Origin of the sequence: Hyphomicrobium sp. 802 (genome assembly GCF_000526135.1) — a bacterium.
Taxonomy (GTDB): domain Bacteria; phylum Pseudomonadota; class Alphaproteobacteria; order Rhizobiales; family Hyphomicrobiaceae; genus Hyphomicrobium_B.
Window position 1 is genome coordinate 455,213 of the sequence record NZ_JAFM01000001.1, and the last position, 56,252, is coordinate 511,464.

Sequence of the window (56,252 nt, forward strand, 5' to 3'; positions counted from 1 at the left end):
CGCTGACGTTCGCAGCAGCTTTCCTCGCGACCATTCCGCCGTCGCGCTGGATGGACATCAAATGCGATGCCATTTCGCTCAACATGGTCGTGCTGGTCGCGTCGGGTGTCGTGGGGGTTCTGGTCGCTCTTGTGCCGGGCCGGGAGTGGAAGCTTTATGCGCGTATCGCCTCGATTGCGGCCTGTGCGGGCGTTGGCATTGCAGCCTATGGATGGCTTGAGCCGAAGTGCCTCGGGGGACCATTAGGACAACTGCCGCCGCTTGCAATCAAGATCTGGCTGGACAAGGTCGCCGAGAACAACAGCATTGTTGCGGATTTCTTCCATCGTCATTTCAGTCAGTCGTTCGGTCTGCTCGCGTTCTATGCCATTGCGCTTTGGGCGCAAGTTCATCGACTGAAAGAGACGCGCAGCGCAGCTGACCTCTTTTTGCTTGCCGCGGTTGTGTCGTTGATCGGTTTAGCCTGCTGGCAATACAAGTATGTTTCTTACGCATCGTTTATCTCGATCGTGCCGATGGCGCTTGTCTTCAGCCGCCTAGGACCGGTCGGAGACATCGGCGCGTCAACAATACGATTGGGCGCGATCGTGCTGTTCAATCAGACAGTGCTGCTGTGGGCATCGGGTGGTGTCGATGCGGCGGTCGGCGCTCCGCCTGCCATGACGGAACAGGTACGCGCCGACGCGGATGCTTGCTCTAAGCCCGAAGCGATCCGCGAATTAGCCGACCTGCCTGCGGGGCTTGTTGCTGCGCATATCGACGTCGAAGCTTTTATCGCCGCCGAAACGCATCATCGCGTGCTCTCGGCGCCCTATCATCGGATTGCGAATGCGATCATCGCCAATCATCTGATTTTTTCAGCGCACGATGCCAAGACTGCGGCTGCGCTGTTGAAGCAGGAGGATGTCGATTACATTGCGATCTGCGATGGGCTTGATAAGCCGCTCGCATCTAGTCCTGACTGGAAGGGAACGCTGAAGGTCGATCTTGTGAATGGCAAGGCGCCGAGTTTCCTGGTGCCGGTGGGGCTACCTGATCCGCACGCGATCTATCACGTCTGGAAGGTCGATCGCGCGGCGCTCAATCTTCAGCTTTCAAAGGCCGCTGCATCAACGCCGTGATCGCCTCATCGACCATGAGGCGGCCTTCGATGATGTCGTTGACGGCTTCGGCGATCGGCATGTCAATGCCATGCTCCTGCGCCAGGCGGACGAGCGCCTTGCAGGTATAGATGCCTTCCGTGACGGCGGCACGGGCGCCCAGAATCTCAGCTAGCGTGCGGCCCTCGCCGAGGGCGCGGCCAAGCGACATGTTTCGCGACTGCGGACTGCCACACGTCAGGATGAGATCGCCCAGGCCGGATAGCCCGAGAAGTGTTTCGGGACGCGCGCCCAAGGCTTCGCCGAACCGGCGCAGCTCCGCAAAGCCGCGTGTCACGAGGGCCGCATGCGCGCTGGCGCCGAGGCCGCGTCCGGCGACGATTCCGGCCGCGATGGCGAGAACATTTTTGACGGCGCCGCCGAGCTCGGCTCCGAGCACGTCGCTCGACCAGTAAAGGCGCATCTGGCGCGAAGACAACGTTGCGGCGAGCGCGCGGCCGACGGTTTCGTTGCGGCAGGCGAGCGTCAGCGCCGATGGCAGGCCGCGGGCGACGTCGGCGGCAAAGCTCGGTCCGGAAAGGACAACGCGAAGCACGCGCGGCGCGACCTCTTCCAGGACGTCGCCCATGAACCGGCCGGTCGATTGCTCGATGCCTTTGGCACAAAGAATGATGGGGGTATCGGGTGCAATCTGCGTCGCGAGTTTCGCCATAACGCCGCGCAGGTGCTGTGCCGGGACGACGGCGAGAATGGCATCGGCGTGCGCAACGCTCATGAGATCGCCGGTCGCGCGGATCGCCGGATTGAGATCGACGCCCGGCAGAAACGTGCGGTTGACATGACGGGCGTTGATGTCGTCGACGACCTCAGGCTCACGCGCCCAAAGCGTCACCGCGGTGCCGCCGTGCGATAGCGTCTGCGCGAGGGCCGTGCCCCAGGCGCCGCCGCCGACAACACTGATCGAACGTATCTGCAAAACCGCCCCCGGGACTGTCATTCGTTCAACTTAGCACGGCACTTCGATTGGAATGCAAATGGCACATTCAGACTAGGCTTCGACGGCCTAAGCCATAACGAGCTTAAGCTTTGACGCCGGCGCCGATGGCTTTGGGCGCTTCGGCGTCGAGCGGCCAGCGCGGTCTTGCCGGCGCGTCGAGCGGGTCGGCAAGATCACGGGCCAAGCGTTCGGCGCCTGCCCAAGCAATCATGGCACCGTTGTCGCCGCAAAGTTCGAACGGCGGTGCGTGGAACGAGAAGTCGTGCGCTCGGGCGACATCTACAAGGGTGGCACGCAGCGCCTTGTTGGCGGCGACGCCACCGGCGACGACGAATGGTCGCTGTCCGGCGTCAGGAAAATGCGACGCGCATGTACGCATCGCGAGCCGCACGCGATCGGCGACGCTCTCGCACACTGCCGCCTGAAACGAGGCGCAGAGATCGGCGACATCTTGCTCGGATAGCGGCGCGCTTTGCATGGCCGCATGTCTGACCGCCGTTTTCAAACCGGCGAATGAAAAGTGCGGGTCGCTCCGGCCTTTCATCGGGCGCGGAAGGTCGAAACGCGTGCCGTTACCGTTCGCTGCGGCTTTTTCGACGGCGGGGCCGCCGGGCATCGGCAGGCCGAGGAGCTTTGCCGTTTTGTCGAAGGCTTCGCCCAGGGCGTCGTCGATGGTCGTCGCAAGCCGGCGATACTGGCCGACGCCTTCGACGAGCAGCAGTTGCGTATGGCCACCGGAGACCAGCAGCATCAGATAGGGCGGCCGAACCTGATCGGTCAGGCCGACCGTCAGGGCGTGCGCTTCCAGATGATTGATCGCAACAAACGGGCGGCCAGTTGCGAGGGCCAGCGCCTTGCCCGTAGTGGCGCCGACGACGAGGCCGCCGATCAGTCCGGGGCCGGTGGCTGCTGCAATGCCGGTCAGGTCGCCGAGCGTTACGCCCGCTTTATCGAGGGCGGTCTTGACCAAAAGATCGAGGCTTTCGGCATGGGCGCGGGCGGCAATTTCCGGTACGACGCCGCCGTAGATCGCGTGCTTGTCGAACTGCGACAGAACGATGTTGGACAGGATACGCCCTTCTCCCGCGGCGTTGCGGGACACAATGGCGGCCGCCGTCTCGTCGCAGCTCGTCTCAAGGCCGAGAACAAGAGCGGCAGAAGGCGCAGTATCGGAAGGCTCAGACATCTGTTCAGGAACTTAACTTAGAACTTGCAGGCGCGTGGTTGGAATCCGCGCCTCTTTGGAGCATACCTGTCGCCCGAATTACCGGCATTCATCTATCGGCATTTGGGCCCGAGCGCCCCGCCTAGCATCCGGAGAAACCTTTTTGCAAGCGACCCGCATCCGCATCGGGACCCGAGGCTCGCCTTTGGCCCTCGCCCAGGCGCACGAAGTCAAGGACAGGATAATCGCCGCCCATGGGCTGGCCGACGAGGCCGTTACCATTCACGTCATCAAGACGACGGGCGACCGCGTGCTCGACCGGCCGCTATCGGAGATCGGCGGCAAGGGTCTCTTTACGAAAGAGATCGAAGAAGCGCTGTTGACGAACGAGATCGACGTTGCAGTCCATTCTATGAAGGACATGCAGACCGTACTGCCCGACGGGCTGGTGATCGGCGCGGTGCTGCCGCGAGAAGATCCGCGCGACGCATTCATTTCTTTGCGGCATGAATCGTTCGCGACGCTGCCACAGAATGCGGTCGTCGGGACATCGTCGCTTCGACGGAAGGCGCAGGTGCTGCATGCGCGCCCCGATCTGCGCGTCGTCGATTTCCGCGGCAACGTGCAGACACGGTTGCGCAAGCTGGAAGATGGTGTGGCGGAAGCAACCTTTCTGGCGGTCGCCGGTCTCAAGAGGCTGGGAATGACGGAGCGGATCACATCGCCAGTATCGATGGAGCATATGCTGCCGGCCGTGGCGCAGGGCGTGATCGGGCTTGAAATTCGCAATGGCGATGAACTCGTGACGCCGATCGTTGCAGCATTGAATGATGAGACAACGGCCTGGGCGGTCGCGGCCGAGCGGGCGTTCCTGGCGCGGCTCGAAGGGTCATGCCGGACGCCGATCGGGGGGCATGGCATCGTCGCGGGTGATGAAGTGCGCTTTCGCGGGCAACTGCTCTCGCCGGACGGCAAGAAATGCTATGACGTTTCTCGTACCGGAAATGTCAAAGATGCCCACGACCTCGGATTGTCCGCGGCCGATGAAATTCTAAACCAGGCGGATGCCGCGTTGCTAGTTCGGCCGAACGTCTGATGAACGTCGTCATTACGCGTCCAATTCAAGATGCCGAACTGCTGAAGACGCGCATCGAAGAGCTTGGGTGCGAGGTGATGCTGGCGCCGCTGATGGAAACCGTCGCGAACGATGTTCCGGCGGACGCGTTTGCCAATGCGACAGCAATCGTTGCGACCAGCCGTAACGCTTTGACGGCGCTTGCCGCTTCGCCTGTGCTTGCCACGCTGACGCCGCTGCCGCTGTACGTCGTCGGGCCGGCAACCGCAGCTGCGGCGAGGGACATCGGTTTTGCGCGGATCGTGGAAGGGCCGGGACGGGCCGAAGACCTTGCACCGATGCTCAGGGCGCGGGCCGCGGGCGAACGTTTGATCTATCTCAGAGGCGACGTCGTCGCGTTCGATCTTGAAAGCGCATTGGCCGAAAGTGGCGTTAACGTTGTGCCGGTGCTGGCGTATCGGTCAGTCGAAGCGGAAGCGTTGCCGCAGGATGTCATCAAAGCGCTCCAAACGGGCGGCATCGATGCGGTAACGCTGATGTCGCCGCGGACGGCGCGGATCTGGTCACGGTTGGTTGCCGCGCTGTCGCCGCCGGTACAACTTTCAGGCATAACGTATTTATGCCTGTCCGAGCGCGTAGGCGAAGCCTTGGGGCCGATTGCAAAAACCGATATGACTCTCGTTTCTTCGCAACCTAACATCCAAGAAATGATTGCGCTCGTAAAACGTCTCGCGGCAAGCTCGAAAGCGGAGTAACAAGGCGTAAAAACAGGCCGGCTGGTCGCCCCGGCAATTGAGCCCTCTCAATAGACAGATTTTTCCGGAACACCTGGATTCCGAACCGGGACCGGACGGCATATGCGAGTTTCGTAAGGAGGCTTAGGCTCCGATGGCAGATGAGAAATCGGGTGCAGGATCAAGCGGTGGAGCGGGGAAGAAGCCCTATGCGACGCTCGACCTGAAAGCGACCGAGGTGAAGGTGTCGCCGGGCAAATCGAGCGCTGCGGCTCAGAGCGCGGCGGGCAGCGAAGTTCCGCGTCCGGCTGCTGCTGGATCTTATGCTGAGGAGCCGAAGAAGAGCGACGCCAAGGCGACGTTCGGCGCCGGCAAATACGATAAGCCCAGCTACGATAAACCCGGCGCATCGGCTGCGTCGTCGGCGGCCTCTGCCGCCCGTACGGCTAAGTCCGAAGAACCGAGCGTCGTCGTGCAAAAACGCGGCGGCGTTTTCAGTCATCTGGCGGCGGGCATTGCCGGCGGCGCGCTGGCGTTCGCTGCCGTGCTGTGGGCCTTGCCTCAGCTTGAAATACAGAACGGCGCGGATGCAAAGATCGCCGATCTTTCGCAACGTCTCGCGACGATCGAGAAGAACGAAAGCGCAGCACCGCCGCCACCGGATCTCAGCGGAATTCAAGCGAAGATCGCAGGCCTCGAAAATGCGACACAGAAAATTCCGTCGCTGATCGAGGGGCAGACGCGCCTCGTCGCCGAGACGAAAGCGGCGCTGGCTTCGGCCGCCTCCGACGCTGGGCAGCCGCAACTTATAGAGCGCATCGGCAAGATCGAGGATCGGCTGAAGGCGATGGCGGATGCGGGCGTCAACGATCCCAATGCGACGCGTATCGAGCAAATCGCGGGGCTGACGGGCAAAGTGTCTGATCTCGAAACGAGCCTTGCGACGCAGCTGACCGCGCTGCGGACGAACGTGACGAAGGATGTCGAGAGCCGCATTCAATCGGCGACCGAAGCCGCCGAGACGGCACGCGCGGGCACGCAGCGTATCGACAAGGATGTCGCCGGTCTCAAGACCGACGGTGTGCGGATGGAAGAAGAGATCGCGGCGTTGAAGTCGACGACCGATCACGTCGCCGCCGATCTCAAAGTTACGCAGGATCAGCTCGGAAGTCTCAAGACGGCGCTCGATGGTTTGCGGACGGCTGCGGCGAAACCTGCCGACATTTCAGCCGCCGTGCAGCCGATCGACCAGAAGATCGCGGCGCTTGATAAAAGCATACAGGCTGTCGTCGAAGGCGATGCGGCGCGCAAGGAAAGCGCGCAGCGCGTTGTCCTCGCGCTTGAACTGCAGAACCTGCAGCGTGCGCTGGACAGCGGGCAGAGTTTCTCGGCTCAGCTTGCCGACGTGAAGAAGGTTGCGGGGCCGAAGTTCGATCTGTCGGCGTTGGAGAAGCTTCAGGACACGGGTGTGCCGACGTTGCCCGAACTCGCCAAGGAATTCCGCACGGCGGCAGACCGTGCAATCGACGCCGATTCCGAGCCGCAGGACGCGAGCGTCGTCGATCGGCTTTGGGCCGGTGCGAAATCGGTCGTGCGCGTTCGCCGGATCGATCTCAAATCCGATGACAAGAGCACGGAAGCCGTCGTCGGGCGCATGCAGGTTGCGCTGGCAGATGGTCGTCTCGGAGAGGTTATGGACCAGGGCAAGGAATTGTCACCGAAGGCGCAGGATGCGATGCGCCCCTTCCTCGACAAGGTTGCGGCGCGGGTCAGCGTCGAGACCGCGCTTCAGAACCTCAATTCACAGCTGAAGTCTTCCATTGCGGGCGTCTCCCAGCAATCGGCACAGCCGTCGCCATAATCGATAAAGGGTCTGCGTCATGGTGCGCCTCGTCGTTTATCTGCTCACGATCGCCCTCATCGCCTCCGGTCTCGCCTGGCTCGCCGACAGGCCTGGCACGTTGCAAATCGTCTGGCAGGGCTACGACATCGAAACCTCGGTGTTTCGTGCCGTCGTCATCCTGGCGGCGCTGGTCGCTTCGCTGATCTTTCTGTGGTCGGTATTCAAGGCACTGTGGAATAGCCCGGCGATAATTGGCAGCCGGCTGGTGCGGCACCGCGAGCGCAAAGGGCTCGATGCGCTTTCCGGCGGCATGATCGCCATCGGTGCGGGCGACAGTTCGCTTGCGGCGCGCTATGCGCTGCAGGCACGCAAGAGTCTGCCGCATGAACCGCTTACGCAACTGTTGCGCGCGCAATCGGCGGAGCTTTCCGGCGACCGCGCGTCGGCGCGGCGCATTTATGAGGCGATGTTGGCGTCTCCCGAGACCGAACAGCTGGGGCTTCGCGGGCTGTTCCTCGAAGCGCAGCGGGAAGGCGCGGGCGAAGCTGCGCGGCAGTTTGCAGCGCGGGCGCTCAAGGCCAATCCGAAACTCGGTTGGTCGTCGACGGCGCTCTTTGAGCAGCAGTGCAAGCAGAAGGACTGGACGGCGGGGCTGGCGACGCTCGAACATGCGCGCAAGAGCGGTCACATTCCAAAAGCCGCTGCCGATCGCAAGCGCGCCGTGCTGTTGACGGCAAAGGCGATCCCAGCCGAGGACGATACGCCCGACAAGGCGCTCGCCTGGGCGCTGGAAGCGCACGCCTTGGCGCCGGATCTCGTGCCGGCTGCCGTCGTTGCGGGTCGCATTCTGGCATCGCGCGGCAACACCTCGAAGGCGGCAAAGATCATCCAGAAGACCTGGACGAAGGCGCCGCATCCCGATCTCGCGACGGTTTACGCGCATGCGCGTGTCGGCGATAGCACGCGGGACCGTCTCGACCGCGTCCGCCAGCTCGCGGCTCTCAATCCGCATTCGATCGAAAGCCCGATCGCGGTGGCGACGACCGCGGCTGAGGCCCGACTGTACGAGGAAGCCCGCCGGGCACTGGAGCCGCTGCTCGCCGATCGCTTGACGCAACGCGTTGCGCTGTTAATGGCGCGGATCGAAGCAGGCGAGAACGGCGAGAAGGGCCGGGTGCGCGAATGGCTGGCGCGGGCGATGAACGCTGCGCGCGATCCGGTGTGGATGGCCGACGGCGTCATCTCCGATCACTGGGAACCGATCTCGCCGCTCGATGGCCGTCTCGATGCCTTCCAATGGCGCGTGCCGGTTGAAACAAGCGATAGTGCTGGCGGTGAAATTCTGGCGACCAAGATCGACGAGTTGATCGCGATTGCCCCGGCGACGACGGAAATCAAGGCTGAAGCGCCAGCGGCTCCGGATCGCAAGGCCGAAGCTGCAACGCCCGTCCCTGCCGAAAGCCGGCCAGTGACAGCGACGGCGGCTGCCGAGCCTGAGGTCGTGACCGCCGAGCCAGTCACCGTTCCGGTGACGCCGAATTCCGGCAGCGCTCCAAAGGCATCGGCAGCGAGTGCCGCCAATGGGGCCGCGCATCCAGCGGCGGTGGCACGCGACGATGAGGTTGCAACGACGGTCAAGACGTCGCCGCAGGAGCGCTCGCCGTCCGGGCGGGGGGATTCGGCCGTCTTCATCACGCCGCGCGCGCCGGACGATCCGGGCACAGAGCCGCCGGAGCCGGAGCTTGAGCAGCCTGTCGCACGCCGGACTTTCCGGTCGGTCAACTAAAGCGCTGATCGGGTTGAAGGTCTTGGCTCGCGCCGGGTTTGCGCGGGCCTCTGCGGCAGGAATGACTTTTGACGCCACGACCCTTGCAATTCCCGGCCGCCCAGAGTATCCCTCGCGCCTTCTCGGGGGGAACGCCCCTCCGCCGGAACAAAAGCCGCTTTAGCTCAGCCGGTAGAGCACGTCATTCGTAATGACGGGGTCGTGTGTTCGAGTCACACAAGCGGCACCATGTTTCTTCCCAACGCAACCGACTAGCCGATGCCGCGCGTGCGGTTGCACGCCGCTTTTTGTTGCTGGCTGCTTGGTCAACGGAGCTTCGCTGACCGGCGCGCGATTGTCGGCGTCGAACGCGTTTTGATGCAGGGTGCGGCCGAGTTTGCAAAGGCCGCAATTGCATGGGTGGAAGTAACCCGCTGTTAGATTTTGCAGCCTCAGGGTCCGCGCATGGGAAAAGAGCGCAGACAATCCGAGCGACAGGCCGTCAGCCATCCGGCGCGGATTGAGCTTGAGGACGGGAATATCTTTTCGGCGCGGATCGCGAATGTCTCACAAGGCGGTGCGCTGCTGATCTTTCCGGACGGCGATGCGCTGCCGAATATTTTTCATGTCGTTGACATGTCGTCCGATGCGCGGCGTGAGGTGCGCAAAGCCTGGACCGCGCCCAATCGGGTGGGGGTTGAATACATCGACGGACAATCGACGCGTTTCGGTCATCCCGTGCGGCCACAGGCGACGTTTGGAAAACGCGCTCGAAAAGACTGACTGGGCGTTGGGGGCTGTCAGACTGCAGGGGAGGGCAGTTTCATTGGCTCGTATTTTTGCCTGAACATTTCATCGCTCATGGGCCTGAACGCACCAGCCGAATCCTTGATCAACCAGTCGCCCGTACGAATTTCCCGCTGACCTTCCGGAGTCATGACGAACGCGCGGGTGTCTCGTTGCACGATGATGTTCTGGGCCAAGTTCAAGTGGTGAAAATCGGCGTTCGGCGACCAGCGTAATGCCTCGACAAACGCAATGCGGGTTTGAAATTTCTGCACGAAACCACGTCGTTATTTGGCCAGCGAACAGTTTGCACACTGCCATTCGCTTCGACGTCGGTCAGCATACGTTTTAGTATGATTGCGTATAGAAAATAAACTGAAGCCAACACCTTTGGAGCGGTGAGTGTTGGAATGAACGCGTGAGTGAAAAACAGGAAGGCCCCGCCATGTGACTGGCAGGGCCTACAGGATTCGCACCGCCCTCGCGCCCACCGGTTTCGGTCCCGCTCGTCCGACCTGATTGGCAGCGATGCACTTCCCGCTGAGATCAGCAGCGATAGCTAATGCTGCTGTCATGAACAATTCACAAAGCGTGTCACAGCGCGTAACAAAAACGCCTTCGCGTTGTTTTCGCTGCGCGGTCTAGTAGTCGTCTTCTTCTTCGACGCGATAGCCGTAAGGCAAGTGGCCGCAATATTCCTCGGCGGCCTTCTGGGCATCTTCCCACGTCTCGTAGGAACTGCCGATGGTTTCAGTGCCGCCGCCAAAGCAGCCCTCGGCATCGTTTCGGCAATGATCACACCAAACAACGACTTTAAATTTCGCCATGTTGGCTTCTCCCCATGAGAAAAGCCCTCAAGCGTTGCTCCCGTTTGCGCACATCCCAATGTGCTGAATCGCGGGGAAAGGCGGTGCGCAATGCCGCCTGTTTTTCTTGTGCGGTTTCCTCGCGTTACGCGCCAACCACAGACTCGGATTGAGGCTAGCATTGGGCGCGGAAAGTAAACGTGACTGCAGCGTAACACTTCGCACAAAAAAATGCTCGTGGCGGCTTCGGGGCGCCGATTCAGCGCGCATAAAGTCACATTGGCTATTCAAGAACTCGGTCTGCCACATTCTCTTTGCTACGGTCCGAGCACCAATCGTTATCTGGGGGAGCCAAACGCCGTGAATGTGCGACTGATCTCATTTCTGTTGGCCATGGGTCTGGCCGTCGCCGCCTCGGAGGCAAATGCCGAGTGCACGATGAACGAGATTGAAAAGCCGAACACCCGCATCGGCGTCTGCCGTCAGCAGCCGGGCATAGCCACCGGCTTCGGCTGCACGTCGTTGCTGATGAAAGAGCAGGTCGCTGACCAGTTCCAGCAGATCGCGCTGGCGCGGCGCTGCGGGTTCAATGCCGAGGCCGATAAGCTCGAAAAATTCTACAGCCAGACGACGCCTTACGTCATCAGCCTCTACGAGTGCGTCGACACCACGGTGGACCGCGTCGACGTTGAGACGAAAGCCAAAGCGGAGGTCGACAAAAATCTGGCGAGCCTGCCGGCGGGATGTCCGGCCGACCTCAAGGATAAAATGTCGAAGCGGCTGCCAAAGCTCATCGAGATCGACGAACAAGCGCTGGCTCAGATGCAGGCGCTTGCAACAAAAATCAATCTGACGCCGAAGCTGCCGAAATAACGGGCTAGAGCCGCGGCTCCGGCAAATCTTTGATAACCCTAACTTCGCCCGGTATGCTCGAATTTAAGATTTGTCTCTTAGTGTGACCCTGCCCGCGAGGGCAGGGAATGCATTTGGGAGACGTCCCATGTCGGGTTTGAAGGTCGTTGTCGGCGCTCTGGCCGCAGCATTGAGTTTCGTTGCTCTCTCGTCAGAGGCTGATGCAACATTTTATCGTGGCTGCGGCTACGACCCCTACGGCTATCATCCGCCGAGCTGGCGTGGATGTCCGAAGGCGGTCCGGCGTGCGGCCCGCCGCGCCTATCGCCAAGGCTGGGGTTTTTATCCGGCTTACGGGTTCTATCCGGCAGGCAGCTATTATGCGCTGCCGCCGCCGGCCTATCCTGTCTATGCGGTGCCCCCGCCCATTTATCCGGCTTACCCGGCATATCCGTCGTCATACTGCTATTACGACAACGGTTACGACATGCGCCCGCGTACAGTTTGCACTCCGGCGTGGTAAGCGGCGGCTGCCGATTACGCGTCACCTGAAACGATTAAGGGGCCGATCCATTTCGGCCCCTTGTGTCTTTTTACCGTCTTAGCGGATCCAACCCCACGCCCGCGGTCCACGACAGAAGTCGCGGTGGTGTAGGTAATAGCAGCGGCGTCCGTCGAAATAGTCGTCGCGGGCGAATGGGTCGCCGGCATACGTCCAGAAGCCGAAGCGGTAGCCGTGGGGCGGACCGGCGCGATGGTAGCCGAGCCGGAAGTATCCGTCATGGCGATGATGCCAGTGGTGTGCCTCGGCGGCGGGCGCCAGGGCCGTGAGTCCCAAGGCGATGCCTGCGACGCCTACAAACTTCAACATTTGCAGCCTCTCGATTTGTTGCCTGCCGTTCAGTCGCGCGTCTGCCGCGGGAACGCAATCGGGAACTGCCGCTTTGGCAAATTCCGTATCGGTGAACGCGAACGTTTTTAATCACATCGTGAAATTTCCCTGACAAACAGGAGGCGGTGTCCTTTTTTGAGTCACGAGCAGAGGCGTTTTTCCGAGGTCCTGAGATGCGCTGTATCCTTGCCGGGCCAGGAGCGTTCGCCACGGCGATGGCCGTTTCGCTTACGGCGTTCGCATGGATCGGCGCCGCGAAAGCCGCGGACGTCTGCGAGGCGCTCTGGCGGGCGCGCAATGCCATTTTCGCCAACAAGGGCTATTGCTTCGAAAGTCCCGAAGGACAAGCTGCGTTTGGAAAGGGTTGCTTTCCGCCCTACGGCAAGCTTACGCGCGCGGAAGAAGCCGATGTTCAACGGATCAAGGATGTCGAGGCGCATCAGCGGTGCGCCGCAACGCCGTCCGGGATCATGGGCGCAGCCATGGCACCCCCGCCCGGCGGTGTCCGAGTCGTTCCGAAATACGTCGTCCAACTGACTCTATCGCGAGCGGCCCAAAACAAACTCGCGCAATCCGGCGAAACGGTGCGGGTTGCAGCCTTCTACTATGGCAGTGCGATGAAACATTCCGCTGATGACGACGGCGAAATCGCGCTCGCGAACGAAGCTGTCGATTTGCCCAGCGGAACGACGGCGGTCAATCTCGGCGGGATTTCTATTGCCGAAGCAGACGTTCGCAAGACCTCCGAAGGCCAGCCGATGCTGTTGATCAACGTCTACACGAGCCGCAAGGTCTTTCCCGACAACCTGCTCGATTGCGGCATCTATCAAGGTGCTGCGGCCCAAGCAGGACAGATCGAGATCAGCTGCAAGCTGATCGGCGAATAGGAACCGGAGCTATTGCAGCCCCGGTGCCGTTGGATTGTGGGGCGGTGTCGTCGCCTCCGGGCCGCTGCCTTTTTCACCCGTGCTGCTGCCCGAGCCCGAATTAGCCGGTAAACTGATCTCCGGCGGGGGCTGTTTGTTGATCGGCACGTCGGGAGAGGTAGGCGATACGACGGCGTTATTTTCGCTGCCGGGGCCGACTTTGCCGGGCTCGATCGTTTTTGCGGCGTTCGGTGCGCTATTGCTGGCTGCATCTGCGAAGGCCGGCAGCGAACTTCCGAGCGCGGCCGCGGCGATCGCGGCGGCCATGAGAAGTTTCGTGCTCATGAATATATTTTCCTTCCGCTGTTCCATGAGCATCCAACGCATGGCGCAACGAAGGTGTTCCCGAGGATCGCCGGAGCTTTAAGCGTCAGCCTTTTTTGTTCGATGGCGCGGATGTGTTCGACGTCGAGGGGGCGTTCGCCGGATTGGGCTTTTCCTTGACGTTGACTTTATCGCCGTCGTCGATGCCGTCCGGCGGACTTTCGATCACACGGTCTTCAGGCGCGAGGCCGGACGCAATCTCGACGGTGGCGCCGCGGTCGCGGCCAATGGTGATGGACTTCAGGTTCACCTTGTCGTCGGTTCCGACTGTTGCGACGCGCAGACCCTCCTTGTCGAAGATGATGGCGCTTGATGGAACGACCAGGACGTTGTGCTTGCTGCCGACCTTCAGGCGGACGTTGGCGTAGGCGCCAGGCATCAATTCTCCCGCCGCGTTATCGACGATGAGCTGCATGCGGGTCGTGCCGGAAGCCGCATCGACGGCGCCGGACGAGGCTTCGACCTTGGCCTCGTATGTTTTGCCTGGACGCTCGGGCACGGTCAGGATGCCGACGGTCCCGGTCGGGATCATCGGGACATAAGCCTGGGGTACGTTGACGTAGAGACGCAGCTTGTGGACGTCGGCGACGACGAACATCTCTGAGCCCGTCGCGCTGCCGGTGTTGATGAGGTTGCCGACATCAGTGTTGCGCACCGTTACGATGCCATCGAAGGGCGCGACGATGCGCTTATATTCCGTCAGCGCCTTGAGCCGATCGACGTTTGCCTGCTCCGACTTCACGAGCGCGTTCTTGGCATCGAGGTCGGCTTTCTTTTCGTCCGCCGCCTGATGGGTAACGTAGTTGCTCGGCAGAAGCGCCTGGTAACGCGCGTTCGTGACTTTGGCGAGCGCGGCGTTGGCCTTGGCGTTGACCAGATCGGATTCGGCCTGCGAGAGCTGTTGATCGAGATCGGGAGCATCGATCGTCGCAAGGACGTCGCCAGTCTTCACGCGCGTGCCGATATCGGCATTGCGGCTGGCGACGTAGCCGTTGACGCGTGCGAAAAGGGCCGCCTGGTAATAGGCGTCGAGACGGCCTGGAAGATCGAGGACGCCGATGCTCTGCTCGACCGCGGGCGCGGCGGCGGCGACGGTAGGCACGGCACGTTCGGCGGCCTTAGTCTTCAACTGCGCGACGCTTTGCTCGCGGCTCTCAATTCCCATGAAGGCGAGAAACGCCGCGCCCCCGATGAAGATGACCGCCGCCAAGGGCATCTTCCAGCGTGAGCGCTGGCGCGGCTCCGCGGGCGTTTCAGGCAGCATGGAATTCTCCAGGGATGGCGCCGCCTTGCGGCGATGACGCGTTTGACGTCCGGCGTTTGTGCATCAGGCTAAATATGATCGGTACGATGAAGAGGGTCGCGGCCGTCGCAAAGATGAGGCCGCCAATGACGGCACGGCCGAGCGGCGCATTCTGTTCGCCGCCTTCGCCCAGTCCGAGCGCCATCGGCGCCATGCCGATGACCATCGCGAGTGCTGTCATCAAGACAGGGCGGATACGGACAAAGCCGGATTCGAGAGCGGCGAGGATCGGGTCGCCGTGGTCGGCCAACCGTTCGCGGGCGAAGCTCACGACGAGCACGGCGTTCGCGGTCGCGACGCCCATACACATGATCGCGCCGGTGAGGGCAGGCACCGAGAGTGTCGTTCCAGTGAGGAACAACATCCAGATGATGCCGACCAGAGCAGCGGGAAGCGCCATAATGATCACCAGCGGGTCGCCCCACGATTGGAAGTTGACCACGATCAACAGGTATATAAGCACGATGGCGCCCAGTAGGCCGAACAACATTCCGGCATAGGCGCTATTCATCGTCTTAACTTGGCCCAGCATGACCGCGCTTGCGCCCTTGGGCAGCTCGCTCTTGGTGGCGTCGAGAACTTTCTGGATGTCGCTCGCGACGGCTCCCAGGTCACGGCCCTCCGTTGTCGTTAAAATCTGAACCATGGGCTGGATGTCGTACTGCGATACGACCGCATTCATGACAGAGCGTTTGAAATTTGCCACGGCGCCCAGGATCTGGGGCGCGGCGTTGTCATTTGATGAGGTGATCGGCAGATTTTGCAGCGACGTCAGCGTATCAAGCTTGTACTGCGGGGTCTGAATGACGATCGGATACTGGACGCCATTTTTCGGGTTGAGCCAGTAGGCGGGATTTTCCTGTCCCGTTCCGGCAAGGCTCGCGCCGAGGCTCTCAGTCACGTCGCGCTCGGTCACACCGACATATTGCGCGCGGGAGCGATCGACGTCGATGTCGAAGCCCGGATTGCGGCGCGACTGCTGAATTCGGGCGTCGGCGACGCCCGGGATCATCTTAATTTGCCTTAAGATTTTCTGCGCATAGTCAAACGCGCCGTCGAGATCCTTGCCTCGGATCTGAAGATCGATCGGCGTGGGCGCACCGAAGTTCAGAATTTGGCTGACGATGTCGGCGGGCAGGAACGAAAACGTGGCGCCGGGAAACTCTTTCGGCAGCTCGCTGCGGAGCTGTTTCACGTATTCGGCCGTCGGCCCGTGGCCCTCCTTCAGCGCGATCTGGATGTCACCGTCCTGAGCGCCGATCATGCCGGTGTTGTTATAGGTCGTATTGATGCCGCTGATGGGCATGCCGATGTTGTCGACCATCACCTGGATCTGATCGGGGGGGATGATGTCGCGAATGGCGTCCTGGATTTTTGCGAATTCATGGGCGCTTTCCTCGACACGCGTTCCGATCGGGAGGCGCACATGCATCAGGATCTGGCCGGCATCGACCGCCGGGAAGAAATTCCTGCCCAAATACGGGGCCAGCAAGAATGACGACCCAATGAAGCCGAACGAAACGATCAGAACGATCACGCGATGTGCGAGCGCGCCCTCCAAAAGGCCGTGATAGGCCCCGCGGAATTTCTCGAAGCCATGTTCGAAGCCGCGCTGAATGAGGACGAAGGGATTGCGCGTCGGCCTTTCGTGCGCGTTGTGATCATGCGGTTTGAGGAGGTACTTGGCCATCGTCGGCACAAGTGTTCGCGATAGAATGAAAGACGAGACCATCGCGAACATGACCGCTTCGGCCATCGGGACGAACAGGAATCGCGCGATGCCTTCGAGGAAGAACATCGGAACGAAGACGATACAGATACAAAGCATCGACACGAAAGCGGGTGTAGCGATCTGATCGGCACCGTCGAGAATGGCCGTTTCGACGTCTTTTCCCTGTTCCAGATGATAGTTGATGTTTTCGATCGTCACGGTCGCTTCGTCGACCAGAATGCCGACGGCGAGTGCGAGGCCGCCGAGCGTCATGATGTTCAACGTTTCGCCAAGCGCGGACAGCATCGCGATGGACGAAAGGACAGCGAGCGGAATGGACGTTGCGATGATGATCGTGGAGCGGATACTGCCGAGAAACAGCAGGATCATGATGCTCGTCAAAACGGCGGCAAGAACACCTTCGTGAATAACGTTTGTGACGGCGCCGCGTACGAACACCGATTGATCGCCAAGGTAGGAAAAGGTCAGCGCGTCTGGCAGGCCCGGCTTGATCTCATTCACCTTGTCCTTGATGCCTTGGATAATATCGAGCGTGGAAATCGCGCCGTTCTTCAAAACGGTCAGCAACACTGAGCGATTGCCGTCGACGTGCACGATATTTTGTTGCGGTGGGTTGCCGTCGCGAATGTGGGCGACGTCACGGATGTAGACCATGGCGCCGTTGACGGTTTTGATCGGCAGGTCACCCAGATCTTTGAGTGCGGATGGCGCGTTATTGAGCTGCATCACGTATTCGGTCGCGCCGATTTTCTGCGTGCCGGCCGGATTGATCAGGTTTTGCGCCGCCAGAGCGGCTTGCACGTCTTGCGCCGATAGGCCCTTCGCATGCAGCAGTGCGTTATCGAGGTCGATTTGAATCTGGCGCGTCTTGCCGCCATAGGGAAACGGGATGGCGGCGCCCGGCACCGTCACCAGACGGATGCGGACCTGGTTCATGCCGAGATCGAAAAGGCGCTGCTCGGTCAGGCCGTCGCCGCCAAGCGCAAGCTGCACGATCGGCACTGTCGAAGCGCTGTAGTTCAGGATGAGCGGCGGGTTGGTGCCCGGCGGCATCTGGCGCAGCATCGTCTGCGAGATCGCCGTCACCTGCGCATTGGCGACGCTGATATCGACCGATGGGTGAAAGAAGATTTTGACGACGCCGATGCCGTTATAGGAATTCGCCTCGATGTGATCGATGTCGTTGACGGTCGTCGTGAGCGCGCGCTGGAAGGGCGTCACCATGCGTCCGGACAACTGATCCGGCGGCAGACCCGTATACTGCCACACCGTGGCAATGACCGGGATGCGAATATCCGGAAAGATGTCGATCGGCGTGCGGAGCGCGGCCAACCCGCCCGTCAGAAGAATGAGCAGTGCGAGCACCACGAACGTGTACGGCAACCGCAACGCGATTCGTACGAGTGCAGCCATAGTTCCGAATTCTCCACATCGCTGGCTCTGACCGGTAGAGCCCAGCTGTCGCCCCGGCCTTTAACTGTCGGACCGGACGGCTTCCGTCTGTAAGATCGTAAAATCTGCTCGCGACGAAACCGCACGTCACGCGGTTGGATCGCTTTCTTCGGGACGCCACTCCACTCCCCCACGGCGACGCCCGATCAAACGCCGAGTTTAAGATTTGGGGGATTGCCAGCCATCTGTCCAATAGTATGTTGGGATGCTATTATTTCTTAATAGCGATTAATCTTGGATGGTGCTGAACCATGGACCTTAGACAGCTCGAACATTTCGTGGCGGCCGCGGACGAACAGCATTTTACGCGCGCCGCACGCAAAGTGAACATTGTTCAGTCTGGTCTGTCTGCGTCGATCCGCGCGCTGGAACAGGAGATGGGAGCGCCGCTGTTCGTGCGGACCACCCGCAAGGTCGAGCTGACCGTCGCGGGGCGCGTGCTTTACGAGAAGGCGCAGGAGATCATTGCCGGGATCAAGGAGGCGCGGCGGGCCGTTGCTGCGATCAATGGCCTGGAGCGGGGGACGCTCAGCGTCGGGACGTGCGGCAGTCTTCATGCCTTCTTCGATCTGCCGCAGCTCCTCGGCGAATTTCATGCCCTGCATCCGAGCGTCGAAATCAAGCTTTGCCACGGCACGGCGACCAAGCTGATGGAGTCGGTCAAGGACGGCAGCGTCGATATCGGGTTTTTTCCGCTCTACGAGAAGAGTCGCGAGATCGTCACCATTCCGATTGCGTCGGATCATCTGGTTGTTGTTCACCCGATGGGGCACCCGATCGCGGGGGCTGAGAACGTGCCGCTCGAAAGTCTGGCGGAGGAAACATTCGTCGATTTTCAGCCGGACAAGGGGACGCGCAAGATCGTTGATCGGGCGTTTGCGAGTACCAACGTTTCACGCAGATCGGTGCTTGAAGTCGGTGACATCCAGGTGCTGCTCGATCTTGTCGCTTATGGTTTTGGGATCGCCTTGGTTCCCAAGACATTTGCTTGTGCGCGCATCGCGGCGGCGAAGTCGCCGAAGCTTGGCGTCGCGACTTTGAAAAAGCCCCATATCGCCTGGGATCTCGTCGCGGCATGCAGCGGACGGGCAGGGGCTGCGCAGACGCGCAACCCAGCCGTCGCCGCTTTTACGAAGCTCGTCGAAAAAATTCGCTCAGACGCCATCGCGGCCTAAGCATCAGGCGATGCTCGCCTGATACACATAGTAGGCCATGGCTGCCGTCATCACCGGGATAAGGGTGATGTGCAGGAATGCTAAGCCTTTCTTGAGCCAGCCGATTGGTTCGATGCGTCTGTTCACCCGCGCGATGGTGATGGCGATGATGACGCTTAACACGAGGTACGTGAATAGGAACAAACGGTCGGAGAGGGTTTCGATATTGGCGTCGAGCTTCGGCAACGCCAGATAAAGCGCGACGGCCGAGAGAAGTGCTGTCACCTGGATCGTCACGATCGCCTCGAAGTGATGCGTCGAAATGAAGATCGACAGATAGGCGATGAACAGAATGAAGCCCAACGGAACGACGACGCGGAGAACATAGTCGGTCGTTTGCCGTTTCATCAGCCAGACGAAGCTCGCCTTGTAGAATGGGACGACGCTTGGTTCCAGCGTTTGAGCATCGACGGTGCGGACAAAATCCTCGTCATAGCCGACGTACTTATCTTTCGGGTCCCAGCCGTCGACGGTGACTGACTTGTCGCGCAGGCTCGTCGGCGGCGGCTGGACGATGAACGCGGCATTGCCGTGCTTGGGCTGAATGTCGATTGAAAAGCGCTGGGTGTCGAACGGGTAGTTCCGCAAATTCGGTGAGTAGAGGAACTTGCCCGTCACCTGATAGATTTTCATGTGGTCCGGGTAGGCGTCGCTCTTCCCGCCGTCATGAATGGGCTGAATTGTGATCTCACGATTGTTCGAGCCCGGATCGAGATAGGCGTTCGAAAATTCGATCTGGTCGATCGAAGCGCCGTTGCGGTCATTCATCGAAATATAGAAATCGGCGAGGAACGTCTGATTGTTGTCGTCGATCTGGTCGGCGTGAATAAGGTCGATGTCGGCGTACAGCGTATCTATCCGCTTCATCGTGTTGGTCCGCAGACGCAGAAACTGGAACGGGGCCAGTTGGGCATGCCCGAGACCGCGTGGCAACATGACGATCAGAGGCGCCCGCGCTGCAGCCCGCGATGCCGGCCTAAACGACCAGTTGCCAAACCTGCCTTTGAAAACGCCCTTACCGGCAGCATACGTCGTGCCGATTTCATTGACGATGAATTCGCGGAGATCGGAGACGTTGGCTGCCGCAGGCGCTGAGCGCGCAGCCTCGGCGATGAGCCGGATCATGTCGGCGTAGCGCATCGCCGTTTGCAGGGCGCGTATGTTGTCATCTTCAAGCGGATTAGGCGGGAGGTCGTCGTCGCGAACTTTACAGGTGCCGTCCTTCCAACCGGGTGCAGCGTCGTTCTTTGCGCCTTCGAAGACCCAATACTCCGGATGGATCGACGTCAACAGCAGGTCGCGGAGGCGTTCACTGTAGACGTCGGGAAATCCATCGAACGCCATCAAATAGATGTCGTTGGGATAGCTGCCGTTGCCTTTGGCTGTCAGCATTTCGGCGCGTCCGGTGACGAAGAGGGGCGGCGTGTAACCGGCGGCCTTGAGTTGGCTGAAAACATCTTTCAGGCGTTTGCCGCCGACCGAAAGGAAAACCAGCTCCGGCGATTTGGCCTTCAGCTCTTCGACGGTTGCGGCGATATCGGCTGGGTTGAGCTTGTCATCGGTGAGCTTGAGGCGGCGATCTGAAACGACAGCATCATCGCCAAGAAACTTCTTCACCGAATCTCCGAGGTTCGCACTGAAGACGTTCCCGTCGAGGCCCACGAACGCGACCTTCGTGTATTTCATTTCCTTGATGAATGCAGTGATGATCGGCATCCGCTCTTCGTCTTCCGACGGACGCGTCGTGAAGACGGAAGGGTAGTTGGCGATGAGGCTTGTGACCGAGATGTCCGACAAAAACGGAATGCCGCTGGCGCTCAGAGCCTTTCCGTCGGCGTCGAGCGCTGCCTTGGCGCGCGTTGCGTTCGTCATGCCAACCATGCCGACGGTTTGAGGATCAGAGATGGCTTCGGCAAGATTTGCGGTGGCGCGCTGCGTGTCGCCTTTGTCATCGTAAAGGGAGACGATGAGCTTTCGTCCGGCGATGCCCCCGGTACGGTTGATATAGTTCTGCGCGAGCGTTGCTATGCGTTTGATCGCGGTGACGATGCCGCTGCTGTAGCAATCGTCAGTGTTTGATGAAAAGAAAATCGGCACGGCAACCGGCGGCCGCTGGGCGGCGTCGGCGTCATCGATGGCTTGCACTGCTGCCGGCGCGGTGCTGGGACCGACGCACAGAACAAGCAATAGCGCGATGATGCCAGCCAGGCGCTGCAGTGGCCGCTGTCCCAATGCGCGCACGTAAAGTCCCAACCCCGCAAATGTCACGTCGCCCACCCCGATTTTATAAGATCGGAACATCCGGATATCTTCCGGACGTCCGGCTCCCCGCATTTCAAACGTTTCGTGCCCGTGAGACCTCTATAAGTCCGGGCCAGAGAACGAAAGAATTTGGTTTGGATTAGGCGGCTTCAGGGTCGTTTGCCGTATTCCGGTGAAATTAATCTTCGCGCGGAGATTTCGCGAGGAGGCCGGACAGGATCCAGCCCTGTAGATGTTGGGCGGCCCGCAAGGACGCGGTATCAGGGTCGTCGTAGACGGCGACGAGTTCGCACAAGCCGCCGAACGGAACGCCATTCATCGCTTCGGTCCACATCATGGCTTCTTCGTCGGGCATGCGGCGGACTTTGGGCGTCGTCTCGTGACGCCAGACGATGACGCTTTCCGGCCGCACGCGAAGCTCAACCGGAGGTGGTGTCTCGTCATTTTTCAGCGCTATCCACAGAGCGTGCGCGTTGCTGGTCAAGGCGAGGCGACAGGTGGACGGGTGGGCGCTGAAGACGAGGTCCGACCACTGTTCGGGCGGGACTGCGGCGAGATCCGATAGCGCGAGCGGCTCAGCGTCGGGAGCATCGAACGCATCGTTCAGCGCACGTTCGAGAGCCGCGAACTCTCCGAGCTGAGGAGCTTCTGGGTGCGTTTCCGAAAGAAACTCTGGCAGGCGATGAGAAAACCAGCGCGCATTCTGGTTTCGTGAGGGGCAGGCCGCCACGTAGGCCTTGGCGATCTCGATGAAGGCGTCATCGCCCAGATAGGCGTGCAACAGCGGATGATCGTTGCGGAGCACTTCAATAAGACGTGCAGCGTAAGCGTGGCGATAGACGCCGAACAGGACATTGCGGTTCGTGCGCGAATTATCCAGGAGTTCGTTCAGCACCGTGTCGTCGCCGTGCATGACCGCCTGCTGGAATGCGGCCTGCATTTCGCTGAGCGTCGGCGCAGGTGCGTGCTCGACGCGTTCGGCTGGTTTCTCTGGAGCGATGGTTGGCGGCATGAGGATGTCGATCGCTCCCGCTATGCAGAGAATACGTCTTCGGCAAGAAGGCGCGCCTTGCCGAGTTCTTCCAGCATTACGTCGAGTGGGGGAATGTCGTCATCGCGTTCGATGATCGTCGAGACGGGGCCGAAACGCTCGAGTGCCGCCTTATAGAGTGTCCAAACCTCGTCGCACACGAGCGCATCGTGGGTGTCGATAATGTGGGTCATGTTGTGCTCATGGCCCGCCAGATGAAACTGCACGACGCGATCGGCGGGAATTCCGGCCATGAACTCATACGGATCGTATTCGTGATTAAAGGCGCTGACGTAGACGTTGTTGACGTCGAAGACGAGCCAGCAGCCGGTCCGTTTCGTCATCTCGGCGATGAATTCCCATTCAGGCATCTCGGAGTTTCGAAACTGGACGTAGGACGAGACGTTTTCAAGCGCCAGCGGCCGTTTGAGATAGTCCTGCACGTGCTGAATGCGTGCTACGACGTGGTCGAGGGCTTCGCGCGTATACGGAAACGGTAGCAGGTCATGCAGGTTCACGCCGTGCACGCCCGTCCAGCAGAGATGATCGGAGACGAATACCGGCTCGGTACGATCGGCGAGGGCTTTGAGCTGCTTCAGGTAGTTGGGGTCGAACGGCGCAGTGGATGCGATCGACAGCGAAACGCCGTGCATGACGATCGGATAGCGGGCGCGGATTTGATCGAGAATTTTCAGCGGTTGGCCGCCCGGCACCATGTAGTTTTCCGAAATTACCTCGAACCAGTCGAGGTCGGGGTCGCCATTCAGGATGTCGGCATAGTGCTGGGACCGCAGTCCAAGACCGTAGCCAAGGTATCGTGGCTTGCCCTCGGGCGCGGGCCTTAGATCGGCAGCGACTTTTGCTTTCGTTGCACCGAGCATGACAAAAATCCTTTTGTCCTAGAACCTGGTGGTCAGCGCCGTCAGCCAGGCCGGGGACGCAGCGACGATCTGGGCTTCGAGTGTCTTATCAAAACCCGTCAGGATGGCGAGGCCAGTTAGAATGAGGACGCCGCCCAGAACATATTTCCCGCCTGAGCCCGCGGAGGCGAGCGTGTCCCGCCAGCGATTGAGGATTTCACGCGACAACGCGCCCAAGACGAGTAGCGGAACGACGGCGCCAAAGCCGAATGCGAGCATCGTGATAGTGACCTGGCCAAGGTCCTTGCCCTGAGCCGCGAGCAGCGAGGCGGCGCCGAGCGTCGGGCCGACGCATGGGCTCCAGACGGCGCCGAGAACGAGACCCACGCCGAACTGACCAAGAATGCCGGGACCAGCGTAGCCGCCAAGTGTTTGATCCGCCCAGTTCGAGATCGGTCCGGCGGCAACGGCGAACCGTTGCTGCAGGACGGGGATCACCAGAACGGCGCCGATCACGATCAAAAGCGAAGCGGCAATGAAACGGAAGAAGGTGCCGTCCAGGCCGATCGCGAAACCGACGGTCGCGACGAACAGGCTGATCGCGACGAAGGAAATCGCAACGCCTGCTGCCAATGCGAACGGCCCATGGCGATGGGCCGACGCCGCGGTCGCCATCACGATCGGGACGAGGGGCAGAACGCACGGCGACAGGACGGATAGAACACCGGCGACGAAGGCCAAGGCGAAGGATACGAGCATCGGAACCGTCCTCAGAGGGCCTTGCGCATCAAGCCGTCGATCGCGCTTTCACTGGTGGCGCCGACGGAGCGGCCCGTTTCCTTGTCACCCTTGAAAACGATCAGCGTGCTTTGAACCTGAGCGCCGAACTTTCGCAAAACATCCTTGCGGGTGTCGAAATCGACGTCGAAAATCTTGAGGTTCTTATACTGCGGCTCGGCGGACAGCTTTTGGATAATGGGCTTTTGCGCCTGACACGTCGGGCACCATGTCGCCGAGATATCGATGAGGATCGGCTTGCCCTGTGCCTGTGCGGCGGCGAAATCTTTTTCATCGAAAGTCTTGCGCTCGGCTGCTGCCGCGCCGGCCGCAGTCAGCGTCATCATAGCCAGCGCCAAGGCAGCCTGCGCAAAATATCTGAGCGACATCTATCGGCCTCGTTCTCATAGTCATGTGGTTTGGAGGATCGTCTCAGCGAGATAAAAAACGCCGCGCTGGAGGCGGCGTTTTTTACCTTCGCGTGTTTACTTCGCCGGTTCGAAATGGCCGGTCGTGCAGCCTTCCTTGGTCGTCTCGGTGAAGCCCTGACCCTTGCAGGCGTTCTGGCCTTTGCAAGCGTTCGTCGCGCTCTTGCAAGCGCTCTGACCCTTGCAGGCGTTGGCGCCGACGCAGTGGCCCATGGCTTCATCGGCATACGCAACCGTCGAGACAACGGCATTCGCGAGCATGAGAGATGCTGCTGCGGCTGCGAGGGCCGAACCAGACTTTACACTGATCTTCATGGTGTTTTCCCTTTGGAAGGTATTGTGTTTCCACGCTGTCGTTTGTGCCGGGCCGAAACCTGGTCACGAGGGTGGTTACGGCTGCCCTGCGGGGGATGTTTCCGGATTTGGAAAAAAAATTGAGGCCCCCGTCCTTGCGCACGACAATGGGTGCACTAGCGACGCGCCAAATTATTCCGGATTGGCTGTAACCAGCAAGCGAGGCGGCTCGTAAGTGCCTTTCAGTCGCGCGGGAAATCCCGCCTCGTCCTCCAACTGAAGGCAAAACCGATGAAATTTCTCACGCACTGGTTGATCTCCGTTCCGGAGAAGCTCTCTCGGGTCTTCTTATGGTTGCCGCCGCTCTTTGCGCGCATCGTGGTGGGATGGGTCTTCATGTGGAGCGGCTGGGAGAAGCTGCATGCGCTGCCGCAAATAACGGCAAATTTTGCGTCATGGGGAATCCCGTTTCCGGAGATCATGACGCCATTCGTTTCGGGCGTGGAATTTTTCGGCGGCCTCTTTCTTCTGCTCGGGCTCTTTACGCGGATCGCTGCCGTTCCGCTCGTGGTCGTCATGATCGTCGCGATCATCAGCGCCAAACTGGATCAGGTCGATTCTTTCGAAACGCTCGCGGGGTTTGAAGAGATGTCATACATGGCGCTGTTTGGCTGGTTGGCCGTTGCGGGGCCGGGACCGATCTCTCTCGACTATCTTCTGCAGAGGCTGCAACCGAAGGACGATCGCAACGTGCTGTCGCCGTCGGTGCGGACAACCTGAGGGACTCCTGCGGCTCGCGGCCTTGCGAGGCGCCGGGGCATTCCGTAGTTTCGCTGGCGTCGGGAGAGCCGTCAGCGGAGCGTATCCAGACTATGCACAACACGTCGCCGCCCTGGTATACGCGGCTGTTGCCGTGGCGTCATTCGCGCAGACGGGCGGAGATGCTCAAATCACGACAAGAGGTGGCGGGCTTTGAGCCCGCCGTCGTCGTTACGGGGGGATCGCGCGGCATCGGTCTTGCTCTCGCGCAGCGGTTTCTCGAGGCCGGACACAAGACGGCGATTGTGGCGCGGAATGCAGCTGGCCTGGAGGAAGCCTCCGCCGCGCTTAAAGCCGCGACGGGTGCGGATGTCGTGGTGATCTTGTGCGACGTCGGCGAAGCCAGCGCGATGAACGTGATTTCGGCCGCGCTCGCTCGCTCTGGTCTCTATCTCGACGTTTTGGTGAACAATGCGGGCCTGGGGCTCGCAGGGCCGTTCGTCGATCAGTCGGAAACGGAGCTATCGAAGCTCGTCGCTCTCAATGTTGAGACCGTCACACGGCTGACACGCTCGGCGCTTCCCGACATGCTCGCGCGCGGCCAAGGTGGCGTACTGAATATCGCTTCACTCGGGGCGAGCATTCCAGGTCCCAACCAAGCCGCTTATTATGCCAGCAAAGCCTATGTCGTTTCGCTGACGGAAGCGATCGCGAGTGAAATCGCAGGCCAGGGCGTGCGCATGAGCGCGCTGCTGCCAGGGCCGGTGAATACGGCGTTTCATGAAGAGATGGGTGCCGAGAGATCGCTTTATCGATATGTCCTGCCACCGATGTCACCTGAAGGCGTGGCGCGCAGTGCGTATCGCGGTTTCATGTGGGGCAACCGCGTCATCGTGCCGGGAATTCCCAATCTGTTTTTCTACGTGGCGTTGAGGCTGCTGCCTCACATGCTCACCGTGCCGATGATTTATTGGCTGTTGCGCCGTCCCGATACCTTAAACGGGCGTTAAGATCGGAGCGCATTTTTACGATAATTGTCGATGTTTGCATTATGGCAACCATTTCCGTCTACGGTGATAAGGGCTCCGGAATGAGGTTTCGCGTATTCGGAGTTTCCCACGCGGCTACGCTAAGCGGATGGCACGGGCTCCTTCGAGTTCGATATGTCCGGTGCGTGGCCGCGATGTATTTGTCGTGACGTTAGCGCAGCGATAGTTTCGCGTTTTGCTGGCGTCTTGCGTCATTTTACTATGCGGCTTTGGTGGGCAGAGGAACTGAGCTGCTTTCACCTGCGCCGGCTGCCTGATCCGCCATGATGCGTGCGATGAAGGCGCGTGTCTTTTCCACCACGAGATGACGCTGCCGGTCGAGCGTGACCATGTGGTAGCTATCGTCGAGGACGAGAAGTTCGGGGGCGCCATGCAGAGCCGTCTGAAGGTACGTCGCATTTTTGAGATCGGCGTAGTCGTCTTCGCGGGAATGCACGATCAACGCAGGCTGACAAATTTTTCCAATTCTTTTTTTCACAGCCGATACGAGGCGGCGGTGTTCGTAGAGTGCGGCACCCGGCGTTCCAACAGTGCCGAGGGCTGAGCCGTCGGACGCTGCAAGAGCAGCGCGGACGAAATCGCGAACGCGGGGGCATTTGATGCCGAGAGACTCGGCGTCGGGAAATTGCATCATGTTGGCGATGCGGCGGCTGCGCACGAGCGAGAACAATCGGCTGTACCAGGGCATTGCCCAGCCGTTCACCTGAAACGTCGGCGAGAAAAGCGCGACGCCTTGCACTTTTTCCGGATGGTCTGCCGCGAGATGTAGCGCAATGATGCTGCCAAGGCAGAGCCCGCCAACGATAACAGTCTCACATTCCCGGCGCAGCTCTTCGAGGGCGGATTCGGCGCTGCGAAGCCAATCGCGCCACGTCGTTGCGACGATATCGGCGCGCGTGCCGCCGTGTCCGGCGAGTGTCGGGCAGTGTACGGTGTAGCCGGCGCGGGCGAGACCAAGGGCGACGAAGCGCATTTCAGCAGGGGTGCCACAGAGGCCGTGAATCAGCAGTACGCCCGTACGGCCGCCTGCGATCCGAAACGTGGTTTTTGTCGGGGTGGTTTCGTGGGGTGGCGTCGTCGGAAGTGGTGAGATGGCTGCGGACATGGCGTCGTCTCCCGTTGGACTGGAGACGAGCTTTAGGTTCGCTGATGCCAAACGGCTGTTCCGTCTGCAACAGGCGCATGGGTGCTAAGCCTTGATTTTGTTCGCTGAGTTCCCTGCGGAACATTCGGGCCGAGGGGAGTTAGTGGCCGAGATTGGCGAGCGCATCAAGCTGCGCTATGGGAAGCGCTCGCAAGCGGACGCTCGGTTGCCAGCACCGAGCGCGCCATAACTTATAAGAGGCGTGCGGATCAACGCGCGTCCTGGAGTGCCATTGGAAACGAACGTGAGCCAACCAGTCATCGCTGCGACGGGCCTTTACGTGCCGCCGGACAGCATTTCGAACAACGAACTCGTGGCCGCCTTCAATGATTATGTCGCAGCTTTCAACGCGGACCATGCGGCCGACATCGCGGCGGGCAAGCTCACGCCGCTGCTTCCGTCGTCGGCTGATTTTATCGAGAAAGCCTCCGGCATTAAATCGAGGCACGTCGTCGACAAGACTGGCATTCTCGATCCTAAGGTGATGCGCCCGGCAATCCCTGAGCGCTCGAACGACGAGCTTTCTCTGCTTGCCGAGATGGCCGTCCTGGCGGCTCGGGATGCGTTGGCTCGCTGGGGCGGCGATGTCCGCGATATCGGAGCAGTCATTTGTGCGGCTTCGAATATGCAGAGGCCTTATCCGGCCATCGCGATCGAAGTGCAGAATGCGCTTGGGGTGTCAGGCTTTGCCTTCGACATGAATGTCGCCTGCTCGTCGGCGACGTTCGGCATCAAGACGGCGGCCGACTTTATATCCAGCGGTTCGGCAAAGGCCGTACTCGTCGTCAATCCGGAAATCTGCTCGGGGCATCTCAATTTTTGCGACCGGGACAGCCATTTCATCTTCGGCGACGTGGCGACGGCCATCGTTGTTACCGACGAAACGCTTGCGGATGGCGGCTGGTCTGTTCTCGGCGCACGTCTCAAGACGCAGTTTTCGAATAATATCCGAAACAATTTCGGCTTTCTCAATCGCTGTGCGCCGGAAGGCATCGGCGCCGCCGACAAATTGTTCGTACAGGAAGGCCGCAAGGTCTTTCGCGAAGTCGTGCCGATGGTGATCGATATGATCATCGCGCATGCTGTGGATCTGGGCGTCGATCCGACAAGACTGACGCGGCTATGGCTGCATCAGGCCAACATCAATATGAACGATATGATTGGCCGGAAAGTTCTGGACCGCGTGCCGACACCGCAAGAGAACGTCATCATTCTGGATGAGTTTGCGAATACCAGCTCGGCTGGCTCGATCATCGCCTTCCATAAAGCGAACAGCGACTTCGCGGTGGGCGAGACAGGGTTGATCTGCTCATTCGGCGCCGGCTATTCCGCAGGGACCGTGTTCGTTCGCAAGCGGTAAGTGCGGCGCTTTCGGTCAAGCCAGACTCGCGGCGAGATTGATTGTCAGCGCGAGGACCATCGTGTTGAAAAAGAACGAGACGATGGCGTGCAGCGTCGTCAGGCGGCGCATGGACTTGCTGTTGATGACGACATCCGACGTCTGCGATGCGGCGCCGAATGAGGTCGCGAAATAGAAGAAGTCCCAATAGTCAGGTCTTGTGTCCCCCGGAAACGTCAGGGAGTTCTCGGCGTCTGACTTATCGATGAAGTGGTCCGGCGCATAATACTCATGCGCATAATGCATCGTGAAGGAGACTTGAGTCACGAGCCATGAGATGACGATGGTCGCCGCGGCGAGGGCTGCAAAGAACAGCTTACCTTCGTTGGATGCTGCTTTGGCCTCGACGAGCAATCCGAAGATTGCTGCGAAGCTTGAGAACATGGCCATCAGCACAATAACAAGGATAACGACGCCGCTATCGTCCTGGCGCGCGGCCCGTGTGCGGATTTTGTCGGAGTGACATCCTTGCATGACATAGAAAGCCATGGCGAGGTAGGCGCTGCCACCGGCGCACCAGGCGAGCGCTTCGCGCACCGAGCCACGGAAAGACGGCGGCAGTAGAAACAGCGCTGTAACTGTTACGAGGGCGCCGATTACGACGCGGGGTCGTAAAACGATCGAGCGGCCGATCGAACGTGGATTGTACCAGCGAGTGCGACGTGTCGGCTTCGGCAGTGGGCCGGCTTTTAATGTGTTAGCCATGTCTCGCGCTCACGCTCATATGTCGTTCAGGTCTTACTCTGGAGGCGCGATTTAAACATGTTTTGCGACGGCCACCATGGAGCTGACTGGGAACTACCAACGTTTTCTACGCATTGAAAATTTCCCTCCTGCTCGGCTATGTCGAGCGGCCTATAGCCTCATGCTGAATGGCGACGCATTGGCAAAGAGCCTCACATTGCTTTGTAGGACAGGCAAAAAATGAGGAGGCTCTTCGATGACCACCCCCACGCGGGAGATGGCAGTCGATTGCGCTTCGCTGGCATCTGATGTTTGCGCGCGGCCGTTGATCGTCGTTATAGAGGATGATTACCGGTCGTCCATGGCGCTGACGATGCTGATCGACGATTGGGGGTATTCTTGCGTAGCTGCGCGTTCTTCGCGTGAAGCTGTGCGGACACTCGGCCATCGGCTGGGCAAAGTGGCGGCAATCATCACCGATATCGAGATTGATGGGCAGATGCGCGGCATTCGTGATGCGCAGGCGATCGCAGCTACGATCGGCCATGCTGTGCCGACCATCATTACGACGGGGCATGCCGATTACGCCGCCGTTGCCTCGCCCTTTCCGGTCATCCGGAAGCCATTCGATCCGGATATTCTGCATCGATGGCTGATGCATCGCATCGGCTCTGCAATGAGTTGAGCGCGGCGATGCCGACATCTTTCGTGGCGCGGTTAGCTCCGCGTCGCGAGTTCGGTGCGATTGCGGGCACCGTAATGCGAGAAGAGAGCCGCGAGATGGATTTTCACCGTACCTTCGGCAATGTCCAACTCACGTGCGATCTCTTTGTTCGAAAGGCCCCGGCGGACGCAGTCCAGAACATCGCGTTGGCGCGGTGAGATGGATTTGTAGGTGGCTCCACCGCCGGGGTCCCCCACCTTTCCGGTTCCGGCCGATTCAGAGCGCATCTGCTGTTTTGCGGACGAAATCGCGGCCGCTGCGGCGCCCGATGTCATGAAGCGCGGCACGAACACGCGGCCGTCCAGGATATCCTGCAATGCACCGACGATTTCGTCATCGGCGAGTGACTTGGGCACGTAGCCGTTCAAGCCCATAGCGACGGCTTTGACGACGTCGTTGCGTTCTTCCGATCCCGAGACGATGGCGACGCGAATGCCGGGATAGGTCTCCTTGACGACGCTCAAGCCCTCAGGCCCGGAAATGCCCGGCATCGCGAGATCGAAAAGAGCAAGCTCGACGTTCGGTGTTTCCGCCAGGCGATCCAAAGCGGCGTCGAAGGTTGCGGCTTCGATGACTGAGCGAAAGCCCATGCGATCGCGCAGCAGGAAGCCGAAACCCGAACGGTAAAGTCCGTGATCGTCGGCCACCAAAACCGTATCACGCTGATTGTTTGTCATGAGTTTCTCTGAATTAACCGGCATTCATTTCCGCTCCGAATTCAGCATCAAAGCCGTTCCTGGACTTCATGTGAGCTTTTAAGATCGCGCCGAGGGTCGCTGCGATAAGCTCAGGATCGGCAGGTTTCGTTAGCCACGGAAACCCAGCTTTGGCAAGGATCGCCAGCGTCGCAGAATCCGTGCCGCCCGATAACAGGATGCTTGGAATCTCTTCACCCGATTTCTTTGCCATTCGTCTGATGAATTCAAGTCCGGTTTCAGCGCCGCGCAAATCGAAGTCAAGGACGGCAGCGTCAATGACGAGTCCGTTGTCGAGTGCTGCCTCGGCGTCGGTGTTGCGTTGGTAGCCGAAAGCAACGTTGCCCCGGTCTTCCAAGTCCTTCGTCAGTGCAGCGACGATCAGCGGGTCGTCGTCCAATATCAAAATCCGCATGCCGCTGATGCTGGGCTCCAGCGTTGTGAGCGCCGGCGGGCGCTGCATTTGTTCGACGACGGCGTTTTTCGGCAGGACGATGGAAAAACGCGAGCCGTATCCGGGTCTTGAGGAGACGGCGATCCGCATGTCGAGCAGCTCGGCGTAGCGGCGCGCGATGGACAGTCCCAGGCCAAGGCCGTCGTTTGCGCCGTAAGCGCGATGGGCAGCACGCGAGAATTCTTCGAAGATCTGTTCTCGGCGATCATCCGATAGGCCGGGGCCGGTATCGTAGACATCGATGACGCGCTGTCCTTCTCGGCAGCGGGCAGCAAGAATGACGCCGCCGTGTTTGGTAAATTTCAGCGCGTTCGAGACGAGATTGCGGATAATCGTTTCGAGCAGTGCAGCATCGGTCTCGATTACCCAATCGCGGCCGCGGCTCAGGAATTTCAAGCCGTTTTGCTCAGCTTCGACGCGCGATCCGACGGAGATGCGTTCGATGAGCTCGCTCATGGAAACTGGCGTTTTCGTGGGCTCGATGAGTTTCGCGTCGAGGCGGGATACGTTCAGCAGCGCATCGAACATGCCTTTCAGGCCGCGCAGGCCTTCTTCCATTTGCGCCACGAGTGTCGTCGCCTCGTTGCCGCTGACACGGCGAGAAAGGGCGCGCGCGAACAATGTCAGGGCGTGAAGGGGCTGGCGCAAGTCATGGCTGGCAGCGGCGAGGAAGCGCGATTTGGCTTCAGTCGCGCTTTCGGCGGCGGCCTTCGCTCGTTCAAGGCCTATGTTCTGCTCAGCGAGCCGCTGTGTGCGTTCTCGTACCTGACTTTCCAGCGATTGGTTGGCGGCCGCGAGAGATGATCGCTGGGCGTCCAATTCCTTCACGAGGGATCGCAGCGATTGCGAGAGGACGCGGGCTTCCTGATAGCCTGAGACCTGCGGGAATTCGAGTTTCTGGCCGCGTCTCAGGCGTTCGGCAACGTCGGCCAGCTGGAGCAACGGTTGCGATAGTTTGCTGGCCAGGACCCATGCAAGCGCGGCTGCAAGAAGCGCAAAGATCGTGCCGGTGATCACAATCGTCCGCTGGAGGCTGCGGACGGGTGCGAAGGCTTGCCGCTGGTTTTCGCGTACCAGGACGATCCAGTTCAAACCTGTATACGAGCGATAGCCGTCGCTTTTCGAAAAACCGGTGACGTAAGCATGGTTGTCCGGCCAGCGTTCGACGGCAAAGCCGGCATGACCTGGGCGGGCGGCGCGAATGCTCGGCAAATCGAGTGTTTTTCCAGTGATGTCGTCAGGCCCGAACAGAACTTGGCGCTCTTCGTTCAGAACGATCACATCAGCGGGGATCGCGTCTTTCATGCTGCCGAGAAGCGTGTCGCGGACTTCTTCAGCCCAGTCGGCGCTCAATGTTGCGCCGAGCACACCGATGATTTTCTTGTCGTCCGAAACCGGAACGGCAAGATCAATGAAATCCGATGCTCCGCGTCCCTCGTGGGGAATACGCTGTGTGGTGGCGGCGTTGGGCAGTTTGACGTCGCCGACATAGGCGTCTTTTAGTCCGCGCCTGAACCAAAGCTGGTTCTTGACGTTATGACCCTCGTATTCGCCGCCCGTTGCGCTCAGGATTTTACCGTTGGGATCGGCAAAGCCGATCCAGGAATAATCAGAATAGGCGCTTTGAAATCTTTCGAGAGACGTGCGCAGCGAATCCGGTGCGTCGGTTTTTTGCAGGATACGGCCGAGCGCCGCCATGTTGTCGAGAGATTGCAAACGCTCGAACATCGCACGGTCGAGCTTGTCCTGCATTTCGTCAGCGAGCAGCGCCAGAGATTGGCCGATTTCCTGCTCCAGGCGGCTCACTGCGTCGTGCCCGACGACATAGGACACGGCAATCGTCAGCAAAAGCGAAACGACCGAAATCGCGGCTGCAATCAATACTTTCAACGATACACGGCGCATCGGATCTCGCTCGTTCCGCGACAGCGGAAAGTACCCTCAAACTTAATCCAGAAAGATATCAAGGCCGGATTTCTTAAAGTCTGGACAGGGACGCGTTACCGCAGCGGCGGACGGCATAGGTTTTATGCAATAGCATAGGCTATTCGGCCTATTTCGTTGCATTGACTTAGTTCGGCGGGCTGAGTGGCCTCACCAATTCAAGAGGCGCACACATACTTTTGCCAAGCGGATCCGTGGCTCTATCGGCATGGTCTCTCACGTTAGGCAGGTCCGCTTTGTCAAGAAGCTGCGCCGTCCCTCACCCCACCCACAAGCGCCGCTTCAATAGTCGGGGCTCGGCTTACCCCCAAGCCGGGCCCCGTATCCGTTTGCGCCGCCAGTGAAATATCCCCTTTAATGTTGCCATTGCGGCCCGATCGCCTTCCGGACTGGGATATCGCGGTGCGCAATTTATATTTCGCATATGCCGGCCTTCATCGCGGCTGGGATGCACGTGAAATTGGGAGACATGATTTTGGAACGCCGCACTTTTCTTCTGTCGTCGGCTTTGGCTCTTGCGTCGGGAGCTGCGAACGCCGCGCCGATCGATCCGAAGCAGACGTTCGTCTTGCAGCACGGTGACATCAAATTCGAACCTTGGACCGGGCTGCCGGCGGGAAGCGGTGAAATGGCCAAGCTCTATGGCGATTTCAACGAAGCGGGGCCGTATCTTGTTCTGATGAAGTGGAACCCAGGCTGGTTCAGCGCACCGCATAGCTACGCGACGGACCGCATTCAGATGGTTCTGTCAGGGACATGGTGGGTGAACAGCGGTTCGGATTTTGCACCACAGGACTGCGTCCAGGTTCCGGCTGGCGGTTTCGTCAAGCGGACAGCCAGAACCATGCATTACGACGGCGTTCCTGCAGGCATCAAAGAGCCCGTCGTGGTCGCGGTTTTCGGCACGGGGCCGATCAAGATCGAACTTGCAGACCCGACCAAGCCGACATGGCGGCAAGTCTAAGCGCCCAGCACAAAACGAAGCAGACGTGGTGGTGTTTTCCCGTGAAGGGGATGGCGCCGCGTCAAGCGTTCGTATCGATCAGCTTCTGGACGGGAATGTTATGCTCGCTCATCAGGGCGCGCCAATCGGCGACGTGTTTTTCGAGCGTTGCGATAACGGCTTCGGTAATCTCGTCATCGGAAGCCGGGCCATTGAAAACGCGCGCCACGCCGCCTTTCCAGAACGCAAGCTGACCTTCAAGGGTGGACAATTCTCTGTTGGCCCAATCGATCATCAGCAGATCTCCCCCAGACTGAGTTGTCGATGACAACACTAGTGCGAATTCGCCGCTGCCGGAATCGCCGGGATAGGTTGGATCCGTGAAAAGTGTGGGACTGTTGCAGCGAAGCACGGCAGCGCTGCTGATGTCAGGATGCGATTTTCCGACGGGCTGCGGGGCGCGATTGGCCGCGTGTCTGCGAGACGGCCGGTCGCTGCAATACTTGATTGGCGCAGGTCTTGAACAGCTCGGCGAGGCTCAGGAAGAGTGGTTCGCGTGCTGAGCTTTTGCGCCAACACATGGCGATCTGGCGGCTCGGCTCGGAATCACTGAACGTCAACAGATGGATACTGCTTGAGAGTGCGCTCTGGTTCAGGGTCGCAAGTTCCGGCAGTAGCGTGATGCCGACGTCGGCGCTCACCATTTGCCGGAGAGTCTCAAGGCTCGTTGCCTGAAACGAAGATCGCTCGTTTGCGCCGGCAAATTGGCAAACCTCAAGGGCGTGATCGCGGAGGCAATGGCCGTCCTCCAGCAGCATCAGGTCGTGATCGACGAGTTCGTCGATGCCGATGGAGTTTCGACGCGCCAACGGATGACTGGTTGAGACCGCGAGCAGAAAACGCTCCTCGAACAGAAACTCGGTGCGCAGCTGGCTGTCGTTGATCGGCAAAGCGAGAATGGCGGCATCGATTTCACCGTCACGCAGGCGCGATAGCAGGTTAGAGCTTTTTTCCTCGATTAGGAGCAGTTCCAGATCGGGGAAGCGCTTCCGGGTGCGCGGCACCAGATGAGGCAGCAGGTAGGGGCCGAGCGTGGGAAAGATGCCGAGGCGGACGGTGCCTGCCTCGGGGTTCCGATTCTGCCGAACGCTTTCCTTAAGCTGCTGGATTTCAACTAAAATCTGCCGCGCCCTCGTTGCGGTTTCGTGGCCGTAGGACGTCAGGATGACGCCGCGCGAGTCGCGCTCGACGAGGGCGACGCCCAGTTCGTCCTCGAGCTTTTTGATTTGCGCTGAGAGCGTCGGCTGGCTGACCTGGCACGCCTCGGCGGCACGCCCGAAATGACGATACTTCGCGAGTGCGACCAGATATTCGAGCTCGCGAAGTGTCATACTCTGTTCAGGGCCTTGATCAGCTTAAGCGGCTTTGACCTCTTTTTCGTCCGGCGCCGAGATGCGGATAAGGTGGTCAAAGGCCGCAAGCGAGGCTTTGGCGCCTTCGCCGAGGGCGATGACGATCTGCTTGTAGGGTGTCGTGGTGCAGTCGCCGGCGGCAAATACGCCGGGCATCGAGCTGCGATTGTGCGAGTCGACGACGATTTCGCCGTGCGGCGTCAGTTCGAGCGCGCCTTTCAGCCATTCCGTGTTCGGCAACAGGCCGATCTGAATGAAGATGCCGTCGACCGGCAGCACGCGCTTGTCGGACGTCGAGCGGCTTTCGTAGGCGATGCCGACGACCTTCTGGCCATCTCCTTCGACTTTTGCCGTCTTGGCGCCGGTGATGATGTCAACGTTCGGCAGGCTGCGGAGCTTGCGCTGCAGGACCTCGTCGGCGCGAAGCTTAAAGTCCAGTTCGAGCAGTGTGACGTGGTCGACGATGCCGGCGAGGTCGATTGCCGCCTCGACCCCCGAGTTGCCGCCGCCGATTACGGCAACACGCTTGCCTTTGAACAGCGGACCGTCGCAGTGCGGGCAGTAGGTGACGCCCTTGTTGCGGTATTCCATTTCGCCCGGAACGCCGAGCTGTCGCCAGCGCGCGCCGGTCGCGAGGATGACGGATTTCGATTTCAGCGCTGCGCCGTTCGCCAGTTCGACCTCAAGATACTCGCCCTTGCGGACAATCTTTTCAGCGCGCTGAAGGTTCATGATCTCGACGTCGTATTCCTTAACGTGCTCTTCGAGCGCGGCGGCGAGGTGCGGGCCTTCGGTGTGACGGACGGAAATAAAGTTCTCGATGGCAGCGGTGTCGAGAACCTGGCCGCCGAAGCGTTCGGTGGCGATGCCGGTGCGAATGCCTTTGCGAGCAGCGTAAATAGCGGCGGCCGCGCCGGCCGGGCCGCCACCGACGACCAGCACCTCGAACGGCTCCTGGGCCTTGATCTTCTCGGCACTGCGCGCGGCTGCGCCAGTGTCGAGCTTGGCGAGGATCTGTTCGGCGTCCATGCGGCCCTGGCCGAATACATCGCCGTTCAGATAGACGGTTGGGACCGACATGATCTGGCGGGCTTCGACTTCTTCAGGAAAGACGCCGCCGTCGATCGCGACGTGCTTGATGCGCGGATTGAGGACGGCCATCAGGTTCAGTGCCTGAACGACATCGGGACAGTTCTGGCACGAGAGCGAGAAGTAGGTCTCGAAACTGAAGTCGCCGTCGAGCGCACGGATTTGGTCGATGACGGCCTGCTCGACGCGGGGCGGGTGGCCGCCGACCTGGAGCAGCGCCAATACGAGCGATGTGAATTCGTGTCCGAGCGGAATGCCTGCGAAACGAAGGCTAATCTCCTGGCCAGGAGTCGTTAGCGCGAACGATGGCGTTCTATCGGGACTGTTCTGCTCTTCGACCAGCGTGATCTTGTCGGAGAGGTTGGTGATGTCGGTCAACAGGCTGACCATCTCGATGGATTTGGCGCTGGCGTCGACTGCGGCGCGAATCTCGATCGGGCGAACGACCTTTTCCAAATAGCCTTTGAGCTGGGATTTGAGTGCGTCGTCGAGCATGGCGTTATCCTGTTCGTCGTCCGGGGACTGAGTTCGTGCGTGTATAGAGGTGCCGCGATGGCCTTCCCGGAGTGGGAAGGCCATCAGGCGTGGTCGTCTTAAATCTTGCCGACGAGTTCGAGCGAAGGCGCCAGCGTCTTCTGGCCCTCTTCCCACTTCGCGGGGCAAACCTCGCCCGGATGCGCAGCGACGTACTGGGCGGCCTTGACCTTGCGGAGTAGGTCGGCGGCGTTGCGGCCGATACCTTCGGCCGTCACTTCCATCGCCTGGATGATGCCCTTCGGATCGACGATAAAGGTGCCGCGGTCGGCGAGGCCTTGGCCTTCGCGCATGACTTCGAAGTTGCGGGTGATCGCACCCGTCGGGTCGCCGATCATCGCGTACTTGATCTTGCCGATCGTGTCGGAGCTGTCGTGCCAAGCCTTATGCGTGAAGTGCGTGTCGGTCGAAACCGAGAAGACTTCGACGCTGAGCTTCTGCAACTCGGCGTAGTGGTCGGCGAGGTCGCCGAGTTCGGTTGGGCAAACGAAGGTGAAGTCGGCTGGATAGAAGAAGAAGACAGCCCATTTGCCTTTGATGTCGGCGTCGGAGACTTCGACGAATTTGCCCTGTTTGTACGCTTGGGCTTTGAACGGTTTGATCGCAGTGTTGATAAGAGACATCTGTTGTCCTGGTCGTAGGTTGCAGCGAAAGCGAAACTTTCGCGATGCAATATAAGCATCTTCAGGCGATAGAAAATTTGGATAAATGTCGCAACTTCAATAGCTTCAGCCTATGGCCGCAATAGAGCTGATGTGGCGCAGAATTGGCCTTTTTGTGCCGTGCAAAGAGGGGGCATCGGCGCCGGTTTTTGCGGCTTCAAAAAGCCACCGCGATTGAAACGATCAAAGAGATCTGTTGGACGAAAACGATCGATCTCGTCTTCATCAAGCAACGAGAAATGCAATCGGTTTTTCTTGTTGGAGATCGTCCATGTCGTCCTTTGATTTTGATCAGCACGCGCTGACGCGGCGGGCGCTTTTGCGCGGCGCTGGCACGGCAGGTGCCGCTTTGATGGCGGCGCCTGTGTGGGCCGGTGCGATTGATCTGCCGCTTTACGGTGGCGGCGGCGAGCGCGAGATGACGACTGGGTTTCCGCAGAAGGGAAAGATGATCTTGCAGCGGACGCGGCCGCCACTTTTGGAGACGCCGTGGGAAACATTCGATAAGGGCGTCTTCACTCCCAACGATCAGTTCTATGTGCGCTGGCATTGGGCGGGCATCCCCGAAAGCGTCGATGTCGATACGTTCCGTCTTAAAGTGCATGGCAACGTCGAGCGCGAGTTATCGCTTTCGCTATCCGAACTCGTTCGCAAACTGCCTCGCGTCGAGCTTGCCGCCGTCAATCAGTGTTCCGGAAACTCCCGCGGCCTCTTCGATCCGCGTGTGCCGGGCGCCCAATGGGCGAATGGCGCGATGGGCAATGCGAAATGGACGGGTTTCCGTCTCAAGGATCTCCTCGACTCGGCGGGGGTGAAGGCTGGGAGCGTACAGGTGCGCTTCGCCGGACTTGAGACCCCGGTTATCGATGGCGGCCCGCATTTCAAGAAGTCGCTATCGGTCGATCATGCGCGCGATGACGATGTGATAGTGGCTTACGCCATGAATGGCGAACCGCTGCCCTTCCTCAATGGTTTTCCGCTGCGGCTCATCGTGCCCGGATGGTACGCGACCTATTGGATGAAGATGCTGGCGGACATCGAAGTTCTCGACATGCCGGATGAGAACTTCTGGACGAAGAAGGCCTATCTCATCCCTGATACGCCCGGCGCGAACATCAAGCCGGGCGAGAAGGACGTGAAGATGGTTCCGATCAATCGCATGGTGCCGCGCTCGTTTTTCACCAATGTCGCACGGGTCGCCAACGTCAAAGCATCTGCGCCGAATGCTGTTCGCGGCATCGCCTTTGGAGGAGATTGTGGTGTTGCCAAAGTCGAAACGTCCGTTGATGGCGGCCATAGTTGGCAAGCGGCTCAACTTGGCGCGGACGAAGGAAAGTACGGCTTCCGAAAGTGGAACGCCAATATCGCGTCAATCGATGCCGGCAAGCGGCTGAGCGTCATGGTTCGCTGTACCAACACTGATGGAGAGGTACAGCCGGATAAGCCGAACTGGAATCCGTCGGGCTTTATGCGCAACGTCATCGAGACCGTCGATCTCGTTGCGGCTTGAGGAGAATGACATGCAACGCTTTGCGCAGACTTTTGGCGTTCTCAGTGCCGTCATGCTGCTTGGCGCGACGGCGCAGGCCAAAGACAGTTTCGACTTCAAGTCGGAGAGCTTCGATTTGCCGACGGGAGAGCGGATGTTTTCAGGTCCCGGTGCGGACCCTGTCAACAATAACTGTTTAACCTGTCATTCGGCCGGAATGGTCACGGTCCAGCCGCGTCTATCGAAGGCGACGTGGGAAGGGATCGTGAAGAAGATGATCAACGTGTACAAGGCACCCGTCCCTGATGCGGACGTTGCACCCATCGTCGATTATCTGAGCAACCATCCCTCGGCCGGCAAATAGGGTCCGATCATTTTGCAAGCGTCTGGTCGTATGCGAGCACGGCGTCGAGCAGAACCTGGGCGCCTGCCGCGCATTCTTCCGGGCTTGTTGCTTCAGCTTCATTGTGACTGATGCCGCCCTCGCAGGGCACAAAAATCATCGTGGTCGGCGCGACGCGGGCGATGTAGGCGGCGTCGTGGCCGGCGCCGGAGACCATGTCGCGCATACCAAAGTTCGATTTCGCCGCCGCGCTACGGACACAGTCGATCAGCTCAGGTGCAAACTTCACGGCGGGTGACGACCAGATCTTCTTTTCTTCGTAGGTTAGCCCGAGCGCCGGGATGGCCGTTTCAAGTGCGGCTCTAAAATCCGCTTCCATCGCATCGAGTGCAATTTCATCGGGGTGGCGCATGTCGACTGTCAGGAAGACTTCGCCTGGTACGACGTTGCGGCTGTTGGGCTTGTTCTCGATCAATCCGACGGTTGCAACGCCCGGTTGATGCTTTTGGCCGATGGCGTCGATGGCTTCGATGATACGGGCGGCGCCGAGCAGTGCGTTCTTTCGAAGATACATCGGCGTGGCGCCCGTGTGCGCATCCTGGCCGTGCACGTTGACTTCATACCAGCGCATGCCCTGCACGCCGGTGACGATGCCGATCATTTTCTTTTCGGCTTCGAGGATCGGGCCTTGTTCGATATGAAGCTCGAACATAGCCGACAGCTTGTGGTCGCCGGCTTTCATCGACCCGCGGTAGCCGATCCGCTCCAGCTCTTCCAGGAACGTCACGCCATTGCGATCGACTTGTTCGTAAGCGTACGCGGTCGGGAACACGCTGGCAAAAACACCCGATGCAAGCATGGCTGGCGGAAAGCGCGAGCCTTCCTCGTTCGTCCAGTTGACGATCTCGATCGGGGCGTTCGTTTCGTAATCCTGCTCGTGCAGCGTGCGCATGACTTCGAGCGCGGCAAGAACTCCGAGAATGCCGTCGAATTTGCCGCCGGTCGGTTGGGTGTCGAGGTGCGATCCCATAGCGATCGGCGGAAGACTGTCGTCGCGTCCGCTGCGGGTCGCAAACATGTTGCCGACCTCGTCGATGCTGACCTTACAACCTAGCGCTTCGCACTGGGTCTTGAACCAGTCACGGACAAGCTTGTCCTCGTCGGTGAGCGTCAGCCGCTTGAGGCCGCCTTTTTCCGTGCCGCCGAACGCGGCGGTGTCCATCAAGCTGTCCCACAGCCGTCGTGCGTTGATTTTGAGATTGGTCAGCATCGTCGCTAGCAATCCATGTGCTCGTCCATGTCTGGTGCCGACGCATAGCGAGGTCGAGACCAGAAGCCAAAACCAATTTGGTGCTCGCTTCGATATGTCCGATTTCCGAGATAGTCTTGAATTCTTCCGGCGTAAGAGTTCACGTTCCGTTTGCTCTACGCTGCGAAGGTCATCGACGCGCAAGCTTCAATGAGCAGAATGGGACGATATCCCTATTTCAAATCTCGAAGGTGGTCAGATGCATCGGCGAACGGTTCTCAAAGGCGGGGTAACGCTCGTCGCTTCGACGATCGCGCTCTCGCGTGAAGCGGGCGCGCGCATGGCCCCGGTCCTGCCGCAGGATGAGACATTCATGAAGATTGCGCTGCAGGAAGCTGCCGAGGCTGCCTTCCCGTTCGGCGCTGTCATCGTCAAAAATGGCGAGGTCCTGGCCCGCGGTCACAACCGAACAGGCATCGATCATGATCCGACGGCGCATGGGGAAATGGTTGCCATTCGGACCTTTCTTGCCACGCATGGACCAGAGGAATTGAAGGGCAGCACCCTTTATACCTCGGGCGAACCGTGCTGCATGTGCATGGGGGCGATCATCTGGTGCGGGATCGGGCGCCTCGTCTACGCGGCATCCGTCGAACAGATTGCGAGCAAGCTTGAACAGATCGACATTTCGTCAGAGTATGTGGCGTCGAAAGCGCCGTTCGCACCGATCGATATTGCGGGTGGTGTGCTCGCGAATGAGGCCATGCGCCTCTTCAAGTGAGTTCGCATTTCTGTCTCGGCAGGAGAGTGGGCGCGGGCGCCGTTACCGCTGCCATCCCCAGATGAGCAGTGCTGCGGGAAATACAATACCAAGAGCGATGAGCAGAAACCAATCGCGCGGTTTGAAAGTCGCGTCGTTGTCGGGTGTGGTTTCAAAGGTCCTGATACGTCTTTCAAGTTCCGGATCGAAGTGCTGCATCGAGAAACGTGTCCCTGGCTAGGTGTTCCGCGCCTGGAATCTGAATTTGTCCTTGAGGCGGCCTTTGCGATTATTTCCTATAGCGTTGAGCGAAGCTTTCACTCAGTGCTTTTTGTAGTTCTCGGGCGATACCCCTTTTGATAGGAGCCTATCGACAACAGCAATTCGTCGCAAACCATATTTTAGCAATGGCAATTCGTATTTGCGCGGACGTTCGGGGGATGCACGGTTTCGTCGCGGCCCGCTCTCCGCATTGGATTTGACAGAGATTTGAGAGCACGCCTTCAGGTGGCGTGCACCGGAGGGGAATAATGAAGCGAAACATGACGACGCCGGATTATCTCCGGCTCGTCGCGTCACTTGACGATATCGATCGACGGATCGTTTCGTTGTTGCAGGCCGATGGGCGGATGCCGTTCTCACACATTGCTCGTGAGATTGGCGTGACCGAGAAAACTGCGCGCAGCCGGGTGCTTGATCTTATAGAGCAGCGCGTCATGCAAATCACCGCCGTGACCAATCCAGCGCTCCTGGGTTACGGCGCATCGGCGCTTTTGGGCCTCACGACCCACCCGGATCAGCCGGCGACTAAAATCGCGCAAGAACTTCAGAAGATTCCGAGCATCGACTATGTCGTTGTTGCGACGTCGCGCTATTCGATCTTTGCCGAAGTCCTATGCAAGGATCGTTCGGCGCTTCAATCGACGATCGAAAACGAAGTTGGTAAAATACCCGGCATCCGCTCAATCGAGGCGATGCCTTATCTGAGCTTCCACTATCAGCTCGCACATTTCGCGGCGGTGAAAAATAAGGTGGTCGCCGAGGCTGGCGTGCGTCCGCGTGCAATCGATGCGATCGACGAGCGTATCATTCGCTCTTTGAGCGAGGATGGGCGCAAGCCATTTTTGCAGATTGCCGATGAACTCGATATTTCCGAAGGGCAGGTGCGCCTGCGATTCAAACAACTGACAGATACGGGGACCGTCAATGTCATTGCGCTGATCAACCCGATGAGCCTAGAATTCCGGTCGATGGCCTGGGTCGCGATCAACGTTGCGGCGGGGCATCGGGCAACCGATGTGGCAGATGCTTTGACGCGGCTTGCGAACACCACCTACGTGGTCATTTGTGCAGGACGCTTCGATATTCTATCGGAGTTCATCTGTCAGACGGATCGCGAACTGCTCGACGTAATCGAGCGAGACGTTCGGCCTCTGACTGGCATTGCGAACCTCGAGATCTCGATCTACAGCGAACTCTATTATAAGCGACTCACCCCGATCCGAGACGAGGCGGGTTAATCGGGCTTCTTCGGCGAGGCGGTGGCGCGCGATGATTGCGCTGGGATTGGCGCAATCCGATCGTGCGTTACAATTGTTCGCCCCGTGTCGGAGCGATGTGCTCTGTCGTCTATCTCGTGCTTCTGCGCGGCTAGTTCTGATGAAACGACAGGCCGGGAAGTCGAAAATCAGGCAGCGCAAACCTGCGGGGCTTTTTGTCTTTTTTTGCAGCGAATGTGGGGTCACGCAGTGTAGGCGATATTAGCACCGTACGTTCACGCCCTCGCGATACTTGATGTGGGTCATGGACTTTAGTCGGATTGATCCGTGTCCAGTGCTCTAGTGAACCTTAAGCTCGCGGCCACGGAGCGGACATTCCGGAAGCTCCCAGGCTGTGAGACCGCCTTCTAAAGTTCTTCGGCAGAACCTTCGCACCGTTCGGCCCGCTGGTGGATCTCAGGGAAGCATTTCAGGCTTTCGTGCGGCGAGTTGTGCCGAGTTTTCTGTTCAGCTGACCATGAGGGGATTTTGGCGTTTTGAGGTCGCTTGCTCGTGCCGCCGTCATCCCAAAGTTTGCTGCACCGAAATCGGAGCGTTCGAAGAGCGAAATCCATCTGCGCCGGGAATATTGAGCAGGTAGGAGCAATCATGACGTGCGAACAGGAACCTGTGAACGGCAATGCTGGCCGGCACAAGTTCAGGCGGCTGGCCGCGTTGGCGGCGATCGTCATTACTGTGTCGACGCCGGTCGTTTTCGGTGTGGCGTATGCCGACGGTAGACCAGCGTCGACTGTTACATTCGATGACAAGACGCTGGCCATCATCAAGAGCGGGGATGCAACGCGCGGCGCGGCTCTCGCCATTCAATGCAAGGCGTGTCACGGCCACGCCGGACTGAGCAACGCTGGATTGATGCCGACGCTTGCCGGCATGAATCCGCTGACCATCTACAAGCAGCTTCAGGATTTCAAGAACGACGATCGTCCTTGGCGGGACATGATCCAGATATCGCGTCTGCTTTCCACGCAGGATATGGCGGACCTTGCCGCCTTTTGGTCGGCGCAGCCGGGTTTGGGTAAGCCGCCATCAGGCGACGCGAACAGTCCAGGCGCCAAGCTCTACAATCAGGGCAATGCGGACAAAGGGATTCCGGCGTGCGCGTCGTGTCACGGTCCGGATGGACAATCGACGGGCGCTCCGCAGCTTGCAGGCCAGCAGGCCCCCTACATCCAGCAGCAGCTCGTCGAGTTCGCGTCCGGTATGAGGCACAACGATCTCGATGGGCAGATGCGCGGCATCGTCGGTTCCCTGACGCCGGAGGATTTTCGCGCTGTCGCAGCATATCTGGGCACGAACCAGCCTTGATCGCGCGCAAACGCCGATTCTTTGCACCCAGCCGGATTTTCACATCGTCCCAGAATTCGGGACTTACCGCGCCGGTATCCAGGCCTGCGCAGGAGAGACCTTAAATGCCAGAGAAACAATCTTCGGCTTCTATCGCGTTTCAGACGCCACGCAAGAACCTTCACTCACTCGCCGTCTTGGCGGCATGCGCCACGTCAGCGCTGGTTTTGCCATGGACGGCACACGTCCAGGCTGCTGAAGTCAATACGGCGCGCATCGTCCACGCCGACAAAACGCCGGGCGACTGGCTGACCTATGGTCGTACCTATAGCGAGCAGCGCTTCAGCCCGCTCAAGGGCATCAACGACAAAAACGCCAAAGACCTCGGTCTTGCCTGGTACGCAAACCTTGAGACCAATCGTGGCCAGGAAGGGACGCCGCTCGCAATCGACGGCAAGCTTTTCGTCTCGACGGCCTGGAGCATCGTCAAAGCCTATGACGGCAAGACAGGTGCACTGCTCTGGTCATACGATCCACTGGTGCCGCGAGCGAAGGGTGTCGATGGGTGCTGCGATTTCGTTAACCGTGGTGTCGCTGCCTGGAACGGCAAGATCTATATCGCGACCTTCGATGGTCGTCTGATCGCGCTCGACGAAAAAACCGGCAAGCCGGTCTGGAGCGTGCTGACGGTCGATCCCAAGGCGCCCATGACGCTGACACAGGCTCCGCGCGTCGCGAATGGTCGCGTGTTCCTTGGCGTGAGCGGCGCTGAATATCACATCCGTGGTTACACCTCGGCTTATGACGCCGAGACGGGCAAGCTCGATTGGCGCTTCTACACCATTCCCGGCGATCCCTCGAAGCCGTTCGAAAATAAAGCCATGGAAATGGCGGCGAAGACCTGGGACGGCGAGTGGTGGAAAGTCGGCGGTGGCGGCTCGGTTTGGGACGCGATCTCTTACGATCCGGAACTCAATTACGTCTATTTCGGCACCGGCAACGGACTCGAATGGAACCACGCCGTTCGTAGTCGCGGCGAAGGCGACAATCTGTTCGTGTCTTCGATCATCGCTCTGAAAGCCGACACGGGTGAGTACGTTTGGCATTATCAGGTGACGCCCGGCGAGGAATGGGATTACGACGCCGTCCAGCAGCTGATGCAAGCCGACCTCAAGATTTACGGCCGGACTCGCAAGGTTCTGATGCAGGCTAACAAGAACGGCTTCTTCTACGTTCTGGACCGCAAGACCGGTAAGCTGATTTCCGCAAACAACTTCATTCCCCAGACCTGGGCGAAGGGGATCGACATGCGGACCGGCCGTCCGATCGAGAACCCGGAAGTTCGCTACGATCAAACTGGCAAGCAGGTGACGATCCTGCCGGGACCGCTCGGCGGGCATAGCTGGCAGGCGATGTCGTATAGTCCGAAGACGGGCTTCGTGTACATCCCGACGCAGGAAATTCCTTGGTTCTACGGTCCGGATAAGAACTACAAGACCCAGGTCCAGGGCTGGAACTTGGCGACGGCCTCCGGCGCTTCTCCCGACCAGCCGGTGAAGGGTTATCTCCAAGCGTGGGATCCGGTGAATCAGAAGGAAGCCTGGCGCGTTCCGCATAGGGGGCCGTGGAATGGTGGCACTCTGGCGACTGCGGGTAACCTCGTGTTCCAGGGCACCGCGGCGGGTGACATCAACGCCTATCGCGCCGACAACGGGCAGCAGCTCTGGCTGTTCGATACGCAGTCGGCCGTAATCGCGCCGCCGATGACTTATGCGGTTGATGGCGTGCAGTACGTTGCGGTTCTCGTTGGCTGGGGCGGCGCCTATCCGCTGATGGAAGGTGTGAACTCAAATGCATCCGGCAATCTCCGCAACATCAGTCGGCTGATGGTGTTCAAGGTCGGTGGCACGGCGAAACTGCCTCCGCTTCCGCCGGAATCGAAGTTCGTCCTCAACCCGCCGCCGGAAACGGCAAGTCCGGAGACGGTTGCCAAAGGTGAGGCACTGTTCGATCAGTTCTGTGCGGTTTGCCATGGCGGCGGCGTTGTCAGCGGTCGCGTCAATCCCGATCTGCGCGCCTCGCGCTTCCTGAAGGATGATGCCTGGTTCGACATCCTGCTCAAGGGTGGTCTGCAGAATGCGGGTATGGCGTCATTCGCCAAGGTGCTCAATCATGACGATGCGGCTGCGATTCGAGCCTACGTCATTCACCGCGCAAACGTCGATAAGGACACCGGTAACGCGGCACAGTAATTCCCCTACCCCCAAGACTGGTCCGGACACAGCTTGCTGTGCCCGGACTTTTTTTATGCCTGGAGGAGCGCTGAGCTTTTTTATTCTAGCGCAATTTTAGGCTAAGCCCGATTGTGCACAGGCGTGTGATAATGTGATCCAGAAGCCCTATTTTGGTTTTGGTTACCGCGGGTGCGATGCTCATTACGGCCGGCGGCGGGGAGCGCTGGCGCAATCCGATCTCACCGCGGCCAATTCATCGGTGTCGGCTATCGTGGCCTTTCCGCTTCGGGCGCGAGGGACATCTTGAGATCCGGCGGCCAATGGAGGTTGCGGTGTTGTCTGACCGGATACGCTTGACGGCTAGCGCCCATGGACATTTGAGGTTCGTCTATGATCGATAAGTGTTTTGCCGTCATGATTGCCGCCGTTGCGTCGGTGTTTGCGACGCTGGGGACACATCCGGCGGCGGCTCAGTCTGCTTTCTATCAAGCGTCACCAGCTGAGATCGCCGGTCCGCCCGGTTCGATTATCCGAACGGAGCCGATGCGTGACAGCTGGTTCGGCGCGCGGACCCTGCGCGTGCTTTATCGCTCGACAGGTCTCAAAGGCGAGCCGATCGCCGTATCGGGCGCGGTGATCGTTCCTGGAGGAACGCCGCCGCCCGATGGATGGTCTGTGGTGGGTTGGGCACATCCGACGACGGGGATCGTTCCGCGTTGCGCACCGACGCTCGCGATCTTTTTCTTTCAGCAGATTCCGGGTCTCCGTATGATGCTGGAGCATGGCTTTGCCATCGCGGCGACGGACTATCCGGGATTGGGTACTCCGGGTCCGCATCCTTATCTGGTGGGAGACAGCGAGGGGCGCGCGGTTCTGGATTCGATCCGGGCGGCGCATGAGCTGCCGGGCGCGAATATCAGCACGCGATCTGTTCTGTGGGGGCATTCGCAATGTGGGCAAGCCGTGCTTTTCGCGGCGAAACTGGCGAAGAGCTATTCTCCCGATCTTTCGGTTCTCGGTGTGGTCGCGGCTGCACCGGCGACAGAACTCGGGGCACTGATGCGCGACGACATCGCGACGGCGGGGGGCAAGAACCTACTCGCGATGACATTATGGTCGTGGGACAGAGGCTTTGGCGCGCCAATGAGCGAGATCATCGTTCCGGAAGCGGTCCCGGACGTCGACAGATTGGCGAACATCTGTCTCGAATCCATCATCGATATTCGGCCGCGACAGACAATCGGCAAGGAGCTGACGCAACAGTTTTTAAAGGTCAAAGATCCGACCGCCATGGAGCCTTGGAAGCGTCTGCTGGCTGAAAATACGATCGGCACGCTGCCGCCGAGCGTTCCTGTTCTGATCGCGCAGGGGGCTGCCGATGTCGTCGTCGATCCACCGGTGACGGCTGTTTATGCGAAGTCGCTCTGCGCCGCGGGAAGCCGCGTCGCGATGTTGTCCTATCCCGGCGTCGGCCATGGAATGATCAGCCGCGATGCTGCAAAGCCGTCGGTCGATTGGATGGCAGATCGCTTCGCGGGGAGGAGCGCGCCGAGCGATTGCAATCACGCCGACTGATGCGCCTCACCTCGTAAACCAAGCCATTTTCGGATGGATTCCAATCGTCTCAATACGAGATCTTCGATGAGAAGCACGAGCGCAAGCGTCAGGCCAAACATCGGCATATAGACTGCGAGCAGCAGGATCGACACGATGAGAGCGGCGCCGACTTTCGGTCGCGCAAGCGCCATCGGCGCACCCAAAGTTCCAGCCGGACGCCGCTTCCACCACATGACGACGCCTGACACGGACAGGCCGACGAGGAAAAGCGCTGTCAGCGTACCGACGATCTGGTTTGCGATACCGAACAGCTGGCCTTCGTGCGCGGCAACGCCGTAGCCGATCGTCTGATCGATCCAGTGCCGCTCGGCGAAATCAGTTCGCTCGATAATGCGGCCTGTCGCGCCGTCGATGGTCAAATTACTTCGCAGCGGCCGATTGGCGGCTTCGGATGCAGCGAGCCACGGTCCTCCCGCTGCCGCAGGCGGTTTGATTGATACGGGTTGCGCGAGGTTCAATGGCCGGACCGTGGCAATGACCCGTTCGAGTTCGCCGGGACGACTGACGGATGCCATGTTTCCAACCGACATGTGCCCATGGTGCTCAGGTGTCATTGCGGCGGCTTTTGGGGGCTTGCCGCCAATGGTCCAATCGACCGGGCCACGCGCGCTGCCTGTGAGTTCGCGAATCTCGGTCAGGTAGGTTCCCCAGCCTTTCGCCCAGGGCAGTCCCGTTACGATCAGGAACAGCGCGAAGAACGAAATCCAGAAGCCCGCGGTCGCGTGAATGTCGCGCCATAAGCCGCGGCCGCCGCGTGACAGCCGCGGGTAGACGACGCCCGCCAGCCCGCGTCCACGCGGCCACCAGAGGTACATGCCGGTTATCAGCATCACGATCGTCCAGCAGGCCGCGATCTCGACCAGATAGCTTCCCACTGCGCCGGCAAGCAGTTCGCCGTGAAGGTGGAAGATCACTCTGAACGGGCGGCTCTCCTCGTCGGCGACGTTGAGTACTTGGAGCGTATAGGGATCGACGTAGACGCGAGACATTGCGCCGTCTTTGCCGACAAGAATTCGCGTCGCGTCAGTCGGTGATTGCGGAAGATAGTATTTTCGCAGCTGTGATCGAGGGACGGCTTTAAGAGCGGCGGAGACTTGAGCGTCGGGCGATGCAGGTGCGCCGTTGACTGAGAGGTTGTCGTAGGGCCGGTCGAGCCAGGCTTCGATCTGTGGACGCCACAAGTAAAGCGCGCCGGTGCAGGAGAGCCAGATGACGAACGGCATGCAAAAGAGACCGGCATAAAAGTGCCAGCGCCAAACAGCATTATACCAGCGCGAAGTCATGGAATGAACTTTCGTTACATTGAATTTGGTTGGAGGAGACGTTTTGTGGCGTCACAGGAGGCGCGGCGACATCGAATGCCGGCGCGACGGACATGAATGATCCTACTGACTACGACACGCACGGCATCAACCGCGTGCTGTCGCAAACAGGTTCAGGAGATTTGAGGTGGTGCGCGGGAGCCAAGGGCCGGTCCTGCTCGCGCAGGCGGCAAGACCTCGAATATTTGACCCCGCGTAATGACAGTCGCGAGGGCGCTTTGAATAATTGCGATCGTCGTCAGCGGCAGGTCGGGGACTGCAGAAATGGAAAATGCACAAGGCTGATGCTTTGAGCCGCCTGGCGTGGCGGGAAGCTTATGACCATTGGCGTCAAGGTCGATGGTTTGTTGTCCCAAGCCTGTGCAAATAACAATGCGGAAGGCGCCGATCGAAGTGCCGCTGAAGTCCGGCATGAAGCCGACGGGGATGAGCGAGCGAAGAACAAACACAAAAAGCACCAAGTGGCTAAGCCATTGGCGCATCGAGTCCGACCGTCTAACATCCCCTCGGATGTTCATTTTAAGCCTTGCCGAGCGAGGAGTATTCGCAGTTTTGGTTCGCAGCGCCGTCTAGCCTAACTGGCGGGCGTGTTTGGCTCAACTCCTCGTCAAGGCGATAGTCGCCGACGAGTTACCGTCCGAGCACAGTTCTGTGCCTAAGCCTGATTGGAAGCAGGCCCAATTTCCCATCGCATAGGATGCCTTCAAGAGGCGAGCTTGCGCATTGTGATCCGAATGATCGCGCGCAGAACTCATCGCTCTGGCCGAAACGCTGAGCGGCATTGAGCGCGCCAACACTTGGAGTCGATGATCGCTTTGGGTCGTGGGTGGCCGTTTGCGCGCAATTTCTATTGCTTCGTTTGTGCGTGGAACGCCGACGACATCCGTTTCGGGGTGGGGTGCTCCAGGTGCGAAGTAACTTTTAAAATATCAGTAAAGGGGTTATCTTGACGCAGTTAACTTGTTAAGGCAGGTTTCAGTGGTTACTTCGTGATGCGCGCTTACCTCATTCGCGAGCGGGGCTGAAATTTGGGACTGAAATGAGTGATCAGCGGCCTCCGGCGATGTTCATCGCAGATGCTCCGGGTTTGGACTTTCTGAATTCAATCGGCATGCCATTCGACGAGACCGTTGAGTGGATTACAAATGGCGATGATTTGCTCGCGTGGCTGACTTCGGCAAAATTCATCTCTCCCGAAATTGGAAGTCTGCTCCGGAAGAATTCTGTGCCTGGCGAGCTTGACGCTGCGGCTGCACAGGCGAGGTCTTTCCGCGAATGGTTTCGTGGCTTCATATACGAATATAAAGGTCGGCCGCTGAAACGCGGCGCGCTCCAGAAACTCGGTCCGCTTAACCATGTCCTTAGTCGCGACGAAGAATTTGGGCAGATCGTCGTCACGACGGATTCGAAAGGCGGGAAGCAAGGTCGATCTGAACTTGCTTGGTTGCCGGAACGCCGCTGGCGGTCGCCGGAATCGCTCCTTCTTCCCATTGCAAAGGCGTTTGGAGACGTCATCTGCTATGAGGATTTTCGCTACATAAAGAAATGCGAATCACCAACATGCACGATGCTGTTTGTCGATAAAACCCGCGCCCATACCCGCCGGTGGTGCAGCATGGCGCTTTGCGGCAATCGTGCGAAACAGGCCGCCCACCGGGAGCGCGTTCGCGGCGAATAGAGATCCCGCGTCTCGCAAATAGAGAGACGAGGTCGACCCAATGCTTCCGGGGTCGATAGCCGTCGTTCCGCCCCGTCTCTGGTCGCGGGACCTTTCCGACATCCCTTTCGCAAATGGAACCCAAGCAGCACCGCAAGGTAATGCTCAAGGTGTCGCGCCGCCGTTTTTCAGGCGTTTATGTGGTCGCCCTCACGCTCAGTTGCCGGAGTGGAGGGCCAAGACATCCAAGGCTCTCAAATTTCTCAACCTATCCTCTCGCGGTAACCTTGAAAACGCAAATTGACAAGTTACGCGCCCGCTAGTAACCCAGTAAATACTGTTTTGAAGGTTACGTAAAAAGCCTTTCAGGAGACTGGTCATGAGTGCCGTGCGGTATGCCAAGGTCGATGTGGATGGTGTTAACGTTTTCTATCGCGAGGCCGGAGATGCAACGAAGCCGGTGCTGCTGTTGCTGCACGGCTTTCCGAGTTCCAGCCACATGTTTCGCGATCTCATTCCACTATTGTCGGATCGCTTTCATGTCGTGGCTCCAGACCTGCCAGGGTTCGGCCAGTCTGACATGCCATCGCGCCAGAGCTTCACCTACAGCTTCGATAACATCGCGACGGTCATCGACCGCTTTACCGAGATTGTCGGTCTCAAGAGATTCGCGATCTACATCTTTGACTACGGCGCGCCGACGGGCTTGCGCATCGCTGTGAAGCATCCTGAGCGGATCACGGCAATCATCTCCCAGAATGGCAACGCCTACGAGGAAGGTCTGAGTGAGGGGTGGAATCCCATCCAGGCCTATTGGAAAGAACCGTCAGAAGCCAATCGCGCCGCGCTTCGCCCGTTTCTCGCTCCCGAGACGACGCACTGGCAGTACACGCATGGCGTTTCCGACGTCTCGGTGATCTCGCCGGACGGGTATGGTCTCGACAACTTCTATCTTGCGCGACCCGGCGCCGATGACGTTCAGCTTGATCTCTTCGGCGACTACAAAAGCAACGTTGCGCTCTATCCGAAATTTCAAAACTTCTTTCGTTCCCATAAAACGCCTCTTCTCGCCGTTTGGGGCAAGAACGATCCATTTTTTGTTCCTGCAGGTGCGGAAGCGTTCAAGTGCGACAATCCGAACGCGGTCGTCAAATTCTACGACACGGGTCACTTCGCTCTCGAAACTCACGCGGATGAGATCGCGGCGGACATTCGCAGCTTCTTGTCTTGATCCTTCACACCGTCGGTCGCTGGGCTGGTCTGCTGACGACCACTTTTTTCTGCGGAGTATTCATCATGCGTGCCATCGTTCTTGAGAAATTCGGCGGCCTGGACAGCCTCGTCTATAAAGACATTCCGGAGCCCGAGCCAAAGGCGGGTTACGTTGTCATCGAAATCAAAGCTTTCGGTATCAATCACGCCGAAATGCATATGCGTCGAGGCGAATGGGCGGAAGCCGCCGAGGTTAGCGGGATTGAATGCGTCGGCATCGTAAAGTCGTGCCCCGGCGGTGAATTTCCCGTCGGTGCAAAGGTCGCTGCGCTCATGGGCGGCTTGGGTCGCACGATCAACGGCAGTTACGCGGAGTACACGCGTGCGCCGGTTTCGAACGTCGCGTTGATCGAATCCAATCTGCCGTGGGCTGAGCTTGCGGCGATCCCCGAGACATATGCCACGGCCTGGACTTGCCTGTTTCGCAATCTCGAAATTCAGAAAGGGCAGCTTTTGCTTGTCCGCGGCGCGACGTCGTCGTTTGGCTTGGCGGCGGTTAAGATGGCTGTGAACGCCGGCGCTCGCGTGATCGCCACGACACGGAGCAAGGAGCGGTTTGCCAAACTCGAGGCGCTCGGTGTTGAGCGGTGCGAAATCGAGGGGCCGAAAATGTCCGAGAGGCTGGCGGAGAGCAAGACGCTCGACGCCATCCTCGATCTTGTCGGTAACAGCACGATCATGGACTCGCTCAATATGCTGAAGCGCGGCGGCCGGGCCTGCTTGGCAGGCTGGTTGGGCGGTCTCGAACCGATACACGATTTCAATCCGCTTCTGCAGATGGCGAGCGGCGTCAACCTCACGTTTTTTGGCAGCTTCGTTTTTGGAAATCCCGGCTTTCCGCTGTCGGATGTGCCTTTGCAAGACATCGCGCGGCAAGTCTCGGAGGGAAAGCTGAGTGCGAAGCCTTCGCGAATTTTCAAATTCGAGGAAATCCGTGAAGCGCACCGCGTCATGGAAGCCAATGAGGCGAATGGAAAGCTGGTTGTCGTTCACGGCTGAAACATCAGCGCAGTGAGAACCGTATGGGCGTTGCCGACAAATCCAAAGCAGCGCGGAGAGATGGTAATTATGTCTGAAGTAGAAGACGTCGACGCCCTCATTTTGGGGAGCGGCCAGGGCGGCAAGCAGCTGGCATGGCACCTGGGCCGATCCGGAAAAAAGGTTGCTGTTGTCGAGCGGCGCTGGGTTGGCGGTTCTTGTCCGGCCGTCGCATGTCTTCCGAGCAAAAATGAGCTCTGGAGCGCTAAAGTCGCCCACATCGTGCACAACGCGAAAAATTTTGGCACCGAGATCGGTAGCGTGACGACGAACGTCGCAAAGGTTCGTCAGCGAAAGAATGACATGGTTGATCGCGAGAAGGTGCTTCACCTCAGCGCCTACAAGGCGAGCGGCGCAGAGCTGATCATGGGGAGTGGCCGGTTCACCGCTCCCAAGACTATTGAGGTCGGCTCGAATGATGGCGGAACGCGTATTTTGAGAGGCAACGACGTCGTTATTAACGTCGGCTCTCATGCTGCCATTCCGAATGTTCCAGGGCTGCTCGAATCTCGTCCTCTGACGCATATCGAGGCGCTGGAACTCGACTATGCTCCCGAGCGATTGATCATTCTCGGAGGCGGATATGTCGGAATCGAAATGGCACAAACGTATCGCCGCTTTGGCAGTCGTGTGGTCATCATAGAGCCCGGAGAGCAACTGATGGGGCGCGAGGATGCCGATGTCGCGTCCGAGATGCTGGGAATCTTGGTGTCCGAAGGGATCGAGGTTTTTCTCGGCGCAACTCCAATCGACGTCCAGGGAATGTCGGGGGACGCTGTTGCCGTCGTTATCCGTTCATCATCGGGAGATAAAAGGATCGAAGGCAGCGATTTGCTGGTTGCTGTTGGACGTGCGCCGAATACGTCCGGGATCGGATTGAATGCGGCCGGTGTTGATGTGACGGATCGCGGGTTCATTCGTGTCAACGAAAGCCTGCAGACGACGGCGCCTGGCGTTTGGGCAATTGGTGAGTGTGCGGGAAGCCCGCAATTCACGCATGTTTCCGTCGATGATTTCCGAATTGTGCGCGAGAACATGGCTGGAGGCACGCGGAAGACGAGCGACCGTCTCGTTCCCCACGTCATGTTTACCGATCCACCGCTTGCTCGTGTCGGCATGGATGAGGGAGAAGCTCAACGGCAAGGCGTTCCGGTACGCGTCGCCCGACTGCCGATGAGCCACGTGTTGCGCACGAACGCGACAGATGAGGTCGAGGGCTTTATGAAAATTCTGGTCGGCGCAGACGATGATCGAATCCTCGGATTTTCGATGATTGGAGCCGAGGCAGGGGAAGTGATGACGACCGTGCAGACCGCGATGCTTGCAGAGCTTCCCTATCCCAAGCTGCGTGATGCCGTTATTGCCCATCTCACCTATGCCGAGGGGTTGGGGCCGCTGCTTGGAAATGTGCCCGGCAGCGCCTGACGGACGATTTTGGCAATTGCTCCATGACTATAGTGGAAATCGAAGCGCCGTCATAAGCGCTTCGGTTTTCGTCTTGTTACGTTACTGATGGTCGAAAGACGCATCATTTTTTCAAGCTTTTGGCCATTCGCTTGAGAGATCGATGGTGAATGACGCGGACCGTCGCTTCCAGCATGTCGAGCTTCTTGGCCAGATCGCGTGCGGAATCTCCATTCAGCGAAATTCCCGCGACTATTTCCTGATTTCGTTCTGGCAGAGCTTTGATAAGCCGCTCAACATCGTACCTGGCGAGAGACTCTTCGGCGGTCGCGCTGACACTGACGGCCAGTTCTGCGAGCTTGCCTGGAAGCACATGGTGTCTACGTCGCCGTCTTAATTCATCGACGATTTTATTTTTTGCGATCGTTACAACCCAAGGCATGACCGGGAGTGATGTATCCCAGCGATGCCGCTGGGCGTGGAAAGCGATGAGAGTTTCCTGAAGGATATCGTCGAGGTCGCCGGTCGAAAGCTGATACCGCTGTAATTTTGAAACCAAAGCGGCGCGCAGCATTCCAGGAAGGCGCTTCAATAGCTCGCTGTATGCCTGATCATCGCCGGCAACGGCACGTCGCATCAATCCAGTGCAAAATGTCTCTTGCTGCTCTCGATGGGCCCGCCTCGGCGTGCTCGATGCGAGCGACTCGACGTTTATCGCCGCGCCACCGCGCGAGCGGTCGGCTGTTCGTTGCGAGTTGGGATTGTGTCCGCCATTGGCGTCTTGAGATCTCGATCGAGGCATCCGCGATATCTGACAGCAAAGATGTTCGAAGAGGGTTTTGACGCCGGCTCGTGGCGTCATTCGAAGTCTGAGATTGTGACTGCCGCTGCAGTTTCTGACGACTTTTATAGTAA

52 protein-coding genes and 1 tRNA gene (1 of these 53 cut by a window edge) are annotated in these 56,252 nt (G+C 59.4%); 27 read left to right on the plus strand and 26 right to left on the minus strand.

What is annotated here, in order from left to right:
• Positions 1-1,121: the 3' portion of a hypothetical protein gene (locus HYP802_RS0102310; protein WP_024275064.1), read on the plus strand. 733 nt of this gene lie to the left of the window's left edge; 1,121 of the gene's 1,854 nt are visible here — the last part of the coding sequence; its start codon lies off the left edge, out of view; the stop codon is at positions 1,119-1,121.
• On the opposite strand, the gene HYP802_RS0102315 is transcribed toward HYP802_RS0102310, so the two are convergent.
• Together HYP802_RS0102315 and tsaD are read right to left on the minus strand one after the other, a co-directional pair.
• Positions 1,081-2,097, minus strand: a complete 1,017-nt coding sequence (locus HYP802_RS0102315; protein WP_013950412.1) for an NAD(P)H-dependent glycerol-3-phosphate dehydrogenase — start codon at positions 2,095-2,097, stop codon at positions 1,081-1,083. The two genes, HYP802_RS0102310 and HYP802_RS0102315, sit on opposite strands and share 41 nt — an antisense overlap.
• Positions 2,098-2,179: 82 nt before the next feature.
• The gene (gene tsaD, locus HYP802_RS0102320) at positions 2,180-3,283 is read right to left on the minus strand and encodes a tRNA (adenosine(37)-N6)-threonylcarbamoyltransferase complex transferase subunit TsaD (RefSeq protein ID WP_013950413.1); all 1,104 of its coding nucleotides are present in this window, start codon (positions 3,281-3,283) and stop codon (positions 2,180-2,182) included.
• A 142-nt stretch (positions 3,284-3,425) separates the two neighbouring features.
• Here tsaD and hemC point away from each other — a divergent pair, with 142 nt between their 5' ends.
• The 6 genes from hemC (at position 3,426) to HYP802_RS0102355 (ending at position 9,462) form a co-directional block, all read left to right on the plus strand.
• Entirely contained in the window at positions 3,426-4,358 is a 933-nt protein-coding gene (gene hemC / locus HYP802_RS0102325) for a hydroxymethylbilane synthase (RefSeq protein WP_013950414.1), read from the plus strand.
• Positions 4,358-5,092, plus strand: a complete 735-nt coding sequence (locus HYP802_RS0102330) for a uroporphyrinogen-III synthase (RefSeq protein ID WP_013950415.1) — start codon at positions 4,358-4,360, stop codon at positions 5,090-5,092. Before hemC ends, HYP802_RS0102330 begins: the two co-directional genes overlap by 1 nt.
• 133 nt (positions 5,093-5,225) lie before the next feature.
• Entirely contained in the window at positions 5,226-6,932 is a 1,707-nt protein-coding gene (locus tag HYP802_RS0102335) for a hypothetical protein (protein WP_013950416.1), read from the plus strand.
• Positions 6,933-6,951: 19 nt separating this feature from the next.
• Positions 6,952-8,700 carry a heme biosynthesis HemY N-terminal domain-containing protein gene (locus tag HYP802_RS0102340; RefSeq protein ID WP_013950417.1) on the plus strand — a complete coding sequence of 583 codons (1,749 nt, stop codon included), beginning with the start codon at positions 6,952-6,954 and terminating at the stop codon, positions 8,698-8,700.
• Between the two features lie 153 nt (positions 8,701-8,853).
• Positions 8,854-8,929 (plus strand) — tRNA-Thr (locus tag HYP802_RS0102345).
• Positions 8,930-9,144: 215 nt separating this feature from the next.
• Positions 9,145-9,462, plus strand: a complete 318-nt coding sequence (locus HYP802_RS0102355; RefSeq protein ID WP_013950418.1) for a PilZ domain-containing protein — start codon at positions 9,145-9,147, stop codon at positions 9,460-9,462.
• Between the two features lie 17 nt (positions 9,463-9,479).
• On the opposite strand, the gene HYP802_RS0102360 is transcribed toward HYP802_RS0102355, so the two are convergent.
• Both HYP802_RS0102360 and HYP802_RS0102365 read right to left on the minus strand, forming a co-directional pair.
• Positions 9,480-9,740, minus strand: coding sequence for a hypothetical protein (locus HYP802_RS0102360; RefSeq protein WP_013950419.1), 261 nt, complete (start codon positions 9,738-9,740; stop codon positions 9,480-9,482).
• A 366-nt stretch (positions 9,741-10,106) separates the two neighbouring features.
• Positions 10,107-10,292, minus strand: coding sequence for a hypothetical protein (locus tag HYP802_RS0102365; protein WP_013950422.1), 186 nt, complete (start codon positions 10,290-10,292; stop codon positions 10,107-10,109).
• A gap of 339 nt (positions 10,293-10,631) precedes the next feature.
• On the opposite strand from HYP802_RS0102365, the gene HYP802_RS0102370 reads away from it, so the two are divergent.
• Together HYP802_RS0102370 and HYP802_RS0102375 are read left to right on the plus strand one after the other, a co-directional pair.
• Entirely contained in the window at positions 10,632-11,144 is a 513-nt protein-coding gene (locus HYP802_RS0102370) for a hypothetical protein (protein WP_155831104.1), read from the plus strand.
• 127 nt (positions 11,145-11,271) lie between these two features.
• Positions 11,272-11,646 (plus strand): hypothetical protein, encoded by a 375-nt coding sequence (locus tag HYP802_RS0102375; RefSeq protein WP_013950424.1) that lies wholly within the window; start codon positions 11,272-11,274, stop codon positions 11,644-11,646.
• Between the two features lie 78 nt (positions 11,647-11,724).
• Here the strand turns inward: HYP802_RS0102375 and HYP802_RS0102380 are convergent, their stop codons facing one another.
• Positions 11,725-11,994 carry a hypothetical protein gene (locus tag HYP802_RS0102380; RefSeq protein WP_013950425.1) on the minus strand — a complete coding sequence of 90 codons (270 nt, stop codon included), beginning with the start codon at positions 11,992-11,994 and terminating at the stop codon, positions 11,725-11,727.
• Between the two features lie 236 nt (positions 11,995-12,230).
• Between HYP802_RS0102380 and HYP802_RS21995 the strand changes: the two genes are divergently transcribed.
• Positions 12,231-12,902, plus strand: coding sequence for a YARHG domain-containing protein (locus tag HYP802_RS21995; RefSeq protein ID WP_197022706.1), 672 nt, complete (start codon positions 12,231-12,233; stop codon positions 12,900-12,902).
• Positions 12,903-12,911: 9 nt separating this feature from the next.
• On the opposite strand, the gene HYP802_RS0102390 is transcribed toward HYP802_RS21995, so the two are convergent.
• The 3 genes from HYP802_RS0102390 to HYP802_RS0102400 form a co-directional block, all read right to left on the minus strand.
• The gene (locus tag HYP802_RS0102390; protein ID WP_155831106.1) at positions 12,912-13,226 is read right to left on the minus strand and encodes a hypothetical protein; all 315 of its coding nucleotides are present in this window, start codon (positions 13,224-13,226) and stop codon (positions 12,912-12,914) included.
• Between the two features lie 85 nt (positions 13,227-13,311).
• Positions 13,312-14,529 (minus strand): efflux RND transporter periplasmic adaptor subunit, encoded by a 1,218-nt coding sequence (locus HYP802_RS0102395; RefSeq protein WP_013950428.1) that lies wholly within the window; start codon positions 14,527-14,529, stop codon positions 13,312-13,314.
• A complete protein-coding gene (locus tag HYP802_RS0102400) occupies positions 14,519-17,713 on the minus strand; it encodes an efflux RND transporter permease subunit (RefSeq protein ID WP_024275069.1) in 3,195 nt (1,064 codons plus the stop codon). The genes HYP802_RS0102395 and HYP802_RS0102400 overlap by 11 nt, the downstream gene beginning before the upstream one ends.
• Before the next feature lie 290 nt (positions 17,714-18,003).
• Between HYP802_RS0102400 and HYP802_RS0102405 the strand changes: the two genes are divergently transcribed.
• Positions 18,004-18,927 (plus strand): LysR family transcriptional regulator, encoded by a 924-nt coding sequence (locus HYP802_RS0102405; protein WP_024275070.1) that lies wholly within the window; start codon positions 18,004-18,006, stop codon positions 18,925-18,927.
• Between the two features lie 3 nt (positions 18,928-18,930).
• Here the strand turns inward: HYP802_RS0102405 and HYP802_RS0102410 are convergent, their stop codons facing one another.
• From HYP802_RS0102410 to HYP802_RS0102435, 6 genes are all read right to left on the minus strand, one after another.
• Positions 18,931-21,267 carry an ABC transporter substrate-binding protein gene (locus tag HYP802_RS0102410; protein WP_029670715.1) on the minus strand — a complete coding sequence of 779 codons (2,337 nt, stop codon included), beginning with the start codon at positions 21,265-21,267 and terminating at the stop codon, positions 18,931-18,933.
• Between the two features lie 139 nt (positions 21,268-21,406).
• Positions 21,407-22,240: a DNA-binding domain-containing protein gene (locus HYP802_RS0102415; RefSeq protein WP_024275072.1), complete on the minus strand. Its 834-nt coding sequence runs from the start codon at positions 22,238-22,240 to the stop codon at positions 21,407-21,409.
• Positions 22,241-22,260: 20 nt separating this feature from the next.
• Positions 22,261-23,139: a DUF692 domain-containing protein gene (locus tag HYP802_RS0102420; RefSeq protein ID WP_013950433.1), complete on the minus strand. Its 879-nt coding sequence runs from the start codon at positions 23,137-23,139 to the stop codon at positions 22,261-22,263.
• An 18-nt stretch (positions 23,140-23,157) separates the two neighbouring features.
• A complete protein-coding gene (locus HYP802_RS0102425; protein ID WP_013950434.1) occupies positions 23,158-23,877 on the minus strand; it encodes a cytochrome c biogenesis CcdA family protein in 720 nt (239 codons plus the stop codon).
• Between the two features lie 11 nt (positions 23,878-23,888).
• A complete protein-coding gene (locus tag HYP802_RS0102430; RefSeq protein WP_013950435.1) occupies positions 23,889-24,284 on the minus strand; it encodes a thioredoxin family protein in 396 nt (131 codons plus the stop codon).
• 96 nt (positions 24,285-24,380) lie between these two features.
• On the minus strand, positions 24,381-24,638 hold the full coding sequence (locus HYP802_RS0102435; protein ID WP_013950437.1) for a hypothetical protein: 258 nt from the start codon (positions 24,636-24,638) through the stop codon (positions 24,381-24,383).
• A gap of 270 nt (positions 24,639-24,908) precedes the next feature.
• Here HYP802_RS0102435 and HYP802_RS0102440 point away from each other — a divergent pair, with 270 nt between their 5' ends.
• Together HYP802_RS0102440 and HYP802_RS22000 are read left to right on the plus strand one after the other, a co-directional pair.
• Entirely contained in the window at positions 24,909-25,397 is a 489-nt protein-coding gene (locus HYP802_RS0102440) for a DoxX family protein (protein ID WP_013950438.1), read from the plus strand.
• Between the two features lie 92 nt (positions 25,398-25,489).
• Positions 25,490-26,386 (plus strand): SDR family oxidoreductase, encoded by an 897-nt coding sequence (locus HYP802_RS22000; RefSeq protein WP_024275073.1) that lies wholly within the window; start codon positions 25,490-25,492, stop codon positions 26,384-26,386.
• Between the two features lie 238 nt (positions 26,387-26,624).
• Here the strand turns inward: HYP802_RS22000 and HYP802_RS0102450 are convergent, their stop codons facing one another.
• Positions 26,625-27,530: an alpha/beta fold hydrolase gene (locus HYP802_RS0102450; protein ID WP_024275074.1), complete on the minus strand. Its 906-nt coding sequence runs from the start codon at positions 27,528-27,530 to the stop codon at positions 26,625-26,627.
• 283 nt (positions 27,531-27,813) lie between these two features.
• Between HYP802_RS0102450 and HYP802_RS0102455 the strand changes: the two genes are divergently transcribed.
• Positions 27,814-28,929: a beta-ketoacyl-ACP synthase III gene (locus HYP802_RS0102455; RefSeq protein ID WP_024275075.1), complete on the plus strand. Its 1,116-nt coding sequence runs from the start codon at positions 27,814-27,816 to the stop codon at positions 28,927-28,929.
• A gap of 15 nt (positions 28,930-28,944) precedes the next feature.
• On the opposite strand, the gene HYP802_RS0102460 is transcribed toward HYP802_RS0102455, so the two are convergent.
• Positions 28,945-29,673, minus strand: coding sequence for a DUF1345 domain-containing protein (locus HYP802_RS0102460; protein ID WP_029670718.1), 729 nt, complete (start codon positions 29,671-29,673; stop codon positions 28,945-28,947).
• Positions 29,674-29,908: 235 nt separating this feature from the next.
• On the opposite strand from HYP802_RS0102460, the gene HYP802_RS0102465 reads away from it, so the two are divergent.
• Complete coding sequence (locus HYP802_RS0102465) at positions 29,909-30,337, plus strand: response regulator (protein WP_013950443.1); 429 nt, start codon at positions 29,909-29,911, stop codon at positions 30,335-30,337.
• A gap of 32 nt (positions 30,338-30,369) precedes the next feature.
• Here HYP802_RS0102465 and HYP802_RS0102470 read toward each other — a convergent pair whose 3' ends face one another.
• On the minus strand, positions 30,370-31,053 hold the full coding sequence (locus HYP802_RS0102470) for a response regulator transcription factor (protein WP_024275077.1): 684 nt from the start codon (positions 31,051-31,053) through the stop codon (positions 30,370-30,372).
• 13 nt (positions 31,054-31,066) lie between these two features.
• Positions 31,067-33,430 (minus strand): ATP-binding protein, encoded by a 2,364-nt coding sequence (locus HYP802_RS0102475; protein WP_024275078.1) that lies wholly within the window; start codon positions 33,428-33,430, stop codon positions 31,067-31,069.
• A 514-nt stretch (positions 33,431-33,944) separates the two neighbouring features.
• Between HYP802_RS0102475 and HYP802_RS0102480 the strand changes: the two genes are divergently transcribed.
• Entirely contained in the window at positions 33,945-34,433 is a 489-nt protein-coding gene (locus HYP802_RS0102480) for a tat pathway signal sequence (protein WP_197022707.1), read from the plus strand.
• 61 nt (positions 34,434-34,494) lie between these two features.
• On the opposite strand, the gene HYP802_RS0102485 is transcribed toward HYP802_RS0102480, so the two are convergent.
• The 4 genes from HYP802_RS0102485 to ahpC all read right to left on the minus strand — a co-directional run bounded on the left by HYP802_RS0102485 (position 34,495) and on the right by ahpC (position 38,070).
• Positions 34,495-34,707 (minus strand): hypothetical protein, encoded by a 213-nt coding sequence (locus HYP802_RS0102485; RefSeq protein WP_013950449.1) that lies wholly within the window; start codon positions 34,705-34,707, stop codon positions 34,495-34,497.
• A 133-nt stretch (positions 34,708-34,840) separates the two neighbouring features.
• Positions 34,841-35,803 (minus strand): LysR substrate-binding domain-containing protein, encoded by a 963-nt coding sequence (locus HYP802_RS0102490; protein ID WP_013950450.1) that lies wholly within the window; start codon positions 35,801-35,803, stop codon positions 34,841-34,843.
• A 24-nt stretch (positions 35,804-35,827) separates the two neighbouring features.
• The gene (gene ahpF / locus HYP802_RS0102495) at positions 35,828-37,408 is read right to left on the minus strand and encodes an alkyl hydroperoxide reductase subunit F (protein ID WP_013950451.1); all 1,581 of its coding nucleotides are present in this window, start codon (positions 37,406-37,408) and stop codon (positions 35,828-35,830) included.
• A gap of 98 nt (positions 37,409-37,506) precedes the next feature.
• Positions 37,507-38,070, minus strand: a complete 564-nt coding sequence (gene ahpC, locus HYP802_RS0102500) for an alkyl hydroperoxide reductase subunit C (protein WP_013950452.1) — start codon at positions 38,068-38,070, stop codon at positions 37,507-37,509.
• A gap of 310 nt (positions 38,071-38,380) precedes the next feature.
• On the opposite strand from ahpC, the gene HYP802_RS0102505 reads away from it, so the two are divergent.
• Entirely contained in the window at positions 38,381-39,619 is a 1,239-nt protein-coding gene (locus tag HYP802_RS0102505; RefSeq protein ID WP_013950453.1) for a molybdopterin-dependent oxidoreductase, read from the plus strand.
• A 10-nt stretch (positions 39,620-39,629) separates the two neighbouring features.
• Positions 39,630-39,962: a cytochrome c gene (locus tag HYP802_RS0102510; RefSeq protein WP_013950454.1), complete on the plus strand. Its 333-nt coding sequence runs from the start codon at positions 39,630-39,632 to the stop codon at positions 39,960-39,962.
• A 7-nt stretch (positions 39,963-39,969) separates the two neighbouring features.
• Here HYP802_RS0102510 and HYP802_RS0102515 read toward each other — a convergent pair whose 3' ends face one another.
• Positions 39,970-41,211 (minus strand): M20 family metallo-hydrolase, encoded by a 1,242-nt coding sequence (locus HYP802_RS0102515; RefSeq protein ID WP_013950455.1) that lies wholly within the window; start codon positions 41,209-41,211, stop codon positions 39,970-39,972.
• 238 nt (positions 41,212-41,449) lie between these two features.
• On the opposite strand from HYP802_RS0102515, the gene HYP802_RS0102520 reads away from it, so the two are divergent.
• Positions 41,450-41,971 (plus strand): nucleoside deaminase, encoded by a 522-nt coding sequence (locus HYP802_RS0102520; RefSeq protein WP_051463101.1) that lies wholly within the window; start codon positions 41,450-41,452, stop codon positions 41,969-41,971.
• Positions 41,972-42,013: 42 nt separating this feature from the next.
• On the opposite strand, the gene HYP802_RS23775 is transcribed toward HYP802_RS0102520, so the two are convergent.
• Positions 42,014-42,169 (minus strand): hypothetical protein, encoded by a 156-nt coding sequence (locus HYP802_RS23775; RefSeq protein ID WP_197022708.1) that lies wholly within the window; start codon positions 42,167-42,169, stop codon positions 42,014-42,016.
• Positions 42,170-42,480: 311 nt separating this feature from the next.
• On the opposite strand from HYP802_RS23775, the gene HYP802_RS22730 reads away from it, so the two are divergent.
• From HYP802_RS22730 to HYP802_RS0102545, 4 genes are all read left to right on the plus strand, one after another.
• Positions 42,481-43,470, plus strand: coding sequence for an AsnC family transcriptional regulator (locus HYP802_RS22730; protein ID WP_013950457.1), 990 nt, complete (start codon positions 42,481-42,483; stop codon positions 43,468-43,470).
• A 627-nt stretch (positions 43,471-44,097) separates the two neighbouring features.
• The gene (locus HYP802_RS0102535; protein WP_013950458.1) at positions 44,098-44,814 is read left to right on the plus strand and encodes a c-type cytochrome; all 717 of its coding nucleotides are present in this window, start codon (positions 44,098-44,100) and stop codon (positions 44,812-44,814) included.
• Positions 44,815-44,918: 104 nt separating this feature from the next.
• A complete protein-coding gene (locus HYP802_RS0102540) occupies positions 44,919-47,045 on the plus strand; it encodes a PQQ-dependent dehydrogenase, methanol/ethanol family (protein WP_013950459.1) in 2,127 nt (708 codons plus the stop codon).
• Positions 47,046-47,417: 372 nt separating this feature from the next.
• Positions 47,418-48,602 (plus strand): lipase family protein, encoded by a 1,185-nt coding sequence (locus HYP802_RS0102545; protein WP_013950460.1) that lies wholly within the window; start codon positions 47,418-47,420, stop codon positions 48,600-48,602.
• Here HYP802_RS0102545 and HYP802_RS0102550 read toward each other — a convergent pair.
• Complete coding sequence (locus HYP802_RS0102550) at positions 48,590-49,927, minus strand: PepSY domain-containing protein (protein ID WP_013950461.1); 1,338 nt, start codon at positions 49,925-49,927, stop codon at positions 48,590-48,592. The two genes, HYP802_RS0102545 and HYP802_RS0102550, sit on opposite strands and share 13 nt — an antisense overlap.
• A gap of 1,078 nt (positions 49,928-51,005) precedes the next feature.
• Here HYP802_RS0102550 and HYP802_RS0102560 point away from each other — a divergent pair.
• The 4 genes from HYP802_RS0102560 to HYP802_RS0102575 all read left to right on the plus strand — a co-directional run bounded on the left by HYP802_RS0102560 (position 51,006) and on the right by HYP802_RS0102575 (position 55,358).
• Positions 51,006-51,644: a CGNR zinc finger domain-containing protein gene (locus tag HYP802_RS0102560; protein WP_024275082.1), complete on the plus strand. Its 639-nt coding sequence runs from the start codon at positions 51,006-51,008 to the stop codon at positions 51,642-51,644.
• A 358-nt stretch (positions 51,645-52,002) separates the two neighbouring features.
• Entirely contained in the window at positions 52,003-52,854 is an 852-nt protein-coding gene (locus tag HYP802_RS0102565; protein ID WP_013950465.1) for an alpha/beta hydrolase, read from the plus strand.
• Positions 52,855-52,919: 65 nt separating this feature from the next.
• A complete protein-coding gene (locus HYP802_RS0102570; protein ID WP_024275083.1) occupies positions 52,920-53,894 on the plus strand; it encodes a zinc-binding alcohol dehydrogenase family protein in 975 nt (324 codons plus the stop codon).
• Between the two features lie 69 nt (positions 53,895-53,963).
• Complete coding sequence (locus HYP802_RS0102575; RefSeq protein ID WP_024275084.1) at positions 53,964-55,358, plus strand: FAD-dependent oxidoreductase; 1,395 nt, start codon at positions 53,964-53,966, stop codon at positions 55,356-55,358.
• Positions 55,359-55,461: 103 nt separating this feature from the next.
• On the opposite strand, the gene HYP802_RS0102580 is transcribed toward HYP802_RS0102575, so the two are convergent.
• Positions 55,462-55,974, minus strand: coding sequence for a sigma-70 family RNA polymerase sigma factor (locus HYP802_RS0102580; protein WP_013950468.1), 513 nt, complete (start codon positions 55,972-55,974; stop codon positions 55,462-55,464).
• Between the last annotated feature and the right edge of the window lie 278 nt (positions 55,975-56,252).

Bases quoted from the DNA above. Each gene is read 5' to 3' on its own strand.
- HYP802_RS0102550 (WP_013950461.1), bottom strand. From the start codon at position 49,927: ATGACTTCGCGCTGGTATAATGCTGTTTGGCGCTGGCACTTTTATGCC.
- HYP802_RS23775 (WP_197022708.1), bottom strand. From the start codon at position 42,169: ATGCAGCACTTCGATCCGGAACTTGAAAGACGTATCAGGACCTTTGAA.
- HYP802_RS0102380 (WP_013950425.1), bottom strand. From the start codon at position 11,994: ATGTTGAAGTTTGTAGGCGTCGCAGGCATCGCCTTGGGACTCACGGCC.
- ahpF (WP_013950451.1), bottom strand. From the start codon at position 37,408: ATGCTCGACGACGCACTCAAATCCCAGCTCAAAGGCTATTTGGAAAAG.
- HYP802_RS0102390 (WP_155831106.1), bottom strand. From the start codon at position 13,226: ATGAGCACGAAACTTCTCATGGCCGCCGCGATCGCCGCGGCCGCGCTC.
- HYP802_RS0102520 (WP_051463101.1), top strand. From the start codon at position 41,450: ATGCATCGGCGAACGGTTCTCAAAGGCGGGGTAACGCTCGTCGCTTCG.
- HYP802_RS22000 (WP_024275073.1), top strand. From the start codon at position 25,490: ATGCACAACACGTCGCCGCCCTGGTATACGCGGCTGTTGCCGTGGCGT.
- HYP802_RS21995 (WP_197022706.1), top strand. From the start codon at position 12,231: ATGGCCGTTTCGCTTACGGCGTTCGCATGGATCGGCGCCGCGAAAGCC.
- HYP802_RS0102315 (WP_013950412.1), bottom strand. From the start codon at position 2,097: ATGACAGTCCCGGGGGCGGTTTTGCAGATACGTTCGATCAGTGTTGTC.
- HYP802_RS0102430 (WP_013950435.1), bottom strand. From the start codon at position 24,284: ATGTCGCTCAGATATTTTGCGCAGGCTGCCTTGGCGCTGGCTATGATG.
- tsaD (WP_013950413.1), bottom strand. From the start codon at position 3,283: ATGTCTGAGCCTTCCGATACTGCGCCTTCTGCCGCTCTTGTTCTCGGC.
- HYP802_RS0102405 (WP_024275070.1), top strand. From the start codon at position 18,004: ATGGACCTTAGACAGCTCGAACATTTCGTGGCGGCCGCGGACGAACAG.
- HYP802_RS0102465 (WP_013950443.1), top strand. From the start codon at position 29,909: ATGACCACCCCCACGCGGGAGATGGCAGTCGATTGCGCTTCGCTGGCA.
- HYP802_RS0102560 (WP_024275082.1), top strand. From the start codon at position 51,006: ATGAGTGATCAGCGGCCTCCGGCGATGTTCATCGCAGATGCTCCGGGT.
- HYP802_RS0102460 (WP_029670718.1), bottom strand. From the start codon at position 29,673: ATGGCTAACACATTAAAAGCCGGCCCACTGCCGAAGCCGACACGTCGC.
- HYP802_RS0102335 (WP_013950416.1), top strand. From the start codon at position 5,226: ATGGCAGATGAGAAATCGGGTGCAGGATCAAGCGGTGGAGCGGGGAAG.
- HYP802_RS0102505 (WP_013950453.1), top strand. From the start codon at position 38,381: ATGTCGTCCTTTGATTTTGATCAGCACGCGCTGACGCGGCGGGCGCTT.
- HYP802_RS0102435 (WP_013950437.1), bottom strand. From the start codon at position 24,638: ATGAAGATCAGTGTAAAGTCTGGTTCGGCCCTCGCAGCCGCAGCAGCA.
- HYP802_RS0102570 (WP_024275083.1), top strand. From the start codon at position 52,920: ATGCGTGCCATCGTTCTTGAGAAATTCGGCGGCCTGGACAGCCTCGTC.
- HYP802_RS0102415 (WP_024275072.1), bottom strand. From the start codon at position 22,240: ATGCCGCCAACCATCGCTCCAGAGAAACCAGCCGAACGCGTCGAGCAC.
- HYP802_RS0102475 (WP_024275078.1), bottom strand. From the start codon at position 33,430: ATGCGCCGTGTATCGTTGAAAGTATTGATTGCAGCCGCGATTTCGGTC.
- HYP802_RS0102485 (WP_013950449.1), bottom strand. From the start codon at position 34,707: ATGATCGATTGGGCCAACAGAGAATTGTCCACCCTTGAAGGTCAGCTT.
- HYP802_RS0102510 (WP_013950454.1), top strand. From the start codon at position 39,630: ATGCAACGCTTTGCGCAGACTTTTGGCGTTCTCAGTGCCGTCATGCTG.
- HYP802_RS0102330 (WP_013950415.1), top strand. From the start codon at position 4,358: ATGAACGTCGTCATTACGCGTCCAATTCAAGATGCCGAACTGCTGAAG.
- HYP802_RS0102490 (WP_013950450.1), bottom strand. From the start codon at position 35,803: ATGACACTTCGCGAGCTCGAATATCTGGTCGCACTCGCGAAGTATCGT.
- HYP802_RS0102580 (WP_013950468.1), bottom strand. From the start codon at position 55,974: ATGCGACGTGCCGTTGCCGGCGATGATCAGGCATACAGCGAGCTATTG.
- HYP802_RS0102535 (WP_013950458.1), top strand. From the start codon at position 44,098: ATGACGTGCGAACAGGAACCTGTGAACGGCAATGCTGGCCGGCACAAG.
- HYP802_RS0102355 (WP_013950418.1), top strand. From the start codon at position 9,145: ATGGGAAAAGAGCGCAGACAATCCGAGCGACAGGCCGTCAGCCATCCG.
- HYP802_RS0102395 (WP_013950428.1), bottom strand. From the start codon at position 14,529: ATGCTGCCTGAAACGCCCGCGGAGCCGCGCCAGCGCTCACGCTGGAAG.
- HYP802_RS0102450 (WP_024275074.1), bottom strand. From the start codon at position 27,530: ATGTCCGCAGCCATCTCACCACTTCCGACGACGCCACCCCACGAAACC.
- HYP802_RS0102565 (WP_013950465.1), top strand. From the start codon at position 52,003: ATGAGTGCCGTGCGGTATGCCAAGGTCGATGTGGATGGTGTTAACGTT.
- HYP802_RS0102340 (WP_013950417.1), top strand. From the start codon at position 6,952: ATGGTGCGCCTCGTCGTTTATCTGCTCACGATCGCCCTCATCGCCTCC.
- HYP802_RS0102420 (WP_013950433.1), bottom strand. From the start codon at position 23,139: ATGCTCGGTGCAACGAAAGCAAAAGTCGCTGCCGATCTAAGGCCCGCG.
- HYP802_RS0102375 (WP_013950424.1), top strand. From the start codon at position 11,272: ATGTCGGGTTTGAAGGTCGTTGTCGGCGCTCTGGCCGCAGCATTGAGT.
- HYP802_RS0102575 (WP_024275084.1), top strand. From the start codon at position 53,964: ATGTCTGAAGTAGAAGACGTCGACGCCCTCATTTTGGGGAGCGGCCAG.
- HYP802_RS0102410 (WP_029670715.1), bottom strand. From the start codon at position 21,267: ATGTTCCGATCTTATAAAATCGGGGTGGGCGACGTGACATTTGCGGGG.
- HYP802_RS0102365 (WP_013950422.1), bottom strand. From the start codon at position 10,292: ATGGCGAAATTTAAAGTCGTTGTTTGGTGTGATCATTGCCGAAACGAT.
- HYP802_RS0102400 (WP_024275069.1), bottom strand. From the start codon at position 17,713: ATGGCTGCACTCGTACGAATCGCGTTGCGGTTGCCGTACACGTTCGTG.
- HYP802_RS22730 (WP_013950457.1), top strand. From the start codon at position 42,481: ATGAAGCGAAACATGACGACGCCGGATTATCTCCGGCTCGTCGCGTCA.
- HYP802_RS0102470 (WP_024275077.1), bottom strand. From the start codon at position 31,053: ATGACAAACAATCAGCGTGATACGGTTTTGGTGGCCGACGATCACGGA.
- HYP802_RS0102545 (WP_013950460.1), top strand. From the start codon at position 47,418: ATGATCGATAAGTGTTTTGCCGTCATGATTGCCGCCGTTGCGTCGGTG.
- HYP802_RS0102515 (WP_013950455.1), bottom strand. From the start codon at position 41,211: ATGCTGACCAATCTCAAAATCAACGCACGACGGCTGTGGGACAGCTTG.
- ahpC (WP_013950452.1), bottom strand. From the start codon at position 38,070: ATGTCTCTTATCAACACTGCGATCAAACCGTTCAAAGCCCAAGCGTAC.
- HYP802_RS0102425 (WP_013950434.1), bottom strand. From the start codon at position 23,877: ATGCTCGTATCCTTCGCCTTGGCCTTCGTCGCCGGTGTTCTATCCGTC.
- HYP802_RS0102440 (WP_013950438.1), top strand. From the start codon at position 24,909: ATGAAATTTCTCACGCACTGGTTGATCTCCGTTCCGGAGAAGCTCTCT.
- HYP802_RS0102540 (WP_013950459.1), top strand. From the start codon at position 44,919: ATGCCAGAGAAACAATCTTCGGCTTCTATCGCGTTTCAGACGCCACGC.